Source organism: Actinacidiphila bryophytorum (genome assembly GCF_016916835.1).
GTDB lineage: Bacteria > Actinomycetota > Actinomycetes > Streptomycetales > Streptomycetaceae > Actinacidiphila > Actinacidiphila bryophytorum.
The window spans coordinates 115,344-161,003 of sequence record NZ_JAFFIX010000017.1; the positions used below are offsets into that span (position 1 = coordinate 115,344).

Genomic DNA, 45,660 nt, shown 5'->3' on the forward strand with positions numbered 1-45,660 from the left:
CGGCGAGTTTGCGGGCCAGCAACTCCCCCACCCCGCGTGCGGCGCCGGTGACCACCACGACCTGGCCCTGCAACGACGATCGGCTCATGCGCTCTTCTCCTCGGCTACGGGACCACCCTGGTCGGCTGCGGCGCTGCCGTCGGCGTCAACTCCGCTCTGCGGCAGTGCGTGTACCGCGTTCAGCTCGCGTATGACGGCCGCCACCGCTGCCGGGTCCTCGATCGGCGTCATATGGCCGAGCCCGGAAAGCTCGGTCAGGCCGACGCAGTGCGGAAGCACCTCCGCCATACCGCGGGCGTGCACTCTCGGCGTGAGCTTGTCGCGGGTGCCCACCAGCACGGCGGTCGGCGCCGCGAGGGCGGCGATCTCCTCGTCGAGGTCGAGGACGGCCAGCACCCGCCCCCATGCGGCACGCTGCTTCGCCTTGCAGGCGTGCACGATCCGCGCCGTGAAGGCCGCCTGCTCACGCGTCGGCGCGACCCCGAGCACGCCGTACGCGAAGGCCGCCCGCGACAGCGGGGTGACCGGCCCGAGCGGCAGCCGCGAGGTCAGCAACTGCCGGTGGAAGAACCGCCGCAGCCGCCGGGAGGAGAACCGCGGCGGCAGCACCTCGGTCGTCCCGAGCAGCCGCCCGCTGCCGGTGCTCGCGAGCAGGACCGCAGCCGTACGGCGCTGCACGGCCGCCCGCCCGGACGCCGCCATGATCGTCATACCGCCCATGGAGTGCCCTGCCAGCACGGCCCGTTCGCCCTCGGGCAGCACCGCCTGCAGTACGGCTTCCAGATCGTCTGCCAGTACGCCCGTGCCGTGACCCGTACGGGTGCGGGGCGCCGCACTGCGGCCGTGCCCCCGCTGGTCGTAGGCGATCACCCGGAAGTCGGAGGCGAGCAGCCGCACCACCGGCGCCCAGAAGAGGACCGAGCACGTCCAGCCGTGCGCAAGCACGACAGCCGGACCGTCGGCGCGGCCGAATTCTTCGACGTGAATATGTGTTCCGTCGGCCGACACCACCTGCAAAGTGCGACGCGGGGGCACGGCCTCGTAGGGCAGCGTCATGACGCGACCTCCGCCCGGATCGTACGATCGTCGCCCACCGGCGGAACATCGCCTGCCGCGGTGCCGATCAGATCGTATTCGGAGACCTTCAGCTGCCTGGTCGCGCGCCGGAACTCCGCCGTGGTGCCCGGCCACGCCGTGGTGTTGCGGCCGTTGGCGTCCAGGTACCAGCTCTTGCACCCACCGGTGTTCCAGACCGTGCGGGCGGCGCGGCGCTGCATCTCCTCGTTCCACGCGGCCACTGCCGCGGGTTTCGCGTCCAGTGCCGCGGCGCCCGTCCGCTCCAAAGTTCGCATGTAGTCGGCGACGTAGTTGAGCGATGATTCGATCATCAGGATCATCGAGCTGTTACCGAGCCCGGTGTTGGGGCCGATGATGAGCAGGAGGTTGGGGAAGCCGTCCACTGTGCAGCCCCGAAGCGCTGCCATACCCCCCTTCCAGTGCTCGGCCAGGGTGCGACCGCCGGCACCGATGACGCGGTCGCCGATCGGCATGTCCGTGACGTGGAAGCCGGTGCCGAAGATGATCGCGTCGACCTCGCGCTCGCTCCCGTCGGCGGTGACCACGCAGGAGCCCCGCACCTCAGCAAGAGCTGAGGTCACGACCTCCGTGTTGGGCTGCACAAGTGCCGGGTAGTAGGTGTTGGACAGCAGGATCCGCTTGCAGCCGATCGTGTAGTCGGGGGTCAGACGGGCGCGCAGCGCCGGGTCCTTGACCGACCGCCGCAGATGGCCGCGCGCGATGCGCTCGGCGGCCTTCATCAGCTGCGGCCGCTTGACGAACGCACCGACCTGGAATTCCCTGATCAGCCACAGCAGCGCACGCCTGGCCTTCGCTGTGCTCGGCACCCTGCCGTGCAGCCAGCGTTCCGCACCGCTGACCGGGCGGTCGACCCGCGGCATCACCCACGGCGGGGTGCGCTGGATGACGGTCAGGCGGCCGACCTCGGGCTGGATGGACGGCACGATCTGGATCGCCGACGCGCCCGTCCCCACCATGGCCACGCGCTTGCCCTTGAGGTCGTAGTCGTGGTCCCAGCGCGAGGAGTGGAAGACCCGCCCGGGAAAGTCCTCGATACCGGGGATGTCGGGGATCTTCGGGTCGGACAGCGGGCCGGTCGCCGACACCAGGACGTCAGCCGTCAACTCGCCGGCCGCCGTCGTCACCTCCCAGCGCCGCGCGGCACCGTCCCAGCGCGCCTGCTTCACCTCGGCACCGAAACGCACATGCGGACGCAGCCCGAAGACGTCCGTGACGCGTTCCAGGTACGCCCTGATGTGCTCCTGGCCGGAGAAGGCGCGCGGCCACTCCGGGTTGGGCGCGAAGGAGAACGAGTACAGGTGCGAGGGCACGTCGCAGGCGCAGCCCGGGTAGCTGTTGTCGCGCCAGGTGCCGCCGACCGCATCAGCCCGCTCCAGGATCACGAAGTCGGTGATCCCCTCGCGCCGCAGCCGTACGGCAGCCCCCAGACCGCCGAATCCGGACCCGATCACCGCCACCCGCACGTGTTCGCGGTTGTCGTCGCCCATGGCACCCGCCCTTCCTTCCACCGCACGCACACGTTGCCATCAATCACTGGCACTGTTGGGACTGTAGGGCACGGCGGGTTACCTGCGGTAGGGGGCGAGTCGAATTCGCCCGCATGCCACGCCCCGTCCCGCCGCATCGGCGTGTGCGCCGACCGCGCCTGCCGTGCGCCGTGCACGGGCGGCGCACGGCTCGGCAATGTGCGCCGCCCGCGCGGATAAAGGCAACCCGACGCCGGGTAAGGACCGCCGCTCCAGGATGAGGCCTCTTACGCCAGCGCATAGGCTGGACGAGTGAACGACCGCGTGGACGACGAAAGCACAGCGGACAGCGCCGGCGCACGCTCCGGCGGACAACGCGGCGCGCGCGAATACCGCGTGGAGGAGCTGGCAAAGGCCGCCGGGATACCCGTCAGGACGCTGCGCTTCTACCGCGAACGCCGCCTCCTTCCGCAGCCACGCCGCGACGGCCGTATCGCCTGGTATTCCGAGAGCCACCTCGCCCGGCTGCAGACGATCGCCGCGCTCTTGGAGCGCGGCCACACCCTCGGCGGCATCGCCGAGCTGATCACCGCCTGGGAAAACGGCCGCACCCTGAACGGCGTCGCCGAACTGCTCGGCCTGGGCGGCACGCTCGCCGCCCCCTGGTCTGACGAGACCCCGGTCGTCCTGACCCCCGAGGAACTCGCCGACTACTTCGGCGACGACGCCAGCCCGGAGAACCTGACCGCGGCCCTGGAGATCGGCTACATCTCCGTTGCGGGCGGGAGCGCACTGCACACCAGCCGCCGCCTCCTGGACGTGTCGGCCGCCCTGGTACGCGAAGGCGTACCGCTGGCCGCCGTCCTTGCCGCGGGCAAGGAGGTGCGCGGCCACGTCGACGCCATTGCCGAGCTGTTCACACAGGTCGTCAAGACCCATGTCCTCGGCCCGCTCGACGATGTGCCGCCGGAGCAGGCCCAGCGCATCTCAGACGCCATGCAGCGCCTGCGCCCGTTGGCCAAGGACATCGTCGACGCGGAGATGTCCCTGGCCATGGAACGCAGGGTCCGCATCGAGATCGACGCATGGCTGCGCCGCCAGGCGGCCGCCCAGGAGCCGGCGGCCGAGCCGCCACCCGCCCGGCCGTCCGACGTGCCGCAGTAGCCGCAGCGGCCGGCACAGGACGGCTGAGACCGCCCTACCGCGAGCGCGGCACCCGCCGACCTGCAAGAGTGGACAGCAGCGACCCCTGGGAGGTGTCCCCCGTGCAACAGCCCCACGACGCCAGTGCGGAGCAGGCCATACTCGGCCGCATCAGCAAGATGGTCGCCGACGAGAAGGCGCTCCGCGATCTGCTCGCCGACGCCGGACCGGAAGGTGCCGAAGAACGCGCGCGCCTGACCGCGCTGGAACACGAACTCGACCAGTGCTGGGACCTGCTGCGGCAGCGCCGCGCCCTGACAGAGGCGGGCGAGGACCCCGGCGGCGCCCGCGTCCGCCCCTCCTCGACGGTGGAGGGCTACCGGTCGTGACGAATCCCGGCGCACAAGGCGACGCCCCGGCGGTGACCGTCGCCGACGCCCCGCAGGCCCGGCGCTACGAGGCCATGGCCGGCGACGACCTGGCCGGTACGGCCGCGTACATCCGCACACCCGAGGTGATCGCCTTCATCCACACGGAAGTGGGCGACGCCTACGAGGGCCGCGGTATCGGCTCTGCACTGGCCCGTACCGCCCTGGACGACGCCCGCGCCCAGGGACTGCGGGTGCTGGCGATCTGCCCGTTCATCTCCGGCTGGATGGCCAGGCACCCCGAGTACGACGATCTGCAGTTCGTACCGGAGAGCAAGGTGAGCGACTGATAACCGGCGCATCCGCGCGCGGCGCCACCTGACCGCGCAGGCCCCACTCGGCACCGTGATGTCGTTTTCTCGCCAGACCGGCACCGTGACGAGGAGCGATGCTGGTGAGGTGCATACGGACTTCGACGCCTGCGTACGCGCCGTCCAGTCGAAGGACGCCCGCTTCGACGGGTGGTTCTTCACGGCGGTGCTGACCACCCGCATCTACTGCCGGCCGAGCTGCCCGGCGGCGCCCCCGAAGGTCGAGAACATGACCTTCTACCCGAGCGCCGCCGCGGCCCAGCAAGCCGGCTTCCGCGCGTGCAAGAGATGCCGCCCCGACGCCAGCCCCGGCTCACCGCAGTGGAACGAGCGCGCCGACATGGTCGCCCGCGCCATGCGGCTGATCGCCGACGGCGTGGTGGACCGCGACGGCGTTCCCGGGCTCGCCTCCCGGCTCGGCTACAGCGCCCGCCAGGTGGAGCGCCAACTGCTCGCGGAACTCGGCGCGGGACCCCTCGCCCTGGCCCGCGCCCAGCGCGCCCAGACCGCCCGGCTGCTCATCGAGACCACCACCATGCCCATGGGCGAGATCGCCTTCGCGGCGGGCTTCTCCAGTATCCGCACCTTCAACGGCACGGTTCGCGAGGTCTTCGCCCTGGCGCCCGGCGAACTGCGCGCACGTGAGGCCAAGGGCCGCCCCGCGGCCACCGCCGGCTCCATCGCGCTGCGCCTGCCCTTCCGCAGGCCGCTCACCCCGGACAACCTGTTCGGCCACCTCGCTGCGACCGCGGTCCCCGGCGTCGAGGAGTGGCGCGCGGGCGCCTACCGCCGCACCCTGCGGCTGCCCCACGGACCCGGCATCGTCGAGTTGCGGCCGGAGGCCGACCACATCGGGTGCCGGCTCTGGCTGACCGACTGGCGCGACCTTGCGCAGGCGATCAGCCGCTGCCGCCGCCTGCTCGACCTGGACGCCGACCCGCTCGCGGTGGACGCACTGCTGTCCGCCGACCCGGTGCTGGCGCCCCTGGTGGCCAAGTCACCGGGCCGGCGGGTGCCGCGGGTCACCGACGGCCCCGAGTTCGCCGTCCGCGCGGTACTCGGGCAGCAGATCTCGACGGCAGCGGCCCGTACCCACGCCGGTCGCCTGGTGAAGGCCTACGGCGAGCCCGTCGACGACCCGGCAGGCGGCCTCACCCACCTTTTCCCGTCGCCGGCCGCGCTGGCCGCCCACGACCCGGCGGAGCTGGCGATGCCGCAGACCCGCAGGAACACCCTGGCCGCCCTGCTGGACGCCCTGGACAGCGGCGACCTCGACCTGGACGTCGGCAGTGACTGGCAGCGCGCACGGGCGCAGCTGGAGGCGCTGCCGGGCTTCGGGCCGTGGACGGTCGAGACGATCGCCATGCGGGCGCTCGGCGACCCCGACGCGTTCCTGCCCACCGACCTGGGCGTGCGCTACGCCGCCCGCGACCTCGGCCTGCCCGGCACACCCGCGGCCCTGACCCGGCATGCGGCGGCCTGGCAGCCGTGGCGTGCCTATGCGACGCAATACCTGTGGGCGACGGGCGATCATCCGATCAACGTCCTGCCCACCGATCACCCTCAACCGGAAGGCGCTTCCCGATGACGACGACGGCTCGCACGGCCACGGCTGCGACCGGCACCGCATCCGCTCACACGATCGTGGACAGTCCGCTCGGCCCGCTCACCCTGGTCACCCGCGAGGGCGGTCTCGCGGGCCTGTACATGACCCAGCAGCGGCACCTGCCGCCGCAGGAGACCTTCGGCCCGCGGGTCGCCGTCACCGACATCCCGGTCCTGGCCCGTACCGCTGAGCAGATGACTGCGTACTTCACCGGCGACATCACCGACTTCGATATCGACTTGTCGACATCGGGCACGCCCTTCCAGCGCCGGGTCTGGACTGCGCTGTGCGACATCCCGTACGGCGAGACGGTCTCCTACGGCGAACTCGCCGCGGCCCTCGGCCGGCCCACCGCCTCCCGGGCAGTGGGCCTGGCCAACGGCAAGAACCCGATCAGCATCGTCGTCCCCTGCCACCGCGTGGTCGGCGCCGACGGCAGCATGACCGGCTACGGCGGCGGCCTGGAGCGCAAGCGCTGGCTGCTGAGCTTCGAAAGCCGCGTCCAGCAGCCGTTCCTGACCTGACTTCAGGCCAGGAAGCCGTCACCCGACCGGCGGGGCGTCAACCCGACGCCCCGCAGCTCACCCCTCGGCGAGCGCGGCACTCACCGGTTCGGGTGACGCGCCAAGCCCGCTGCCACCGTCGCCGCCACCGTTCGCCGCCCCACCCGAACGCCGTCGCCGCCACCAGCCGTAACCGGCCAGTGCGACCACTCCGAGCAGCGACACCCCGGCAACGGCTTCGCCCTTGTGCAGCCCGGGCGGGGTGAAGGTGCAGGAGATGGAGGTGGCGCTGCCGTCGGCCGGCAGCGGCACGGCCAGCAGGCCCAGATACGGACGGCCAGGGTGAACCGCGCCGTTACCCGCCGAGCACTGCCAGCCGCTGATGGCCGGCGCGGCGACGACCGCGAACCCGCGCGAACCCCGCGGCAATTGCGCCGAGAGCCCGTCGTCGGTCACCTGCTCGGAGGTCGCGGCGGTCGCGGCGATCTGCTGCTCCGCTGCCGCGAGCTTCCCCATGTTCAGGCAGCCGACGGCGTCGGTACGGAAGGCACCGCTCTCCAGAACCCGCATCGACAGCGGCACATGGCCGTCAGCCGGCGCGTCACCCACATGCTCAACGGCGGCCCGCCGCGACGTCGGGCGTCCGGTGAATCGGATCTTCGGACCGACGGGCACCTGCACATGGGCGTAGACGTCCGGCATGTACAGATAGACCTGGTCGCCGGCCGGGCAGACGGCGTCGAGCTTGTACGTGCTCCGCTTGGGGTCCTCGTAGCCGCCGATCATGTGCAGGCGGCCGTCGGCGTCCGGTGTGATGAGCTTCCCGTTGCCGTCATGCAGGGTGATCGGCCCGGGGGCGTCGTAGACGGTGTGGCCGAGCAGCAGTTCCTGGTTGCTGTACGGGGAGTCGCCGTAGCCGACGGCGGGCTTGTCGGGGTGCACGGTGACCAGCGGCGGCACCTGCTGCCGGGTGATGGTCGACGGGACCTTCGTCGGCGGGTTGCTCGGCTCGTGCGGGTCGAGCGGCTGGTGCGACCGCGCACCGACGGAGAAGATCACGTCGGTGACCGGGCTGTCGAGGCTCTGCAGCGCCCGGCCGTGCGAGGTCCACCCACCGCCGAGCTTGGTCAGCGTACGGGCCCAGACGTCGGGCGTCAGGCTGCTGTAGTAAGAGGCGCCCTGCCCGCCCACCATCAACGGGTCGTTGTTGACGGTCTGCTCGCGGCCGGGGTCGGTGCGGTACGTCGGCCAGTTGTCGGCCGATGCTATTGCCGCGACTTGCGAGTTCTCACGCTTGCCCCACGGGGCGTAGTCGTCGAGCCCCTCGATGCGCTTGCGATCGGTCCAGGCGTTGGTGAAGGCCGACTCGCCGACCTGCACCAGGAGCAGGGTGGCGACGGCGGCGATCACGAGCGCCCTACTGCGCCGCACCTCCGCGCGGCTGAGCAGCACGAACGCCCCGACCGCCAGCGCCAGGCCGACGACGAGCATCGGGTAGGTCCCGGGGCTGGCCACGTTGTCGTCCGCGCCGACCGCTGCGATCACCGCGACGACACCCATGACGGCTGCGCCCCAGCCGAGTTGGCGTAGCTTCGGCAAACCGTGCGCAAGGCCGAGCCATGCCGCAATGATCATCACACCACTGAGCACGAATGTCTGCCGGAAGGAACTGCCGTTGGGCGTGGCGAACGCATGCCATGCCAGGTGCGTCGGCTTCCACTGCATCGACAGTGTCACCGCCAGCACAAGACCGGTCCACACCGTGCGCGTACGCCGCGGCACATCCGGGTGGAAGGGCAGCACGAAGGCAAGCAGCAGGGCGGCGGAATCGAGGTACACAGCGGGCGTCGAGAAGGTGTAGGTGCCCGGCAGCAGCCGCTGGAAGACATCGGCCCAGGAAGACGGCCGGAACTCCGCGTCCGCGCCCGGGTAGGCGAGCCCGGTGCCCTTGACGATCGTCAGCAGCAGCGGCGCGGTCAACCCGATGCCCAGCACCATGGAGCGCGATGCGCGGCCGATGGGGGTCAGCCAGTGCCGCCGGGTGGCATCCGGCTCCATCAGCAGCAGGGCGATCAGCACCAGGGCCGAGCCGAGCGTAGCCATGTAGGCGATGTAGAAGTTCGCCGTCCAGCCGAGCGCGACCACCGCGATGGACAGGAAGGGTCGCCGCCCTGTCCGCGCCCATTCCACCACCATGCAGAAGAGCGGGAAGGCGATGAGGCCGTCCAGCCACATGGTGTTGTACGACGCCGTGGCGACCGTCCAGCCGCACATGGCGTACGACGCACCGAGCAGCCCAGCGGCCCACCAGCGCCCGCCGCGCAGCGTCAGCAGCAGGCAGGCCATGGCCGCGGCCGCCGCACCGATCTTCAGCACGGTGATGAAGTAGACCGCCAGGTCGATCCGGTCCCGCGGGAAGATCGCGACCAGCAGGGCGAACGGGCTGGAGACGTACGTGCCCAGGTCCGGCAGGAAGCTGGTGCCGTAACCGGACTGCCAGTTCAGCAGCAGTCCACCGTCGGCCTTGCCGTGCAGCAGGTCCCACAGGTGCGCATGGAAGGGGATGAACTGGTTGCCGAGGTCATTGACGCTGCGGGTGTGCTTCCCGAACGGGTAGTTGCCGGCGAATGCGTCACCGACGCAGAAGGCCAGCACCGCGGAGAAGGCGCTGAGCGCCGCGGCCCGCAAGCGGTTGGCGGCGCCGAGGGGGATTTGCGGAACTGCCATCGGTCGGTATCCCCCACTGCGCACGAGCCTGGTGATGTCGCCAGATCGTAGGCAGGTACGCCCATCGGAAGGATTGCGGCCATCGGGCGATCAGGTGAACAAGGAGCACCCTGCCGGTGGTCCGCACACGGGGTGCGAACCACTCGGCAGGGCACTCACCCGTACGGGTGAGGTACGGGCTAGACCACCGCCGGCTCCGGCTCGGGCTCGACAGCCGACTGCGGCTGGGCGGCGAGGTTCTTGCGCAGCTGCTCGCCCTCCACGTCGACGTTGGGCAGTACGCGGTCCAGACGTCGCGGCAGCCACCACGCGGCACGCCCGAGCAGTGCGAGCACCGCCGGCACGATGGTCATACGAACGATGAACGCGTCGAATGCCACCGCAATGGCCAAGCCGAAGCCCATCATCTTGATCATCGATTCGGACGATCCGATGAACCCGGCAAAGACGCTGATCATGATGACCGCCGCCGCCGACACCACCCGCGCGCCATGGGTGAATCCCGTGACGACCGCCTGCCCAGGACTCTCGCCGTGGACATAGGCCTCGCGCATTCGGGTGACGAGGAAGACTTCGTAGTCCATGGCCAGGCCGAACACCACGCCGATCATGAAGATCGGCATCATGCTCATGATCGGCCCGGTCTGCTCCACCCCGAGCAACCCTGCCAGCCAGCCCCACTGGAAGACCGCCACCACCGCACCGAGCGCAGCAAGCACCGACAGCAGGAAGCCGAGCGCCGCCTTGAGGGGCACCAGCACCGAGCGGAACACGATCATCAGCAGCAGGAAGGCCAGGCCGACGACCAGCGCCAGATAGGGCACCAGCGCGTCGTTGAGCCGCTGCGAGACGTCGATGTTCATCGCGGTGGTGCCGGTCACCAGCACCTCGGCGCCGGTGGTTTTCGCGAACTCACCCGAATGGCCCCTGATGACATGCACCAGGTCCTCGGTCTGCGCGCTGCTCGGCTTGGACACCGGCACCACGCTCAGCGTCGCGGCGTCACCCTTGGGGTTGAACGCCGGCTCGGTCACCGTCTTGACGTCCGCGAATCCGGAGATCGTCTTCTTGACCTCCTGTGCCGCCGCCTTGGGGTTGTCGCTGTGCGCACCGTCGACCACGATCATGAGCGGTCCGTTGAAGCCCGCCCCGAAGCCGTCGGAGAGCATGTCGTAGGCCTTGCGCTGGGTGGTGCTCACCGGCTGCGAGCCGTCGTCGGGCAGCCCCAGCTGCATGCCGCTCATCGGGATGGCCGCAAGCCCCAGCGCGACCACTCCTGCCACCAGGAACGGAACGCGCCGCCGCACCACCAACCGCGCCCAGCGCGTCCCCATGTTCGGCTTGCCGTCGGCGACCGCCCGCCCCTTGCGCACCTTGCGGGTGAGCACCTTCGGGCCGGCGAAGCCGAGCAGCGCCGGGATCAGCGTCAGGGCGATCAGGACGGCAATGGCCACCGTCCCGGCTGCTGCGAGGCCCATCTTGCTGAGCATCGGAATGTTGACGACCGACAGGCCGGCCAGTGCGATGAGCACGGTCAGTCCGGCGAAGACGACCGCAGACCCCGCGGTGCCGACCGCGCGCCCTGCCGCGTCCTCGCCGTCCCTGCCCTCCATCAGCTCATGGCGGTGGCGAGAGACGATGAAGAGGGCGTAGTCGATGCCGACCGCGAGTCCGATCATCGACGCAAGGGTGGACGACGTTGCCGACAGGCCGAAGGTGCTCGCCAGTGCGGTGATCGACGCGATGCCGACGCCGACGCCCATGATGGCGGTCAGCAACGGCAGCCCTGCCGCCACCAGCGAACTGAACGTGATCAGAAGTACGACCGCGGCAATACCGACGCCTATGACCTCGCTGTTGCCGGTGGACGGCGACGCCTGCAACGCAGTGCCGCCCGCTTCGACCGTCAGCCCCGCGTCCCTGCCGTGCTGGGCGGCTTTCTCGATCGCCGTATGCGTGGCATCGGTGATCTCGGCCGACTTCGCCTGGTAGGTGACCGTCGTATAGGCGGTGGTGCCGTCCTTGCTGACCGCGTCAGCGGTGTACGGGTCGGCCACCGTAGCCTTCTGCGGGCTCTGCCCGAGCTCCGCGACGACCTTCTCCACCGCGGCCTTGTTCGGCCCTGCGGTGACCTTCTGGCCGCCGGGCGCCTTGAACACCATGCGGGCGCTCGCGCCGTCGGCATTCGTCCCGGGGAATCGCTCGTGCAGGAGGTCGAAGGCCTTCTGCGCCTCCGTGCCCGGCACGGTGAAGTTGTCCGCCGGCGCGGACGGTGCGGTCGCGGCGCCGACACCGGCGAGGGCGAGCAGCGCGACCCAGAAGAGGACGACGTACCGCCGTCGCCGGAAGCCGAACCGGCCCAGCTTGTAGAGGAAAGTGGCCATGGAGGCAGGGGCTCCCGTCAGGAGGGGTCGGAATTGGGCGTGTGGAACCAGCCCGACGACGAGAGCGGCGTGTCAGGTGGGGCGGGCTATGGGGGGACTCGAAGGATGTGCGGCGGCATCGGGGCATGCCTGACCGGCGTGACGGTGTGCTTGTGGGCTGATCGGTCCCGCTGGTGTGACGTCGCGGTGTGACTTACGACAAACCGAGCGCGGGGACGACGACGGCGTCGATGTATCTGTGGCTGTATCCGGGATCGGCGTCGATGCCCTCGATGATGGGACGCGCCATTGCGCCGCCGAACAGCATGTGTGGAATGAACTCGCTCGCCGGGTTGTCCGCGGCCAGCTCACCGCGGTCCACGGCTCGCTGCACCAGGACGCGGAAACTGTCCAGCTCCGGCTCGATCAGCAGTTCCCGCAGCGCGCGGAAAAGGTCCTCGTTCCGGAAGGCGGCGTGCGCGAGCCCGCGCATCAGCTCCTGGTCGCGCTTGGTCTCGTTCTCGTCGTGGCAACGGATCAGCTCGTGCAGGTCACCGGCGATCGACCCGGTGTCGATGTCCGCGATCGACACCGGCTTGGAATGCCGCAGAGCGGTGGCGACCAGTTCCGGCTTGCCCTTCCACTGGCGGTAGAGGGTGGCCTTGCTCGACCGCGTACGGGCGGCGACCGCGTCCATCGTCAACGCCTCGTAGCCGACCTCCCGCAGAAGCTCGACTACCGCCTCGTACAGCTCGCGCTCGCGCTCGGGGGACAGGCGGGTACGGCGCCCGGCGGATGCCTGAGCCGTCATTGTCCTGACCTCCGAATCCACTGGTTGGCGGGCACAGCGTACGGCCTCGTTCTGTGAGCCGCCCGCACAGTCGGCTACGGTGCGCAACGTCGTCATCGAAACGATGTCGTACACCTAGAGCGTAGACGACCCACGATCGAAACGCCACCGTTTCGATCGTGGGTCGTGTCACTCACTCGCCGCTCAACCGCACCACCAGCCCCGCAGTCCCCTCAGGCTGGGAGAGCGAGTGTGTGCCCAGTGTGCTCGACCTTCGCACGCAGGTAGCGGACATTGGCATCGGAGATGTGCACCCCGGTGGGCACCCGCTCGACGACATCAGTACCGAGCCGCTGCAATTGCCGAGCCTTGTCGGGGTTGTTGCTGAGCAGCCGGATCGCGCCAACGCCCAGAGCGTTGAGCATCTGCGTGGCAGCGGTGTAGTCGCGCTCGTCCTCGCCGCGGCCGAGCGCGCGGTTGGCTTCGTAGGTGTCCAGGCCGTCGTCCTGCAGCGCATAGGCGTCGAGCTTGGCGTACAGGCCGATACCGCGGCCCTCCTGGCGCAGGTAGAGCAGGTAGCCGCCGCTTTCGCCGATACGCTCCAGGGCCTCGCGCAACTGCGGGCCGCAGTCGCACCGCTGGGAACCGAAGACATCACCGGTGAGGCACTCGGAATGCGGCCGCACCAGCGGCACGGCAGCAGCCTCGTAGTCGCCGATGCCGAGCGCCAGATGCTCCTTGCCGTCGGCGAGGCCGGAGAAGGTGAAGACGTCCACGACGGTCTCCCAGCCGTCAGGGAACCGCAGCGGAACGCGCACCTTGGTACGGACAGCGGCGGCGGGCGGTACAGCGGACGTCACTGCGGGCACCGGACTTGCGTCTGCCGACATGTCGACTCCCTCGTAAGATCTTGAAAACTCAAGCTCTTACGGCTGCCGGAATATTTCCCCGCCCAGGCGTGGCGCATGTCACACGTCCGGCCCAACAGCCCTATGCGAAGCGGAGGTCGACAGGCGGGCGATCATCGGACTGCCTGCTCATACGACCCCGCTCATCGGCGCCCCGCACAGCTCAGGCATGCTGACGCGATGGACAGATCAGTCAGCGAGGGCACGGAGCGGGCGGGCGTGTGCATTCGGTACTGACCGGATTCCTGCCCATCTGGGCCGTCACCGCGCTCGGCTGGCTCGGCGGCCGCTACCGCCTCCTCGGTGACGGTGCTCAGCACGTTCTGGGCAGGTTCGCCTTCACCTTCGCCATGCCGTCGCTGCTCTTCCTGACGATGTCCAAGTCCCATGTCGGTGACCTTGCGACGGCCGGCGTCGGGGTCTTCGCAACGAGTCTGGTCGCCGTCTTCGCAGCAGGACTCGCACTCAGCCGCTGGGTCTTCCACCGCCGCCAGGGCGATCAGGCCATCGGCGCGATGTGCGCCGCCTACGTCAACTCGGCGAACCTCGGCATCCCCGTCGCCGTGCATGTACTGCACGACACGTCGTTCATCATCGCCGCCGCCCTCTTCCAGATGCTGTTCATCACGCCGCTGATCCTCGTGCTGATCGATCTCGACACCCACCGCGGCACCGGCGACATATGGCCGCGCATGCTGCGGCTGCCGTTCCGCAACCCCGTCATAGCCGCGTCGGCAGCAGGGCTGGTGGTCGCCGCCCTCGGGAAGGGTGACAGCCTTCCCGGCGAGTTGACGTCGCCCTTGCAGATGCTCGGCGGTGCCGCCGTACCCACGGCGCTCTTCGCACTCGGCATGTCCCTCAACGCCCGCACCCGCACGACCCCGGAGGGCCGCACCGAACGCCGCCTGCTGGTGGCCCTGAAGGTCGCCGTGCAACCCGCTCTCGCCTATGTCCTCGCGCGCTACGGCGTCGGGCTCTCCGGCCACGCCCTCTTCGCCGTGGTGATGTGCGCCGGACTGCCCACGGCGCAGAACGCGTTCATCTTCGCCGCGGAATACGACCTCGACACCGACCTGCCGCGCGACACCGTGCTGCTGTCCACCCTGCTCTCGATGGCGTCGCTGTCGTTGATCGCCTACCTGCTGGCCTGACGGCCCGAACCACTCCCTCACCCGCCGAATACGCCGCCGCCCCCGGAAACGACAAAGGCCCCGCCCGACCACATTGGCCAGCGGGACCTCGTCAACCGTCCTGATGCTGCTACAGGAACAGAATTGTTGTGGACCTGAGGGGATTCGAACCCCTGACCCCCTCGATGCGAACGAGGTGCGCTACCGGACTGCGCCACAGGCCCTTGCAACGAGGAAAACTCTAGCACCCCGGCACGGGTGGTCGTGAACGCGATATCGGCTGGCGGGAAGGCTACTCGTTCGCCGCACGCGGACGGTCGGGGTCGGCGTACTGGTCGAAGAGCGGAGTGCGGGCGGTACGCGGTCGCGGACGGGCCGTGGGGACCGCCTGCGGCGCGGTGGACTCGGGCGTCGCTGCCGTGCCCGAGCGCGCCGAGCTCCACGTGTCGGCAGCGCCCAGGTCCACACCGTCCGTGGTGCGCGGTGCGACCGGCGCGGTGACGTAGGTGGGCAGCGGGACCGGTACGGGGTCCCAACCGTCGTCAGCCGACTGCTGGGCGCGTTGCTGGTCGACCCACTCTGCGTGGTCCGTCTGCTCGACCAGGGCGCGGCGGTCGGCCGTACGCGGCGACGGCGCGGGAACCACAGGAGCAGGCGGGGCCGCCTCCTCGGCAGGGGCGGCGGGCAGTTCGGCACGCGAACGCTCCGGGCGCGGCCGGTCGGGCCGTGCGCGCAGGCGCCGCGCCGCTTCTGCGGCCTGGCGCTGGTCCAGGCGCACCTCGTAGCGGCGGCGCTCCTGGCGGCGCATCTGGCCGATGTAGACCGTCAGCAGGGCAGCCGGGATCGCGGGTGCCCACAGCAGCGCGACGCCGCCGACTGCCGCGGCAATGGCACCGACAGTGAACGCCAGGAACAGCAGCGTGGTCGTACGCCGCCGGCGGGCGAGCACCTGGGCGCGGGGGTCCTGGCGGGTCGGGCCGGGTGCCGCCGTACGGTCACGGCCGGGTGCGGGGCGCACCTCGGTCGCGGGCACGGCAAGGCCGCGGACGTCCACGACGTCCGCGGGGTCGAGGTCGTCCTCGACGTCGCCGCTACCGGGCTCGACGTTCTCACCTCGCGCTTTGGCGACGCGCCGCTCCATCGCCGCCCGCCCGGACAGCAGCCGGATGGCGGTGCTGAAGCGTTCCGTCGGACGCGCTTCGTTGAGCTCGTCCTGCCTACGGAGCCACATCGGCACCAGGTAGGCAGCCCAGGCCCCGACGATGACTGCGTAGATGAGGCCACTACTGCTCACGCGTTACACGGTAGGGGGGATCGAGACACGCCATGCGGAATTTGGCCCGGTGTGTCGCACGATCTGGCTGATAAGCCGAGATTTTTTTGCGATAGGCTTCATTTTCGAACAATTGTCTTATTTTTGGGATGCGCTCGGCTTCGCCTGGTGCCAGCGGTTGAGCAGACCCTCGGGTACTTCCTCGGCGGTCAGTGCGTAGACCAGATGGTCGCGCCAGCCCCCGTCGATATGGAGATAGCGCGGCCGCAGCCCTTCCTCCCGGAAGCCGAGCTTTTCGGCGACGCGGCGGCTCGGCCCGTTCTCGGGCCGAATACACACCTCGACTCGGTGCAGCCCGACACGCCGGAAGCAGTGGTCGACGGCGAGCGCGACGGACGTCGGCATCACTCCGCGGCCGGCCACGGCCTCGTCCACCCAGTAGCCGATGTGCGCGGAGCACATCGACCCCCAGGTGATGCCTGCGACGGTGAGCTGTCCCGCCAGCCGGCCCTGGTAGTCGATGACGAACGGCAGCATGCGGCCGGCGCTCGCCTCACCGCGCAGATGGCGCACCATTTGTCGATATGTCGGCCTTTGTGCGATGTGGCCAGGCGGTGCGGGCGGCACGGTCGCCTCCCAGGGGCGCAACCAGTCGCGGTTGCGACGGTTGACCTCACGCCATGCACGCTGGTCGCGCATTCTGATCGGGCGGAGGGTGATGTCACCGTCCACCAGTTCCGTCGGCCAGGACCCGTTCAGCTCGGTCTCCCAGGGACTGATGGTTCCGAAGGTGCGGAAGTCGGATGATCGCCGCCCCGAATCTGATCAACTGCGTGCACCAGGAGGGGGGTGACCACCGCCAGCCCGTCCTTGACTCCCCCGGTCGACCCGGGGAGGTTCACCACCAGTGTGCGGCCTGCGACGCCCGCGATGCCGCGGGAAAGCACTGCGGTCGGCACCTTCTCCCGCCCTGCGGCGCGGATCGCCTCGGCAAGACCGGGGATTTCGTAGTCCAGCACCTGGCGGGTCTCCTCGGGCGTGCGGTCAGTCGGTGAGATGCCGGTGCCGCCGGTGGTGACCACCACGTCGTAACCGGCAGCCGCCGCCGACCGCAGCGCCCGTCCGACCGGCTCACCGTCCTGGACGACCTGCGGCCCGTCGACGTCGAAGCCGAGGGCCTCCAGCGCGGCGACGATCAGCGGCCCGCCGCGGTCCTCGTAGACCCCGGCAGCGGCGCGGTTGGACGCGGTGACGGCGAGCGCCCGCATGGCGGCGGGGGCACCGGTCATGACCGGTGCCAGTCGCCGGACTTACCGCCGGTCTTGTCCTCGACCCGCACGTCGGTGATGACCGCCGCCTTGTCCACGGCTTTCACCATGTCGATCACCGTGAGGGCCGCGACGCTGACCGCGGTCAGCGCTTCCATCTCCACGCCGGTGCGGTCGGTGGTCTTCACCGTGGCGGTGATCTCCACTGCGTCGTCCGCGACTTCCAGGTCGACGGTGACCCCCGAGACGGCCAGGGGGTGGCACAGCGGGATCAAGTCAGGGGTGCGCTTGGCGCCCATGATGCCGGCGATCCGCGCCGTGGCAATTGCGTCGCCTTTTGGTACTCCGGCGCCGCGCAGCAGTTCGACGACATCCGGACTGACCAGGACCCGCCCGCTTGCACGGGCGCTGCGGGCGGTCACGTCCTTCGCGGAGACGTCGACCATGCGGGCCGCGCCTGCCTCGTCGAGGTGGGTGAGGTGATGCTGCGGGCTGCTCATCGTTCTCCCGGTGCGCTCTCTAGGGCAGACACCGTACCGGCAGCCGCGGCTCCTCGCCCCGGGACCCCGCGCGCTGCGTCGGGAAGCGCTAGCCCAGCACCACGACGTCGAGCTCGTCGCCGGCTTCCGTCGAGGTCACGGCCTCGGGAAGGACGATCAGGGCGTTGGCGTGCGCGAGGGCTGCCACCAGATGCGAACCCGCCCCGCCTACCGGGGTGACAGTGCCCGACGTCCGGTCGTAGCGGCCGCGCAGGAACTGCCGCCGCCCTTCCGGCGAGCTGTCGATCGCGGTCACGCACGCGGCCCTTACGACGTCCCGGTGAACCGATCCGACGCCCATCAGCGTCCGGATGGCGGGCCGGACGAAGAGTTCGAACGACACATATGCGCTGACCGGGTTGCCAGGCAGGGCGAGCAGCGGGATGCAGTCGGGGCCGATGCGGCCGAAACCCTGCGGCTTGCCCGGCTGCATGGCCAGCTTGCGGAACTCGACGTGGCCCTGTGCTGCGCCCGGACCGTCCTCGGCTTGGTCCATTGCGCCGCCGAGCGACGACAGCGCCTCTTTTACGACGTCATATGCGCCGACGCTGACACCGCCCGTCGTGACGATGATGTCGGCGCGGACCATCTGGTCCTCGATGGCCGCGCGCAACGTCTCGACCTCGTCGATGACCGCGCCGACGCGGTACGCGATGGCGCCGGCGTCGCGGGCGGCGGCGGTCAGGACGAAGCTGTTGGAGTCGTAGATCCGTCCGGGGCCGAGTTCGTCACCCGGCTGGACGAGTTCGCTGCCGGTCGAGATGACGACGACCCGAGGGCGCGGCCTGACCGTCACGGCACTGCGGCCGATGGCGGCCAGCAGTCCGATCTGCGGAGGGCCGAGGACGGTTCCTGCCGCGAGCGCCAGTTCGCCCGCAGCGACGTCGCTACCTCGTGCCCGTACGAACTGCCCCTTGCCGGCCCCCTGGTGCACTCGGACCTCGCCGCCGGCGCCGGAAGGATCGAGGCTGTGCGCGGCCATGGTGGTGGCAGGTCCACCACCGGTCCCCCCGTCAGTCCACTCGACGGGGACGACGGCCTCGGCGCCGGGAGGCAGCGGGGCGCCGGTCATGATCCTGGCGGCCTGGCCGGGCCCGACCGAGGGCAGCGCGTCACTGCCCGCTGCCACGTCGCCGATCACTTCCAGGACAGCCGGATGCTCCCGCGTCGCAGCCTGGGTGTCTGCGACCCGTACGGCGTAACCGTCCATGGAGCTGTTCTCGAACGGCGGCAGCGCCACCGGCACGGTGACGTCCTCCACCAGTACGCAGCCCTGTGCGTCGAGCAGTTGCAGCTCGATCGCCTCCAGCGGGGTCAACTGACCCAGGATGCTGTCCAGGTGCTCGGTGACGGACCACACGTGGTCGGCGCCATGGCTCACTCTTGCATCTCCTCCGTGACAAACGACCGCAGCCAGGACCGGAATTCGGGTCCCAGATCCTCACGTTCGCATGCCAGTCGGACAATCGCACGGAGGTAGTCGCCGCGGTCGCCGGTGTCGTAGCGGCGCCCGGTGAAGACGACGCCGTGCACCGGGCCGCCCGTGTCGTCCCGGTGGGAGAGGTCGCGCAGCGCGTCGGTCAGCTGGATCTCGTCGTTGCGCCCGGGGACGACCTTCCGGATGGCGTCGAATACGGCGGGGTCCAGGACGTATCGGCCGATGATCGCATAGTTGGACGGCGCCTGATCGGTCTCGGGCTTCTCCACGAGGTCGGCGACACGTACGACATCACTGTCGCTGGTGGGCACTATGGCGGCGGCGCCGTAGAGGTGGATCTGCTCGGGCGCGACCTCCATGAGCGCAATCACGCTTCCCCCGTACTGCTCCTGCACGTCGATCATGCGGGCGAGCAGCCGGTCCCGGGGGTCGATCAGGTCGTCACCGAGCAGCACGGCGAAGGGCTGGTCCCCCACATGCGGCTCGGCGCACAGGACCGCGTGCCCCAGCCCCTTGGGGTCGCCCTGGCGGACGTAGTGCATGGTGGCCAGGTCGCTCGACTCCCGCACCCGTGCAAGCCGCGACTTGTCACCCTTGCGGGTGAGCGTCTCCTCCAGCTCGTAGTTGCGGTCGAAGTGGTCTTCCAGCGGACGCTTGTTACGACCGGTGATCATGAGAACATCGGACAATTGCGCCGCAACGGCTTCCTCGACCACGTACTGGATCGCCGGCTTGTCCACCACAGGGAGCATCTCCTTGGGTGTCGCCTTCGTCGCCGGCAGGAAGCGGGTGCCGAGACCGGCTGCAGGGATGACAGCCTTGCTGATCCGGCTACGTGTGCGCGTCATGTGCTACACCATAGCGTTCGTGTATGTATGGAAGGTGAAGAACCGGTTTATCACAGCTGGTATACAGCAGTAGTGGATGGCATGAGCGGGATTCGAACGCAAAAGGCGGAGCTGCGGGCACGAATTCTGGGTGCCAGGCGCGAGTTGACGGCCGCTCAGCGCAAGGCCGCGGCCATGGCGCTGATGGAGAGGGTACGCGGCCTTCCCGAGTGCTCCGGCAAGGGCACAGTGGCCGCATACGTCTCCATGGGTACGGAGCCCGGGACAGGCCCGCTCATCGATGCTTTGCGCAAGACCGGCACCAGGGTGCTGCTGCCCGTCCTGCTGCCGGACAACGACCTGGACTGGGCCGAATACCAGGGCTCCGACACCCTGGCGCGCACCGGGCGCGGGCTGTTCGAACCGACCGGCCCGCGGTTGGGACCTGAAGCGGTCGCACAGGCCGGACTGATTCTGCTGCCGGGCCTTGCAGTTGACGCCAGGGGCGTGCGCCTGGGCCGCGGCGGCGGCTCGTACGACCGGGTGCTCGCCCGTGTCCGGCAGGCCGCCGCGCACCCCGCGCTCGTGGTGGTCCTCTACGCGGACGAGGTGGTCGCGTCGGTCCCTGCAGAACCGCACGACCACCTCGTGGACGCCGCACTCACCCCTCAGGGAGTGCACCGCTTCCGCGGTTGACGTTTTCCGGGACAAGGGCGCAGCGCTTTAGGCTGAGCCGCTTCTCGCGCGCCATATATGCCGGATTACGGCGTCAGCGCCATCTTGGCCTTGGCTTCCGCATCCACCCGGTCATCAGAGAAGTACCAGGGAAGCAGCTCGTTGTTGGCCCATTTGTCGGTCTGGTCGGTGTAGTGGGCGTTGTACGCGTGGCCTGACGCACCGGTGAGGTTGATCCACCGGGACTTGTCGAGGTCCTTGAGGTTGACGATCATCCGCATGGACGGGACCCAGACGACGTCGTAACCGCCTGCGGCGTTCCAGCCGGTAGCGTCCACGGCCGCCTCGCCGCCGCTGAGCTGCCAGGGGCCCCGGTTGAGCAGCCACTTGACCACGCCGGGGCCGTCCGTACCGAGCGTCTGGTTCTTCAGGTCCAGCTTGTGCAGCCGGCCCCAGCTCCAGGTGTCTATGTCCTTGCCCAGGTCGGCGGTGAGCTCGTAGCGGGCGTCCTTCATGGCCTGCTCGAGCAGCTGGTCGCGGGTGCTGTGGTGGGCCTTGTTCGTGTCGGTGCCGAAGAAGGCGGTGGTGGACATCGTCCACCAGGCGTTGTTCGCGTCGGGAAGGATGTTGCGCATCACCTCGAACCAGCGGTCACCGCCGTCCGGCTGCGCCTCGGCAGCATCGCGTTCACCGCACTCCTGCACGGTGACCACGCCCTTGCCGTCGAGGTTGTCGACCGGCCCGGTCTGGCCGACAGGAGGCACGCGCAGGCACTGCCCTTCGGGGCGCAGCTCCTTCGGCAGCTTGTTGCCGAAGGCGAGCTTGAGCACGTTCCGCCACACGGCGTTGAAATACGCGGCCGCTGCGGAGTCGGCGTCCTGGTTGTAGTCCCAGCCTTCGAGCAGCTTCTGCGCCTTGCGGACGTAGCTGTTCTTGTCGTCGGTGATGTCGACTTTCAGGAGGTAGGGAACCAGCTGCTGGGCGATCTCGCTGAAGTCGTCGCCCTGCATCGCCTGCATGTCGTCCATGGAGACCTTGCCGCCGTCCTTGATCTTGGACGCGATGAGGTTGTTGATGCGCTGGCTGCGGGTGCCGTAACCCCAGTCCTGGGTCAGCATGAACTTGTACTTGCTCTGGTCGATGACCGCCTGGTTCGCGGTGACGATATATCCGCGGGACGGGTTGTACTCGTACGGCATGGACTTGAACGGGATGTTCTTGCCCCAGTTGTAGTGCGAGTCCCAGCCGGGCACGGGATAGGTGCCGTCGTCTCCGTCGGGGCGGATCGGCACCTGCCCGGGCGCCTGGTATCCGATGTTGCCCTTGGTGTCCGCGTAGATCAGGTTCTGCGACGGCACGGCGAAGTCGGCTGCGGCGGCGCGGAAGTGGTCGAAGTCGGTAGCCCTGTCGAGCTCGAAGACCGCGTCCATCGTCTTCGAAGGGGTGAGTGCCGTCCATTTGAGGGCGACGGCGTAGCCGGCGTTGACACCGCCTGGCGCATCCGTGACCGGCGCGGTCTGTCCCACGGTGCGGATCTCGTCGCTGCGGTCGGAGATCAGGGGTCCGTTGTTGGTGCCACGCACGGTGATCACCCGGTCCTTGCCGCCGGCGACCTTGATGATCTCCTTGCGGGTCGTGAACGGCTTCTGCTTGCCGTCGTAGAGGTAGGTGCTCGCCGTCACCTTCTCCAGGTAGAGGTCGGTGACGTCGGCGCCCAGGTTGGTCATTCCCCAGGCGATGGCCTGGTTGTGACCGATCACTACCCCTGGCATGCCTGAGAAGGTGTAGCCGGCCACGTCATACGGGCAGGCGCTGTTCACCGTGCGGCAGTGCAGGCCCATCTGGTACCAGAGCGAGGGCAATTGCGGCGCCAGGTGCGGGTCGTTCGCCAGCAGCGGCTTGCCGGTGGTGGTGTAGGTGCCGGAGACGACCCACGAGTTCGACCCGATACCACTGCCGCTCGGACCGAGCATCGCCGGCATCTGGTCGATGATCTGCGAGATACCGGCGAGCTGGCTGTCGACGCTGTTGCTCAGCCCTTGAGGACCGGACGAGTTCGCCGGCGTGTAGTTGCCAGTGACCGGGTCGACGGATCCCGCATCGACGATCGGCTGATTCCGGTCGTAGGGGTAGGCGGGATATAGCTGCTTGATCTGCGCCTGGCTGAGGCGGCTCGTCATCAGGGCACGGTCGATCTCGTCCTGCATATTGCCGCGCAGATCCCATGCCATCGCCTTGAGCCAGGCCACCGAGTCGACGGGGGTCCACGGCTCGGGCCTGTAGTTGTTGCTGAACTTCAGCGCGGCGTACTCGACGGACAGCCCGGCACCGCTGTGGTCCTTGAGGTACGCGTTGACGCCGTCGCTGTAGGCCTGCAGGTATTGCTTGGTGGTCGCGTCGAGCTTGGTGTTGTACTCCTCCTGGGCAATGCCGTGCCAGTTGAGGGTGCGCAGGAAGGCGTCCGTCTCGACCTGCCCCTTGCCGAACATCTCCGACAACCGCCCAGAGGTGAGGTGGCGGCGTACGTCCATCTCGTAGAAGCGGTCCTGCGCCTGGACGTAGCCCTGGGCGCGGAAGAGGTCCTGCGGGGTGTCTGCGTAGATCTGCGGAATCCCGTAGGCGTCGCGCTTGACGTCGACCGGCGCCGACAGTCCGGCGAGCTTGAGTGAGCCGGACGTCTGCGGGAACGAGGCGCGCACCGTACTGACGCTCCAGTACGAGCCGAAGCCTGCGCCTGCCACGAGCAGCAGCACGATCGTGATCACGACGTAGCGGACGCGGCGGGACTTCTTCCGTGCGGGCATCGCTGTCCTTCGAGGGGCAGGGCGGACCAGATGATCAAGGTGCTCGTTGTGCAAGGGCAACCATAGGCGCATCCCCTGAGGGCCTCCGACGCGGCGTCGGGCCGACCATAAGGTGGACCATGCAACGTCAAGAGAGGGTAAAATATTAGCCTAGGCAACAAAGTTGAAAGGACCGAGCCCCTGACTGTCCACCACCTCAACGAGATCCTGCTGGTCGGCGCGGCAGTACTGCTCGTCGCCGTCGTAGCCGTCCGCCTGGCGTCCCGGAGTGGGCTGCCGACGCTGCTCATCTACCTCGGCATCGGCGTAGCCATCGGGCAGGACGGCCTGTTCGGCTTCACCTTTGACGACGTCGAACTGACCCAAGTACTCGGCTATGCCGCACTTGTCGTGATTCTCGCCGAAGGTGGGCTAGGTACTAAATGGCATGAAATCAAGCCAGTCATGCCGATTGCCGCCGTCTTGTCGACGGTCGGCGTTCTTGTGAGCGTGTTCATCACGGCGGGCGCGGCACATTACGTGGTGGGACTCGACTGGCGGCAGGCACTGATCATCGGTGCCGTGGTGTCGTCCACCGATGCCGCCGCAGTGTTCTCGGTGCTGCGCAATGTGCCCCTCCCCAAGCGGGTGACCGGCGTCCTGGAGGCCGAGTCCGGGTTCAACGACGCACCAGTCGTGATCATGGTCGTCGCTTTCTCTGCAACCGGCCCGATCGACTCGTGGTACTACCTGCTCGGCGAAGTCCTGCTCGAGTTGGCGATCGGTGCCGCGATCGGTATCGCAGTGGGCTGGATCGGCGCATACGGCCTCAAGCACGTGGCCCTTCCCGCGTCGGGCCTCTACCCGATCGCCGTGATGGCCATCGCGGTCGCCGCATACGCAGCCGGTGCCACAGCCCACGGCTCGGGCTTCCTCGCCGTCTACATCGCCTCGCTCATCCTCGGCAATGCAAAGCTCCCGCACCGCCCGGCGACGCGCGGCTTCGCGGAGGGGCTCGGCTGGATCGCCCAGATCGGCCTGTTTGTGCTGCTCGGTCTCCTGGTGACGCCGCACGAACTCGGCGACGACGTCGTTCCCGCCCTGGTCATCGGATTGTTCCTGACCGTGCTGGCGCGTCCGGCGGAGGTCGTGCTCAGCCTGCTGCCCTTCCGCATCCCCTGGCGCGAGCAGGCGCTGATGTCGTGGGCCGGTCTGCGCGGTGCCGTGCCGATCGTGCTGGCCACCATTCCGATGGTGGCCGGAGTGGGCGACAGCCGCAGGATCTTCAATATCGTCTTCGTACTGGTGATTTTCTACACTCTGGTGCAGGGTCCGACGCTCCCGTGGCTGGCACGGCGACTGCGCCTCGGCGCCAGCAGCGACCCGGCAGACCTGGGCATCGAATCGGCGCCGCTTGAGCGGTTGCGCGGTCACCTGCTGTCCGTGGCCATTCCCGAGGGTTCACGTATGCACGGTGTCGAGGTCAACGAACTGCGGCTCCCGGCCGGATCCGCCGTCACCCTCGTAGTCCGCGACGGTTCCAGCTTCGTCCCCCTGCCGTCGACCACCTTGCGGCGCGGCGACGAGCTGCTCGTGGTCGCCACCGACCCGGTGCGCGATGCCGCCGAGGACCGCCTGCGAGCTGTCGGACGCGGCGGCAAGCTGGCGGGCTGGCTGGGGCAGCAAGACGGGGACCGCCCGGCATGAGGGGGCGACCGGACCAGGACCTGGCGCCTGCGCCGCCACGTACCATGGTCTGGTAATTGTCGAGTACAACCTCTGTCTGATGCAGAGCCGGCGCGGAACACCGCGCTGAGCGGACGGTTCTCGGCGCGGTGTGGCGGCCCCTGGTCGCGTTCGCGCTACCAGGCAGCAGAAAGACCAGGCTGTGGCATCCATGGTGCCCACCTCCCCCTCCCCGTCACCTTCCTCCTCGAAGCACGACGCTGCCCGTGCACCGGGCTACCGGCAGCTGCTGCGCACGCCAGGGGTGTGGGCCTTCGTCCTTCCGGGATTTGCTGCGCGGCAGCCCTTCGCCATGCTCACGATGAGCATGGTCCTTCTCGTCGAGCACACCACCGGCTCCTACGGGACCGCTGGCTCCGTCGCCGCGGTCACAGGGGTGGCCATGGCCGTGTGCGCGCCGCGCGGCGGCCGGCTCGCCGACCGGTTCGGGCAGCGGGCAGTCCTGGTACCCGGTATTGCGCTGCACGCCGCCTCCGTGGGCGCCCTGGTGGCCTTGGCGCTGGCCCACGCACCCGTCTGGGCACTCTTTGCCGCAGCAGTGCCGACTGGCGCGACCGTGCCGCAGGTCGGGCCGATGGTGCGCTCCCGTTGGGCAGTGGCCCTGACCGGCCCTTCGGCGGGGCCGTCGCCGCTCATGCAGACTGCTGCCGCCTTCGAATCGGTGACCGACGAGTTCACCTTCGTCATCGGACCGGTTCTCGCCACGGCGCTGTGCGCGGGAGTGCATCCTGCGGCCGGGCTCATTGCCGAGGCGACGCTCACACTTGCGGGGGGAAGTCTTTTCGCGGCGCAACGGAAGACCGCCCCTCGCCCACACCACAGGGCGACAGGAAGTGACGCACGCCACAGTTCGGCGTTGTCCGTGCCGGGCGTGCGCGCGCTGGTGATCGCCCTCCTCGGCATAGGTGCCGTTTTCGGCGGTATGCAGGTGCCCATCACCGCGTTCACCAAGGAAGCCGGCCACCCGGGCCTGAGCGGAATCGTCTACGGCACCTTCGCGGCGGGCAACATGCTGGCGGGCGTGGCGTACGGCGCGATCGCATGGCGGCGCAGCCCCCGTCGGCGCCTGCTGACGGCGTACGCGGCCTTGATGCTCGCCTGCGCCCCGCTGTGGGCCGTACAGGCCCTACCGCTACTCGGTGGCCTCGGCCTCCTGCTGGGGCTGTGCATCGCACCGGCCCTGATCACCGGATACACGCTGGTTGAGGCGCTCGTTCCACCGGCCACCAGGACCGAGGCCTTCACCTGGCTGACGGGAGCCGTCGCACTCGGCCAGGCTGCGGCTGTCACCGCGGCGGGGCTGCTGACCGACCACGCCGGTTCCCATGCCGGTTTCACCGTGCCGCTGACCGGCACAGTTGCAGCATTCGTGGTGCTCATGGGACTGCGCGGGCACCTGGTGCCGGCGCCGCGAGCAATGCGGGCGGCAGGTGCGATCGGTCACCGTCGGGCGGTCGCGGTGGACTGACGCACGGAAATGCTGCACTATTGAGCGTCGTTAGCACTCATTGAGTAAGAGTGCCAGGAGGAGCTAGTGCCGACTTACCAGTACCAGTGCACCGAATGCGGCGAGGGCCTTGAGGCGGTGCAGAAGTTCAGCGATGACGCGCTGACCGTGTGCCCCAACTGCGGCGGACGGCTGCGCAAGGTGTTCTCGGCCGTGGGTGTGGTCTTCAAGGGCTCCGGCTTCTACCGGACCGACAGCCGCGGCTCCTCGTCCAGCAGCGCCCCCGCCGCCAAGAGCGGCAGTGCGAGCACGGACAGCAAGCCGAGCGGAGGCTCCTCGTCGAGTTCAACCTCGCCCGGGTCGTCTTCGAGCTCCTCCGGCTCCTCGTCCACGTCGAGCAGCTCGTCGGCCGCCTGAGGCGCCTGACAGCGAGCCGCTTGGCCGCAGATCTTACGAACCTCCGTCGTACGCACGACGGAGGTTCGCCGCGTTCCCCATCCGGCTTAAGGTGATCGCCATGGTGCACAGCAGCGATGTGACGCAGGAACGAGCCGAGATCGGTGTGATCGGCGGATCCGGCTTCTACTCCTTCCTCGACGATGTGACCGAAGTCACTGTCGACACTCCCTACGGTCCTGCCAGCGACTCGCTCTTCATCGGCGGGGTGGCCGGGAGGCGTGTGGCATTCCTGCCGAGGCACGGCAGGGACCACCGACTGCCACCGCACAAGATCAACTACCGCGCCAATCTGTGGGCGCTGCGTTCGGTCGGCGTGCGCCAGGTTCTCGGCCCGTGCGCGGTGGGCGGGCTGCGCGCGCAGTACGGTCCCGGCACGCTGCTTGTGCCTGACCAGCTCGTGGACCGTACGAAGTCGCGAGCCCAGTCGTACTTCGACGGCGAGGCCAGGGCAGACGGCGAGGTGCCGAATGTCGTGCACGTGACTTTCGCCGACCCGTACTGCCCGGTGGGCCGGAAGGCGGCGGTGAGCACCGCCCGGGCGAGCGGATGGGACGCCGTCGACGGCGGCACGCTGGTCGTTGTGGAGGGACCTCGTTTCTCCACTCGCGCCGAGTCGCTCTGGCATGCGGCACAGGGCTGGTCGGTGGTCGGCATGACCGGGCACCCGGAAGCTGTGCTCGCCCGCGAACTCGGCCTCTGCTACACATCGCTGACCCTGGTCACAGACCTGGACGCCGGCGCGGACACCGGTGACGGTGTCGGCCACGAGGAGGTTCTCGAAGTCTTCGCCGCGAACGTCGGACGTATGAGGGACGTGCTCTTCGAGCTGATCGGCGCCCTGCCGGGCAACGACGAGCGCAAGTGCCTGTGCCTTGATCCGCTGGGCGGGCAGGACCCAGGCATCACGCTGCCCTAGTCGGTCGCAGCGGGGCCACGACGGTCCGGTGGGGCCGCCGCCGAGGTTATCCACAGGCGCGGAGTTTTCCACAGGCTCCGGCCGCGGTGCCTGCGGAGTGCGCGATGGTGGGGACATCGACTGAAATTCCGGTCGATTCCCTCCCATCCGGTGGTGGTACCCGTGCGTTCATCCGCGTCAACGTCCATGCTGTCCGCCTCGTCGGCAGCTCCGGCTTCCCCCCCTGCGCGCTTCGACATCTCGCTGTTCTCACAACCGACAACAACCGGCCCGGAGCCGCCGTCCACAGATGTGAGCACCCCTGAGCCGTACACCCCGCCACGTTGCACCGTTCCGACCTTCCCGCCGATCAGGGCCGGAAGGCGCGGCGGGGTGTCTCTGATGCCCCGTAGGCTGCGATTCCGGCGCAAGCCGCTCGTCCTCGCGCTGGCAGTGGCAGCCGCCGCCCTGGCGGTGTCTGCGGCGCACGGATCGCCGACACGCTCGCCCGGGCACGCACACGGTCCTGCACCGTCCGCAGTGGCGGCTCAGCGCGTACCCGACGTAGCCCAGGAGATCGTCAGGGCTCCGGTGCGGATCACCGATGCCGCAGCAGTGCGGCTGCTGAGGCCGGGTGACCGGGTGGACGTGCTGGCAGCAGCACGGGTCGTGGCGTCCGGAGCGCGGGTGGTCGCCGTTCCGGAACAGGTGGGTGGCCAGGACACGTCCACGGCAGCCGAAGGAAGTGGGCTGCCGACTGCCACCGCAGATGCGGGCGCCGCCGGCGGCGCACTGGTCGTCCTCGCCGTACCACGTCGTATTGCTGCCGCGCTGTCGGGTGCGGCCATGTCATCCCCTCTGGCGGTGGCGCTGTGCTGAATCACCCTTTCGTGAAAGGCGATTGGACAGGGCGGTCCCGGATTGCCTTCTATGGCGGAACCTTTCATTCCGTCAGACCGGCATCAGGGAAGAGGCACGTCGATGAGCGACGCGGGCAAGCCGAGCCTGCTGGCAGGCTTCAAAGAATTCGTCATGCGCGGGAACGTGATCGACCTGGCGGTCGCGGTGGTCATCGGCGCCGCGTTCAGCAGCGTCGTGAACTCCGTCGTCAACGGGATCATCAACCCGTTGGTCGGTGCCTTCGGTACGAAGGACCTCGCTGGGTACTCGTCCTGTCTCAAGGGTCCGTGCGTGGTCAACGACAAGGGCGAGGTGACCAGTGGTATCCACATCCTGTGGGGCTCCGTGCTGAGCGCGGCACTCACCTTCCTGATCACCGCAGCGGTCGTCTACTTCCTCATGGTGCTCCCGATGGCTCGCTACCTAGCTCGTCGGGCGGCCCGGCAGCAACCGGTGGAGGTCGTGGAGCCGGTGAAGGAAGAGGTCGAGGAGATCACCCTGCTCCGCGACATCCGCGACGCCCTGGTGGCCCCGCGGTCCGGTGGGGCGGGCTGACAGCGGGCGTCGAGCGGGTTCAGAGGTGGTGCGGCGGCTTCTCACTGAGGAAGCGGCTGAAGTCGTCGTCCGCCGAACCGGACAGCGGGTCGCCCCAGCCCCGATCGGTGTCGTCGGAGGACGGCCGGTCGAGCGGGTCGTCGAACACCAGCCCCGCTGACGCAGGAGCGCCACGCGGCGCGGCTGCGGGGGAGTTCCGCGCCGATTCGGCCGGGGAAGCAGCAGCAGCGTCAGCGTCGCCCTCTGCGGCGCCGGCGGGCACAGGGCGGCCCGCGACCCCCTCTGTGGCCGGGGAGTGCTCGGAGTCTGCGGCGGTGCTCATGGCTCCAGGGTACGGTGCTGCGCCCGCCTCCCCGTCCGGCTCGGCACCCAAGCAGGTGGGGGGAGAGACTCCAAGCATCGGTTTGAAGCAGCCCGGCGGATATACCTGGCCTCATGCACGCACCAGAACCGAGACCTCACGCCGGCCGCCCTCCCGTACCGGCGGAGGAGGCGGATGTCGACCGAAGCGACCTCGCGTACCGCCGCTGGTTGAGCGAGGCCGTGGGCAAGGTCCAGGCGGACGCGAACCGGTCCGCCGATACCCATTTGCTGTCCGTACCGCTACCGGCGGACTGGGGGATCGACCTCTACCTGAAGGACGAGTCGACCCATCCGACCGGGTCACTGAAGCACCGCCTGGCCCGTTCCCTGTTCCTGTACGCGCTGTGCAACGGCTGGATCCGCCCGGGGCGGCCGGTGATCGAGGCGTCCAGTGGATCGACGGCAGTGTCGGAGGCCTACTTCGCGCGGCTGATCGGTGTCCCCTTTGTGGCCGTGATGGCCCGCGGAACCGTACAGGCGAAGGTGGATCTGATCGAATTCCACGGCGGCCGCTGCCACCTGGTGAACGACCCGGGCGAGGTGTACGGGGCGGCAACCCGGCTGGCCGCCGAGACCGGGGGCCACTACATGGACCAGTTCACGTACGCGGAGCGGGCGACGGACTGGCGGGGCAACAACAACATCGCCGAGTCGATCTTCCGGCAGTTGGCCGCGGAACGGCACCCGGTGCCGGCCTGGATCGTGGCGACCGCGGGAACCGGGGGGACGTCGGCGACCCTGGCCCGGTATGTGCGTTATGCGCAGGCGACCACCGGCATCTGCGTGGCCGATCCGGAGAATTCGGCGTTCTTCCCGGGCTGGCGGGACAGCGATCCGGCGGCAACCACCGATACCGGCTCCCGGATCGAAGGGATCGGCCGGCAGCGCGTGGAGCCGAGCTTCGTACCGGGCGCAATCGACCGCATGATGCGGGTCCCGGACGCGGCGTCGGTCGCGGCGATCCGGGTCCTTGAAAGGCTGCTCGGCCGCCGTGCGGGCGCGTCCACGGGCACAGGGCTGTGGGCGGCCTTCCGCATCATCTCGGAGATGCGCTCGCGCGGCGAGAGCGGCAGCGTCGTCGGACTGCTGTGCGACCCGGGTGAACGCTATCTGGAGAAGTACTACGCAGACGAGTGGCTGACGACTCAGGGCATCGACATCGCCCCCTATCTGGAGCGCATCGAGCGCTTTCTGGTCAGCGGCTCGTTCGTACGCTGAATCCGCCGAGGACAGGCTGAGCGAACGGGCCACCGGAAGCGGTACGGCTCGTGCGGCGGGCTCCCGCGTGCGTTGGCGCGGGCGTGAGGTGTGTCGGCCTCGTGGAGGGTTGGCGTGTTCCCCATGACGAGCCGACCTAAGTGATCATACGATCACCTGTGCGAACGCCGCGTCTGACGTGCATTCGTGACGGGGAATCACGGGGATCAACGGGGAAAGCAGGACACGGGGATGACTGATGCCCGGATACATGACGGGGACGGCGGGAGCCGGGTGTCGTCGCACGCCCATGCCGTACTGCTCTCGTGGGGGCCGACGGTGCTCTTCGGCATGGTCCTGCCGTGGATCACCTACCACCAACTCGTGGGGCGGGGCGTTCCCGGGACGGCGGCACTGGTGCTCGTGTCGGCGTGGCCTGCGTTGGAGCTCGGGCTGTACTTCGCACTGCACCACCGGCTGGACGAGTTCGGGGCTCTGGTCCTGGCGGCGCTGCTGGTGGCAGCGGCCGGTGCGGTCGCGGCTGACGGACGCTGGACGGGCGGCCGCACAGAGACCGCCTTCACCGGGCTTGTCGGGGTGGCCTTTGCGGTGAGCCCGGTTTTCGGGCGGCCGCTGACTTTCTGGTTCGGCCGGCGGTTCGCAACAGATGGCTCGGCGGCAGGGGCGGCCCGGTGGAACGGGTTGTGGCAGCAGGACGCGGGCTTTCGCGGCATGCACTATCGGCTGACTGCCGCCTGGGCTGCCGGCTGCGTGGCCGTGGCGGGTGTGATGGCGGTGCTGCCGTTGCGGACTCCCGTTGGCAGGGTGGACGCGGCGGCGCTTGCCGCGCCGGCTGTGGTGGCCGCAACAACGGTGGCGTACACCGCCCGGGCCGGAAGGGCATGGGCCGCGAGGGGTCAGACGCCTGCCGCGCCGAGCAGCGCGCCCACCGCGTAGGTGACGGCCATGGCGATGGCGCCGCCGGCGACGTTGCGGACGACCGCGGGCCTTGCCGGCGCGTTGCCCAGCCTGGCGCTGATCCAGCCGCAGCCGGTGAGTGCGGCCAGGACGGACACGACTGTCACGGCCAGTCGCCAGTCCTGCGGCGGCAGCACGATGGCCAGCAGTGGCAGCAGAGCTCCGACGGTGAAGGAGACGAAGCTGGCCCAGGCGGCGTGCCAGGGGTTGGCGAGTGCGTCCGGGTCGATGCCGAGTTCCACGCGCGCGTGAGCGCCGAGGGCGTCGCGGGCGGTGAGTTGCTCGGCGACCTCGCGGGCGAGGTCGTGGGTGATGCCGCGGTCCTCCAGCAGTCCGGTCAGCTCTTCGAGTTCGGCCTGCGGCGTGGTCTCCAGCTCTTCGCGCTCCAGGGCGAGTGCGGCCTGCTCGGAGTCCCGCTGAGTGCTCACCGACACGTACTCCCCGGCGGCCATCGACAGCGATCCCGCCATCAGTCCGGCCAGGCCAGCGGTCAGCAGCGCCGAGCGCGAGTCGGTGGCACCGGCGACGCCCACGACCAGCCCGGCGGTGGAGACGATGCCGTCGTTGGCGCCGAGGACGGCGGCACGCAGCCAGTTGAGCCGGGTGCCGAGCCCTTCGTGGTGCGGCTCGCCCGGGTGCGGTCCCGCGCCGCCCGGCTCCTCGGCGCCGTCGCTGTGGTCAGTCATGCCACGAAGCGTCTCACCCTCACCACCAGCCCGATCGTGCGGCGCACGGGGCGGGCGGACAGGCCGAACCCCGGCGCGGGGGGGATGCACCGGGGTCCGGGTCAGTGGGGCCGGTCCGCGGGTGGACCGGCATTGTGGAGGTGTCAGGCGGCTTCGTAGTCCAGCCCCGTCGCGCGGGCCATGCGCTTGAGGTCGGCGAGGGCGTGCTTCTCGATCTGGCGGATCCGCTCGCGAGTGAGGCCGTGCTCCTTGCCGACTTCCGTCAGCGTGCGCTCGCGGCCGTCCACGATGCCGTAGCGGGCACGGATGATGGAGGCGGTGCGCTCGTCGAGCCGGTCGATCAGGCCGTCCAGCTCCTCGCGGCGCAGCATGACCAGCACGGAGTCCTCGGGGGACGGTGCGGCGCCGTCCTCGACGAGGTCGCCGAATTCGGTTTCGCCCTCGGCGTCCACCGACATATTCAGTGATACCGGGTCGCGTGCCCAGTCCAGAACGTCCGAAACGCGCTCCGGGGTGGAAGCCAGTTCGGTGGCGATCTCGGCGGGCTCGGCGTCGCGGCCGTGCTCGCGGTTGAACTCCCGCTGCACTCGCCGGATCCGCCCCAGCTCCTCGACGAGATGCACCGGAAGCCGGATCGTGCGGGACTGGTCGGCGATGGACCGCGTGATGGCCTGCCTGATCCACCAGGTCGCATACGTGGAGAACTTGAAGCCCTTGGCGTAGTCGAACTTCTCGACGGCGCGGACCAGGCCGGCGTTCCCCTCCTGGATCAGGTCGAGCAGCGGCAGGCCGCTGCGCGGGTAGCGCCGCGCGACGGCCACGACGAGCCGCAGGTTAGAGCGGATGAAGATGTCCTTGGCGCGCTCGCCCGCGGCCACCAGGGCATCGAGCTCCTCGCGCTTGATGTCGCCGCCCGCACCCGCGGGCAGCTCGGGGTCGCCGGCGAGGATACGCTCGGCGTAGACGCCCGCTTCGATGTCACGGGACAGCTCGACCTCGCGGGCGGCGTCGAGCAGCGGCGTACGCGCGATCTCGTCCAGGTACATGCCGACGAGGTCGCGGTCGGCTACTTCCCCGCCTGCGGCGCGAACGCTGCTGGTCCCGCCTGCGTGGCGACGGGCGACGGCACGGGTTGCCATGCGTGCTCCCTTTACGAAGGTGCGGTCGGTCTCGTACGGACCGGGTGCGGTCACAGCCCTTGCCGTGGAGTCCGACGCAGCCGTTGGGGTGGCTGTCGTAGCTCTGCGGCTCTGCTGTGCGCTTGCCCCATCCGATCGGGATAACGACTGGAATCCGGACACAATTCCCATGTCGTCACCTATTTTTTATGATCATGCAGTACCCTGTCCCGCCACGTTGAGAGGTCATGTCATGTCGGAACGTATGGACGTCCAGGTCAGAGCGGGTGGAGAGGGCGATCTGACGGCCCTCACCGACATTTACAACCACTACATCCGTGAGACGCCGATCACTTTCGACATCAACCCCATCACCCCCGACGAGCGCCGCCCCTGGTTGCTCTCCCACCCGGAAGACGGCCCCCACCGCCTCTTGGTTGCTCAGTCCGCGGGTGACGGGCGGGTTCTGGGTTACGCGACCAGCAGCCCGTTCCGCCCCAAGGCGGCATACGCGACGTCCGTGGAGACCAGCATCTATCTGGCGCCGGGCAGCAGCGGGCGCGGCGTCGGCACGCTGCTGTACACGGCCCTGTTCGAAGCACTCGCGGGCGAGGACGTGCACCGTGCGTATGCGGGCGTGACGCTGCCCAACGAGGCGTCCATACGCATCCACCGGCGTTTCGGGTTCCAGCAGATCGGCGTGTACGAGGAGGTCGGCCGGAAGTTCGGCGCCTACCACGACGTGGCATGGCTGGAGAAGCGGCTGAGCTGAAGGGCGCGGGGCTCACGCCGGGCGCGGCAATGGCAGAGATATTTGAAGCTTCAATCAGGTAGCGCTACCGTCGTCCCGTACGCTTGAACATTCAAGGAGGGCGTCATGACCGCAGCTGCCACGGAGCGCATGCCCGCGCTCTACCTCTCGCACGGCGCCCCGCCGCTCGCCGACGACCCCGTGTGGCCCGGGCAGCTGACCGCCTGGGCGGCCGGCCTCCCGCGCCCCAGGGCCGTGCTGGTCATCTCCGCCCACTGGGAGGACGCCCCGCTGGCCATCGGCGCCACCACCACCGTTCCGCTGGTCTACGACTTCTGGGGCTTTCCCGAGCACTACTACCAGGTGACGTATCCGGCGCCTGGCGCGCCCGCGCTGGCCGATGACGTGCGCAAGCTGCTGCGCCGGGCCGGCAGCCCCGTGCAGGACGTCCCTGACCGCGGCCTGGACCACGGCGCATATGTGCCGCTGGTGGAGATGTTCCCCGGGGCCGACATCCCCGTACTGCAGATCTCGATGCCGACCCTGGATCCGGCCGGACTGCTGGACATCGGCCGCCGTCTGGCGCCGCTGCGGGACGAGGGCGTGCTGATCGTCGGCAGCGGCTTCTTCACGCACAATCTCGCGGCGCTGCGGCACGCCGGACCGCAGCCGCCGGCATGGTCCGCGGAGTTCGACGACTGGGGCCGGCGCGCGCTGGACGCACAGGACGTCGACGCGCTGCTCGACTTCGAGCACACATCGCCCGCCGGGCGGCTGGCGCACCCACGAACCGAGCACTTCGCCCCACTGTTCGTTACGCTCGGCGCCGCCGAGTCCGAACTCGGCAGCCAGCGCAGCATCATCGACGGATTCTGGATGGGGCTCGCCAAGCGCTCACTCCAGTTCGGCTGAACAGGAAGACACCTCACTCCATGCCCAAGCAGACACGACGCATCGCGATCGGCGTGGCCGTCCTGGCCGGCGCTGTGACCCTGGCCGCATGCGGTTCCGACAAGAAGGACGCGACCGACAGCCCAAGCACGGCCGGCGGCAGCGACAACAAGCCGGTCGCGTCGTCGGTGAACTGGCCGGCGCCCTCCGACGCCAGCGCACAGGTGAAGGCGGCCGGACTGCCGATGCTCGGGCAGGAAGGCCAGGTACTGCACATCCACAGCCACCTGGACGTGTTCGTGAACGGCAAGGCGGTGACCGTGCCGGCCGAGATCGGCATCGACGTCACCAAGCAGCAGATCAGCCCGCTGCACACGCATGACACGTCGGGCGTCGTGCACATCGAGTCGCCGGTACAGGCGGACTTCACCCTCGGGCAGTTCATGACCGAGTGGAACGTCCCGATCGGCAACGACGTCCTCGGCACGTTCAAGACCGGCGGCGGCAAGGAGTTGCACGTCTACGTCAACGGCAAGGAGCAGACCGGCGACCCCGCCAAGATCAAGCTGGGCGCCCACGACGAGATCGCCGTGATCTACGGAGCGCCGGCCGACAAGGTGCAGGTGCCCTCGACGTACTCGTGGCCCGAGGGTCTGTAGCGCCGGCCACCAGGGTTAGTCGCCACTGCATTGCGACCATATCGTCGTACGACTGCCGGCACGACGAAACGGCAGGTCCCCGCCCCTTCCGAGTGAACGGAAGCGGCGGGGACCTGCCGTTGGTACGGCGACCGGCCTGCGGTCACCGCTGTGCGGTCAGTGGGCGATGACCGGGACCGCGAAGTCCTCGTCGACCGACTTGTCGCCGTCGACGCGCTCCGGGCCGCTCTGCACGCCGGCGTCGACCAGGACGAAGGCAAGCACCGAGGAGAGCAGCAGGATCGCCGTCGCCCAGTAGATGGCGACGGAGTAGCCGTGCACCATCGAGGTGTTGACGAACACACGGTTCTTGAGGTCGGCCTTCGACGTCAGGTGCGAGGACACCCAGGTTGCGGACGCGCTGGTGGCCAGCGTGTTCAGCAGCGCGGTGCCGATGGAGCCACCGACCTGCTGCGAGGTGTTGACCATGGCGGAGGCGACACCGGCGTCCTCGGGACGCACGCCGTGCGTGGCCAGGCTCATCGCCGGCATGAAGGCCGTACCCATGCCGAGGCCCATCAGGATCAGGCCTGGCAGTAGCACCGTCGGGTAGGACGAGTCCACCTTGATCTGCGCCAGGATGGCCATGCCGATGGCGGCGAGCAGGAAGCCGGGGGCCATCAGCAGCCGCGGGCGGACCCGCAGCATGAGCCGGGTGCCGATCTGGGTGGAGCCGACGATCATACCGCCGATCATGGGCAGGAAGGCCAGGCCGGACTTGATGGCCGAGTAGCCCATGACCAGCTGCAGGTAGTAGGTCAGGAACAGGAACAGGCCGAACATGCCGATGATGGCCAGGCCGAGCGACAGGTAGACGCCGCCGCGGTTGCGGTTGGTCACGACGCGCAGCGGCAGCAGCGGGGCCGCGACGCGGCTCTCGACGAACACGAACGCCGCCAGCAGCACCGCGGAGGCCGCGAACAGGCCGAGGGTGATCGGGGCGGTCCAGCCGTCGCTGTCGGCGCGCGTGAAGCCGTACACCAGGGCCACGAGGCCCGCGCTGACCAGGAGCACGCCGGGGGTGTCCAGACGGTTGCGGTTGCGGCCTTCTGCGGGCTCGCGGATGACCATGACGGCGCCGATGACGGCGACGACCGCGAAGATGATGTTCACGAAGAGCGCCCAGCGCCAGTTCAGGAGCTGGGTGAGCACGCCGCCCAGGATCAGGCCGACGGCAGCGCCGGCGCCGGCGATGGCGCCGTAGATGCCGAACGCCTTCGCACGCTCCTTGGCGTCGGTGAAGGTCACCGCGACCAGCGAGAGCGCGGCGGGGGCGAGCAGGGCACCGAAGACGCCCTGGAGGGCGCGGGCGCCCAGCAGCATGGCAGTGTTCACCGCGGCGCCGCCTATTGCGGAGGCGGCCGCGAAACCGAGCAGGCCGACGATGAAGGTGTTCTTGCGTCCCCACAGGTCCGCCAGCCGGCCGCCGAAGAGCAGCAGGCCGCCGAAGGCCAGCGTGTAGGCGGTGATGACCCACTGTTTGTTGCCGTCGGAGATGCCGAGGTCGGCCTGGGCCGATGGCAGCGCGATGTTCACGACGGTCGCGTCGAGGACGACCATCAGCTGCGCCAGGGCGATGAATATCAGCGCTGTCCAGCGCTTCGGATCCGGCTGATGTGTTTCAGGCATAACTGGTCTCACTTGGGATGCGGAGTGACAGGGTGTGGGGACGTGTGTCAGCGAGGGTCCGGCGCCGCACTGCGGGCGGGGGATCAGGGTCAGGGATCCCTGCTGGCCCTCGGGTTCTGGGCCGGCTGCTCAGGCAGGACGAGTTGCTGACTCGGGCTGCGCAGGTCCGCGGACTCGGCGAACCTGATCACGCTATAACCCGACTGATGGGCGTTGCGAACGGTTTATGGCTGGCGGGCTTGCAGATCCTCCAGGGTGGCGGCTTCCCCGGTGAGCACCGAGCGCGCGGGCGCGCGCAGGCCGTCGAGGAACAGTTGCAGGTGGCGACGGACGAAACGGTCGAAGCCCGCGCAGCAGGTACCCGGTAGCGGCCGGGTGAGCTGCGTGACGGCCGCCATCAGGTCACCGACGGCGATGTCGGTGCGCAACTGGCCCGCACTCTGGGCGCGTTCCATGATGGCGTTGATCGATCGTTGCATCTGTTCGACCTGGCTGACGACCGCGGGGTCCTGGCGGTCGAAAACGTCGGAGAGCAGTGAGCACAGGGCGCCGATCCGCTCGTCGGCCGATTCGAAGACGAAACGGCGTAGCGCGGTGAACGCATCCGGCTCCTGCGCCAGTGCGTCCTCGGCTCGTTTCACTGTACGGGCCACCACTGACAACGTGACGTGGCGGATGAGGTCCGTACGGTCGGTGAAGTGCCGGTAGAGGGTGGCATTGCCGACGCCCGCCCGACGTGCCACCTCGTCGAGCGGTACGTCAGGGCCGAGTTCGACGATCGCCTCGCGGGCGGCGGCGACGATGCGCTCCCGGTTCCGGGTGGCGTCCGCGCGCAAGCGCATGGCTCGTGGCCGCGTGGTGGCGGTCTCCATGTCGAGCGGCACGGCGGACTCCCTCCGGTGTCGTGGGTGGCGTGGTGGGACACGATTCGGAAACGGACAATCCCTCTCCGTTTCCAAGTCACCACACTAAACGGGGGCCCGGTCCCCGGATATTTCGGGGTGACCGGGTGACCTGCGTCACACTCATGCGACCGTCGGGGTTTACAGCCGACGCGCCGGCGAAGGGTGGCATGTAGGCCTTTATTGAAGGTTCAAGAAGTGGCTTTACCATGAACGCCATGACATGGCTGACGGAAGAACAGCAGGCGACCTGGCGGGCGTTCCTGCACGCCACGACCCTGCTCGAAGACCACCTCGACCGCCAGCTGCAGCGCGACGCCCATATGCCGCACATGTACTACGCACTGCTCAGCACACTGTCCGAGACGCCCGCCCGGCGGATGCGGATGACCGAGCTGGCGGAGCAGGCGAAGATCACCCGGTCGCGGCTGTCGCACGCGGTCGCGCGCCTGGAGGGCAACGGATGGGTTCGCCGCGAGAACTGCCCCACCGACCGGCGCGGCCAGGTCTGCGTACTGACTGACGCCGGCTATGCCGAGCTGGAGCGCACCGCGCCAGGCCACGTCGCCGCCGTCCGCACCGCGGTCTTCGACCGGCTCACCGCCGAGCAGACCCGACAGCTCGGCGACATCTCACGGATCATCGCCGACGGGCTGCACCAGCCGGACGGCGCCGACGTGCCGTGGCTGCGCTGAGCACACGTCTTGCAGGTCCCGTCAACGCGGCGCCGCGAAAGTCACCCGCGGGGCTGAGCAGATGAAAAGCGGGCCGGCGCTCACGGCTTCGCGGGCCGTACGCGGCCGGAACGCGCCAGCCACCGCCCTTCGTGCCGGCTCACCTCGATCGGCCGGCCGAAGCACTGCGTCATCCACTCGCCGGTGAGCACGTGCTCGGCAGGTCCTGAGGTGAGCACCCGGCCCTCTTTGAGCAGCAGCACATGGCCGATGGCAGGTGACAGCTCCTCCAGGTGATGGGTGACGGTGATGGTGGCAAGCCCGGCCCTGGTCGTCGCGAGCCGGTGCATGGCGTCGATCAGGTCCTCGCGCGAGGGCAGGTCGAGGGCGTTGAACGGCTCGTCGAGCAGCAGCAGAGACGGGTCGGCCATCAGCGCCCGCGCCACCAGAATGCGCGCGCGCTGGCCGCCGGAGCAGACCCCGTAGGCGCGATCGGCGAGATCCTTGATCTCCAGCTCCGCGAGCAGCGCGGTGGCACGGTCGCGCACCTTGCTGCCGTACGTGCGCCACAGCGGCTGCACAGTGCCGGTGTGACCGGTCAGGACGACGGTGTGCGCGGTCGCGTCGAGCGGCACCTTCTGCGCCGAGGAGACCAGGCCGATGTGTGCGCGCAGCTCGCGCATGTCCACCCGGCCGAGGCGGTGGCCGAGGACGTCGACCGTGCCGGTGGTCGGATGCATCAGGGCGCCGATAAGCCGCAGCACGGTGGTCTTGCCGGCGCCGTTCGCACCGAGCAGCGCCCAGTGCTGACCGGCCCCTACGGTCCAGTCGATGTCGTCGAGGATGACCTGGCCGGTGGCGTAGCGACGCACACTGACGCGGTCCAGCACGGCGATCGCGGTGGGCGTGGCCCCTGTCGCGTGGGCTCTCATGCCCGAACGATAGCTGTATATGCCAGCTTTACGGCGGCGGTTTCCGTGATGTGGATACGCCGGCGGTGCGGGCCGTCACATGACCGCGGGTGCGGCGCCTTCCTCGGCCGACTCGGCAATACGGGGCGGTCCTGGCCGGAACAGCAGGAAGGTGACGACGAACCCGAAGGCGAAGAAGCCGGCCGACCACCAGTAGGCAACGGAATAGCTGTGCAGTTGCGCCTGCGCGACCGCGCCGGCCGTCGGCCGGCGGCCGACGAGGTAGCTGGTGGCGGCGCTCGTCGCCAAGGTATTGAGCAATGACGTACCGACGGAGCCGCCGACCTGCTGGCTGGTGTTCACCATCGCGGAGGCGACACCTGCGTCATGCGGCGTGATGCCGGCGGTGGCGAGGTTCATGGACGTGGCGAAGATCAGACCGAGGCCGAGGCCAAGCAGGAGCAGCGGCGGCATGACATGCGCGGCATATGTGCTGCTGCCGTCCAGTGCGGTCATCCACGCCATGGCGCCACCGGACAGCAGCATGCCGGTGGGCACGATCGGCTTGGCGCCGAATCTGGGCACCAGGACGTTGGTCGTGGTCACGGAGGTGACTACCAGCAGCGCCACCATGGGCAGGAAGGCGAGTCCGGTCTCCACCGGCGAATACCGCAGCGTGCGCTGCATGTAGTACGTCAGGAAGAGGAAGACGCCGAACATTCCCGCGCCGGACAGGAACATCGCGATGAACGACGCCCCGCGGTCGCGGTCGCCGACCACCCGCATCGGCAGCAGCGGGTGCCGGGCGCGCATCTGCCACCACACGAAGGCCACCAGCAGGACCGCTCCGGTCAGCAGGAAGCCCCAGGTGCTGGGGGCGCTCCATGCGTGGCGTTCGGCGTTGGAGAAGCCGTACACGATGCAGAACAGGCCGCCGGAAACGAGGAGCGTGCCGGGGACGTCGAGGTCCGGGCGGTCGGGCGGTGCGCCGGGGCGCAGCAGCCGCATACCGCCGACGAAGGCGATGACGGCGAAGATCAGATTGACGTACAGGCACCAGCGCCAGTCGAGATACTCGGTCAGGATGCCGCCGAGCAGCAGCCCGACCGCGGCGCCCGCACCCGCGATGGCTCCGTATATACCGAAGGCTTTCGCACGCTCCCTGGCGTCGGTGAAGGTCGTGGTCAGCAGCGACAGGGCGGCAGGGGCGAGCACCGCGCCGAAGGCGCCCTGCAGGGCGCGGGCCATCACCAGGATCTCGAAGCTGGGAGCGGCGCCGCCGATCGCCGATGCCACGGCGAAGCCGACAAGGCCTATCAGGAAGATCCGTTTGCGGCCGACGAGGTCGGCCAGCCGCCCGCCGAACAGCAGCAGGGAGCCGAAGGCCAGCGCATAGGCCGTGACGACCCACTGCCGGTCGCCGTCGCTGAAGCCCAGGTCCTGCTGGGCGGAGGGCAGCGCGATGTTCACGATCGTGGCGTCCAGTACGACCATCAGCTGAGCCAGGCCGATCACACAGAGCACCCACCAGCGGTGGGCGGGCGGTTCGTAGAAGTCGTCCTGTCCGGGCTGCGGGCCGGGGGCGCCGAGGCGGCCGGCGGCGGGCGATGTCTCGGAGGAGCTTCGGGCCATAGCGTGGATCTCCTTTGCGCTTGCGCGCGTCCCCCCAGGATTTCCACGCTAGGCGCAGCTCAGCACCCTCGCCACGTGGGATGCCGCAGCCCTTGCGGACGGGGCGGCAGTGCCGGGCGGGGCGGGGCGGGAATCCACCGCGACCGCCATCGGACGACCGTCCCTGGTGGCGATGACGGCCACGGAGTGTGGTGCTGCACCTGCACAACGATCACTAACCGCGGGGTCGAAACGGCTAACGCACCCTCACCCGTTCGGCGTGACCCGATGGGCGGACCGGCGTCAGCAGGTGTAGTCAGCGGCCACCCGTGAGGGTGAGTGCCGCCGACACCCGGACGCAGCAGTTGCGCGCGCGGGTGCGGCCAGGTGGCCGTTGGCTGGCAGGAAGGCAGCGGCCGCACCCCGGCCCGGGTGAGGGAGTGCATATATGGCGACGAGCGCGGACGGGCCGGCGGGAGGCGTCCCCGACCGTCACGACGGCCCGCTCGGCGAGAGTGAGCGGGCGGAGCTGGCCGCGCTGCGGAAACGTTTTCCCGCCCAGAAGAAGTGGCGTGCCGCCCTGTCCGCTGTGCTCATCACACTGGCCGCGCTGCTCGCACCGCTCAGCGCCGTCGCGGTGTGGGTCGCTGACGAGATGGCGGACACCGACCGCTACGTGGCGACCGTCGCACCGCTCGCCCGGCATCCCGAGGTCAGGGCCGCGGTCACCGATCGGGTGACCGACGCCGCCATGGCGAAGATCGACCTGGACGCGCTGCTGTCCAATGTGAAGGCCGGCGACCGTCCCGAGCTGGAGAAGGCCCTCGGCAGCCTGCGCGGGCCGATCACGGACGGGATCAGGGACTTCGTGCATCAGACGGTGGCGACATTCGTGGCCAGTGATGCCTTCGCCACACTGTGGGAGCAGTTGAACCGTCAGGCGCACGCGGCCTTCACCGGCGCGCTGACCGGGGACAGCGACACCGCTGTGAAGGTGAACGGCGACGCCGTGGTGCTCGACCTGGCGCCGGTCGTGGCGCAGGTCAAGCAGCGGCTGCTGGACCGCGGACTTAGTGCTGCATCACTCATTCCATCGGTGCGGACCGAATTCACCCTGGTGAAGTCGTCGGACGTGCGGCGGGTACGTACCGGTTTCCGGGGGCTGCAGATCGCCGGCAACTGGCTGCCGGTCGTCACCGTGGTGCTGGCCGCGGCCGGTGTGCTGCTCGCCGCGCGCAGGCGGCGCGCGCTGGTGGCGGCCGCGCTCGGCATTGCGGCGGGTGCGGCGGTGCTCGGGATCGGACTGGCTGTTTTCCGGGTGATCTATCTCGATCACCTGCCCGTGGGCGCGAACCAGTCGGCCGCCGGTGAGATCTATGACCAGCTCGTACGTTTTCTGCGGGTGACAGTGCGGACGGTGATCGTCCTGGGGGCGGTGGTCGCCGTCGGCACCTGGCTCAGTGGCAGCGGGCGACGGGCGGTGCGGGTGACCAACGCGTGGGAGACCGGCATCGGCGCGGTACGGCACGCCACCGGGATCACCACGACCGGGCCGGTAGGGCCGTGGGTGCACCGCTACCGCAGTGCGCTGCGCTGGGCGGTCGTCGCCGGCGCCGCACTCGCGCTGCTGCTGTGGCCCTACCCGACCGGCTTGGTCGTCATCTGGATCACCTTGGTGGCGGTCGCCGCACTCGCAGTCGTCGAGTTCCTCGACGGGACGGGTCAACCAGACGGGGCAGGGGTGACGTCCACGTAGCGGTGTACACGGCGCTCACCCTTGCGGGGTCAGGTCGGCGAGCTGCCGGTCGAACGGAATGAACGTTTCCGCACCGGCCGCGCGGGCCGCCGGGCGGGCGGTGACCTGGGCGGCGAGTTCGGCTGCGGCACGGTCGATGCGCAGCGCCAGGGTGTCGTCGCCCGCGGCGCCCCAGTCCTCCGTGGCCGCATACACCGCCGTCGGCATCACGACCGCCCTGAGGTAGCTGAACAGCGGCCGCATGGCGTGTTCCAGGACCAGGGAGTGGCGGGCGGTACCGCCGGTCGCCGCGATCAGTACCGGGGTGCCGGCCAGCGCGTCCTTGTCGATCACGTCGAAGAAGGACTTGAACAGGCCGCTGTAGGAGCCGGTGAAGACCGGGGTGACCGCGATCAGCCCGTCGGCGGAGGTGACGGCCTCGACGGCGTCGCGCAGCTGCGGGCCGGGGAAGCCGGTGACCATGTTCTGCGCGATGTCGCCTGCGAGGTCGCGCAGCTCGACGACCCGTACGTCGACCTCGCTGCCGCCGTCACCATCACTGCCCGATTTGTCGACATTGCCGTCGGTGACCTGCTGCCGCACGGCCGCGGTCAGGCGGTCGGCGAGCAGCCGGGTCGAGGAGGGCTGGCTGAGCCCTGCGGTGATCACGACGAGGTGCCTGGTCATGCGTCGACCTCCTGGGCGTCGCGGCGGGCGAGCAGCGACTGGTGGGTGGGGCCTTCGGGTACGTGCGCCGGGCGGCCCTTGGCGAACTCGCGGCGCAGGACCGGCACGACCTCCTCGCCGAGCAGGTCGAGCTGCTCCAGCACCGTCTTGAGCGGCAGACCGGCGTGGTCCATCAGGAACAGCTGCCGCTGGTAGTCACCGAAGGACTCGCGGAAGGTCAGCGTCTTGTCGATGACCTCCTGCGGCGACCCGACAGTCAGCGGCGTCTGGTCGGTGAAGTCCTCCAGGGACGGGCCGTGGCCGTATACCGGCGCGTTGTCGAAGTACGGGCGGAACTCACGTACCGCGTCCTGCGAATTCTTGCGCATGAATACTTGGCCGCCCAGTCCGACGATCGCCTGCTCGGGAGTGCCGTGGCCGTAGTGGGCGAAGCGGTCGCGGTACAAGCCGATGAGCTTCTTGAAGTGCTCCTTCGGCCAGAAGATGTTGTTGGCGAAGAAGCCGTCGCCGTAGTACGCGGCCTGTTCCGCGATCTCCGGGCTGCGGATGGAGCCGTGCCACACGAACGGCGGCACGCCGTCCAGCGGGCGCGGGGTGGAGGTGAAGGACTGCAGCGGGGTCCGGAACTTGCCGGCCCAGTCGACGGTGTCCTCGCGCCACAGCTTGTGCAGCAGGGCGTAGTTCTCCACCGCCAGCGGGATGCCCTGCCGGATGTCCTTGCCGAACCACGGGTATACCGGGCCGGTGTTGCCGCGGCCCATCATCAGGTCCACGCGGCCGTCGGCCAGGTGCTGGAGCATCGCGAAGTCCTCCGCGATCTTCACCGGGTCGTTGGTGGTGATGAGCGTGGTGGACGTCGACAGGATCAGCCGATCGGTGCGCGCGGCGACGTATCCGAGCATGGTGGTCGGCGACGACGGCACGAAGGGCGGGTTGTGGTGCTCGCCGGTCGCGAAGACGTCGAGGCCGACCTCCTCGGCCTTCTGCGCGATGGTGACCATCGCCTTGATCCGCTCGTGCTCGCTCGGTGTGCGTCCGTTCGTCGCGTCCGTGGTGACGTCGCCGACTGTGAAGATCCCGAACTGCATCTCACCCACCGTCCAATTGGTTGATTCTTCAACCACCGGAACGAACGGCCCCCCGCGACTATTCCCGCCGCCTCCCCCGCCGCCATATATGCGGCCCCCGACAGGGCGAGGGACTCAGGCCTCGGCGGGTTCAGGAACGGGGGCAGGGGTGCGGAAGCGGTTGATGGCGGTGGCGTGCTCCGCCCGCAGTGCCTCGTTGCGGACGCCGAGGCCCTCCCGCGGCGCCAGGCACAGGACGCCGACCTTGCCGTGGTGGAGGTTGCGGTGGACGTCGTAGGCGGCGCGGCCGGTCTCCTCCAGCGGGTAGACCCTCGACAGGGTGGGGTGGATCTTCCCCTTGGCGATCAGGCGGTTGGCCTCCCATGACTCGCGGTAGTTGGCGAAGTGCGTACCGATGATCCGCTTGAGCGACATCCACAGGTAGCGGTTGTCGTACTCGTGGGTGTAGCCGCTGGTGGAGGCG

Annotated in this window: 43 protein-coding genes, 1 tRNA gene and 1 pseudogene (1 of these 45 cut by a window edge); 20 read left to right on the forward strand and 25 right to left on the reverse strand. The window is 69.3% G+C overall.

Features of this window, described 5'->3' with window-relative positions; translation table 11 throughout:
- The 3 genes in view from JT723_RS23245 to JT723_RS23255 are tightly spaced (each overlapping or abutting the next) and all read right to left on the reverse strand, a layout consistent with a single transcriptional unit that may run on beyond the window.
- A protein-coding gene (locus JT723_RS23245; protein ID WP_205046700.1) for an SDR family oxidoreductase crosses the window boundary here: on the reverse strand, positions 1 to 88 show its 5' end (the start). 815 nt of this gene lie to the left of the window's left edge; only the first 88 of its 903 coding nucleotides appear in the window; the start codon lies at positions 86 to 88; the stop codon falls past the left edge of the window.
- On the reverse strand, positions 85 to 1,056 hold the full coding sequence (locus tag JT723_RS23250) for an alpha/beta fold hydrolase (protein ID WP_205046701.1): 972 nt from the start codon (positions 1,054 to 1,056) through the stop codon (positions 85 to 87). Before JT723_RS23250 ends, JT723_RS23245 begins: the two co-directional genes overlap by 4 nt.
- Positions 1,053 to 2,585, reverse strand: a complete 1,533-nt coding sequence (locus JT723_RS23255; protein ID WP_205046702.1) for a flavin-containing monooxygenase — start codon at positions 2,583 to 2,585, stop codon at positions 1,053 to 1,055. Before JT723_RS23255 ends, JT723_RS23250 begins: the two co-directional genes overlap by 4 nt.
- Positions 2,586 to 2,960: 375 nt before the next feature.
- Here JT723_RS23255 and JT723_RS23260 point away from each other — a divergent pair, with 375 nt between their 5' ends.
- From JT723_RS23260 to JT723_RS23280, 5 genes are all read left to right on the forward strand, one after another.
- A complete protein-coding gene (locus JT723_RS23260; RefSeq protein ID WP_205046746.1) occupies positions 2,961 to 3,728 on the forward strand; it encodes a MerR family transcriptional regulator in 768 nt (255 codons plus the stop codon).
- Positions 3,729 to 3,829: 101 nt separating this feature from the next.
- Complete coding sequence (locus JT723_RS35400) at positions 3,830 to 4,096, forward strand: DUF2630 family protein (protein ID WP_259437601.1); 267 nt, start codon at positions 3,830 to 3,832, stop codon at positions 4,094 to 4,096.
- A complete protein-coding gene (locus JT723_RS23270; protein WP_265934428.1) occupies positions 4,093 to 4,425 on the forward strand; it encodes a GNAT family N-acetyltransferase in 333 nt (110 codons plus the stop codon). The genes JT723_RS35400 and JT723_RS23270 overlap by 4 nt, the downstream gene beginning before the upstream one ends.
- 109 nt (positions 4,426 to 4,534) lie before the next feature.
- Positions 4,535 to 6,034 carry an AlkA N-terminal domain-containing protein gene (locus JT723_RS23275; RefSeq protein WP_205046704.1) on the forward strand — a complete coding sequence of 500 codons (1,500 nt, stop codon included), beginning with the start codon at positions 4,535 to 4,537 and terminating at the stop codon, positions 6,032 to 6,034.
- A complete protein-coding gene (locus JT723_RS23280; protein ID WP_205046705.1) occupies positions 6,031 to 6,576 on the forward strand; it encodes a methylated-DNA--[protein]-cysteine S-methyltransferase in 546 nt (181 codons plus the stop codon). The genes JT723_RS23275 and JT723_RS23280 overlap by 4 nt, the downstream gene beginning before the upstream one ends.
- 57 nt (positions 6,577 to 6,633) lie before the next feature.
- On the opposite strand, the gene JT723_RS23285 is transcribed toward JT723_RS23280, so the two are convergent.
- From JT723_RS23285 to JT723_RS23300, 4 genes are all read right to left on the reverse strand, one after another.
- On the reverse strand, positions 6,634 to 9,282 hold the full coding sequence (locus tag JT723_RS23285) for a YfhO family protein (RefSeq protein WP_205046706.1): 2,649 nt from the start codon (positions 9,280 to 9,282) through the stop codon (positions 6,634 to 6,636).
- Between the two features lie 179 nt (positions 9,283 to 9,461).
- Positions 9,462 to 11,666, reverse strand: coding sequence for an MMPL family transporter (locus tag JT723_RS23290; protein WP_205046707.1), 2,205 nt, complete (start codon positions 11,664 to 11,666; stop codon positions 9,462 to 9,464).
- A 193-nt stretch (positions 11,667 to 11,859) separates the two neighbouring features.
- Entirely contained in the window at positions 11,860 to 12,456 is a 597-nt protein-coding gene (locus tag JT723_RS23295) for a TetR/AcrR family transcriptional regulator (RefSeq protein ID WP_205046708.1), read from the reverse strand.
- Between the two features lie 212 nt (positions 12,457 to 12,668).
- Positions 12,669 to 13,325 carry a GTP cyclohydrolase II gene (locus tag JT723_RS23300; RefSeq protein WP_205046709.1) on the reverse strand — a complete coding sequence of 219 codons (657 nt, stop codon included), beginning with the start codon at positions 13,323 to 13,325 and terminating at the stop codon, positions 12,669 to 12,671.
- A gap of 239 nt (positions 13,326 to 13,564) precedes the next feature.
- On the opposite strand from JT723_RS23300, the gene JT723_RS23305 reads away from it, so the two are divergent.
- A complete protein-coding gene (locus JT723_RS23305) occupies positions 13,565 to 14,494 on the forward strand; it encodes an AEC family transporter (RefSeq protein ID WP_205046710.1) in 930 nt (309 codons plus the stop codon).
- Positions 14,495 to 14,623: 129 nt separating this feature from the next.
- On the opposite strand, the gene JT723_RS23310 is transcribed toward JT723_RS23305, so the two are convergent.
- The 7 genes from JT723_RS23310 to galU all read right to left on the reverse strand — a co-directional run bounded on the left by JT723_RS23310 (position 14,624) and on the right by galU (position 19,839).
- Positions 14,624 to 14,697, reverse strand: a tRNA-Ala gene (locus JT723_RS23310).
- A gap of 68 nt (positions 14,698 to 14,765) precedes the next feature.
- On the reverse strand, positions 14,766 to 15,767 hold the full coding sequence (gene sepX / locus JT723_RS23315; protein ID WP_205046711.1) for a divisome protein SepX/GlpR: 1,002 nt from the start codon (positions 15,765 to 15,767) through the stop codon (positions 14,766 to 14,768).
- A gap of 117 nt (positions 15,768 to 15,884) precedes the next feature.
- Positions 15,885 to 16,505, reverse strand: a complete 621-nt coding sequence (locus JT723_RS23320) for a GNAT family N-acetyltransferase (protein ID WP_205046748.1) — start codon at positions 16,503 to 16,505, stop codon at positions 15,885 to 15,887.
- Positions 16,502 to 17,035 (reverse strand): MogA/MoaB family molybdenum cofactor biosynthesis protein, encoded by a 534-nt coding sequence (locus JT723_RS23325; protein ID WP_240166059.1) that lies wholly within the window; start codon positions 17,033 to 17,035, stop codon positions 16,502 to 16,504. The genes JT723_RS23320 and JT723_RS23325 overlap by 4 nt, the downstream gene beginning before the upstream one ends.
- Positions 17,032 to 17,514 carry a cyclic pyranopterin monophosphate synthase MoaC gene (gene moaC, locus JT723_RS23330; protein WP_205046712.1) on the reverse strand — a complete coding sequence of 161 codons (483 nt, stop codon included), beginning with the start codon at positions 17,512 to 17,514 and terminating at the stop codon, positions 17,032 to 17,034. Before moaC ends, JT723_RS23325 begins: the two co-directional genes overlap by 4 nt.
- An 88-nt stretch (positions 17,515 to 17,602) precedes the next feature.
- Positions 17,603 to 18,934: a molybdotransferase-like divisome protein Glp gene (gene glp / locus JT723_RS23335; RefSeq protein WP_205046713.1), complete on the reverse strand. Its 1,332-nt coding sequence runs from the start codon at positions 18,932 to 18,934 to the stop codon at positions 17,603 to 17,605.
- Positions 18,931 to 19,839: a UTP--glucose-1-phosphate uridylyltransferase GalU gene (gene galU, locus JT723_RS23340; protein WP_205046714.1), complete on the reverse strand. Its 909-nt coding sequence runs from the start codon at positions 19,837 to 19,839 to the stop codon at positions 18,931 to 18,933. Before galU ends, glp begins: the two co-directional genes overlap by 4 nt.
- Positions 19,840 to 19,920: 81 nt before the next feature.
- Here galU and JT723_RS23345 point away from each other — a divergent pair, with 81 nt between their 5' ends.
- Positions 19,921 to 20,514 carry a 5-formyltetrahydrofolate cyclo-ligase gene (locus JT723_RS23345; RefSeq protein WP_205046715.1) on the forward strand — a complete coding sequence of 198 codons (594 nt, stop codon included), beginning with the start codon at positions 19,921 to 19,923 and terminating at the stop codon, positions 20,512 to 20,514.
- Between the two features lie 65 nt (positions 20,515 to 20,579).
- Here JT723_RS23345 and JT723_RS23350 read toward each other — a convergent pair whose 3' ends face one another.
- Positions 20,580 to 23,297 carry a penicillin acylase family protein gene (locus JT723_RS23350; RefSeq protein ID WP_205046716.1) on the reverse strand — a complete coding sequence of 906 codons (2,718 nt, stop codon included), beginning with the start codon at positions 23,295 to 23,297 and terminating at the stop codon, positions 20,580 to 20,582.
- A 144-nt stretch (positions 23,298 to 23,441) separates the two neighbouring features.
- On the opposite strand from JT723_RS23350, the gene JT723_RS23355 reads away from it, so the two are divergent.
- The 6 genes from JT723_RS23355 (at position 23,442) to mscL (ending at position 29,278) form a co-directional block, all read left to right on the forward strand.
- Positions 23,442 to 24,983 carry a potassium/proton antiporter gene (locus JT723_RS23355; RefSeq protein WP_205046750.1) on the forward strand — a complete coding sequence of 514 codons (1,542 nt, stop codon included), beginning with the start codon at positions 23,442 to 23,444 and terminating at the stop codon, positions 24,981 to 24,983.
- Positions 24,984 to 25,173: 190 nt separating this feature from the next.
- Positions 25,174 to 26,490: an MFS transporter gene (locus tag JT723_RS23360; protein WP_205046751.1), complete on the forward strand. Its 1,317-nt coding sequence runs from the start codon at positions 25,174 to 25,176 to the stop codon at positions 26,488 to 26,490.
- Between the two features lie 66 nt (positions 26,491 to 26,556).
- Positions 26,557 to 26,886 carry an FmdB family zinc ribbon protein gene (locus JT723_RS23365; protein ID WP_205046717.1) on the forward strand — a complete coding sequence of 110 codons (330 nt, stop codon included), beginning with the start codon at positions 26,557 to 26,559 and terminating at the stop codon, positions 26,884 to 26,886.
- 100 nt (positions 26,887 to 26,986) lie between these two features.
- Entirely contained in the window at positions 26,987 to 27,844 is an 858-nt protein-coding gene (locus tag JT723_RS23370; protein ID WP_205046752.1) for an S-methyl-5'-thioadenosine phosphorylase, read from the forward strand.
- A 519-nt stretch (positions 27,845 to 28,363) separates the two neighbouring features.
- The gene (locus JT723_RS35405) at positions 28,364 to 28,702 is read left to right on the forward strand and encodes a hypothetical protein (protein ID WP_240166060.1); all 339 of its coding nucleotides are present in this window, start codon (positions 28,364 to 28,366) and stop codon (positions 28,700 to 28,702) included.
- 102 nt (positions 28,703 to 28,804) lie between these two features.
- Positions 28,805 to 29,278, forward strand: a complete 474-nt coding sequence (gene mscL / locus JT723_RS23380) for a large conductance mechanosensitive channel protein MscL (RefSeq protein WP_205046719.1) — start codon at positions 28,805 to 28,807, stop codon at positions 29,276 to 29,278.
- Positions 29,279 to 29,297: 19 nt separating this feature from the next.
- Here mscL and JT723_RS23385 read toward each other — a convergent pair whose 3' ends face one another.
- Positions 29,298 to 29,600, reverse strand: a complete 303-nt coding sequence (locus JT723_RS23385; RefSeq protein ID WP_205046720.1) for a hypothetical protein — start codon at positions 29,598 to 29,600, stop codon at positions 29,298 to 29,300.
- Between the two features lie 113 nt (positions 29,601 to 29,713).
- On the opposite strand from JT723_RS23385, the gene JT723_RS23390 reads away from it, so the two are divergent.
- The gene (locus tag JT723_RS23390; RefSeq protein WP_205046721.1) at positions 29,714 to 30,859 is read left to right on the forward strand and encodes a PLP-dependent cysteine synthase family protein; all 1,146 of its coding nucleotides are present in this window, start codon (positions 29,714 to 29,716) and stop codon (positions 30,857 to 30,859) included.
- A gap of 273 nt (positions 30,860 to 31,132) precedes the next feature.
- A complete protein-coding gene (locus JT723_RS23395) occupies positions 31,133 to 31,795 on the forward strand; it encodes a VC0807 family protein (protein WP_205046722.1) in 663 nt (220 codons plus the stop codon).
- On the opposite strand, the gene JT723_RS23400 is transcribed toward JT723_RS23395, so the two are convergent.
- Both JT723_RS23400 and JT723_RS23405 read right to left on the reverse strand, forming a co-directional pair.
- Positions 31,756 to 32,502, reverse strand: a complete 747-nt coding sequence (locus JT723_RS23400; protein WP_205046723.1) for a VIT1/CCC1 transporter family protein — start codon at positions 32,500 to 32,502, stop codon at positions 31,756 to 31,758. The genes JT723_RS23395 and JT723_RS23400 overlap by 40 nt on opposite strands.
- 143 nt (positions 32,503 to 32,645) lie before the next feature.
- Entirely contained in the window at positions 32,646 to 33,641 is a 996-nt protein-coding gene (locus JT723_RS23405) for a sigma-70 family RNA polymerase sigma factor (RefSeq protein WP_205046724.1), read from the reverse strand.
- A 232-nt stretch (positions 33,642 to 33,873) separates the two neighbouring features.
- On the opposite strand from JT723_RS23405, the gene JT723_RS23410 reads away from it, so the two are divergent.
- The 3 genes from JT723_RS23410 to JT723_RS23420 all read left to right on the forward strand — a co-directional run bounded on the left by JT723_RS23410 (position 33,874) and on the right by JT723_RS23420 (position 35,921).
- Positions 33,874 to 34,392, forward strand: a complete 519-nt coding sequence (locus JT723_RS23410) for a GNAT family N-acetyltransferase (RefSeq protein WP_205046725.1) — start codon at positions 33,874 to 33,876, stop codon at positions 34,390 to 34,392.
- 105 nt (positions 34,393 to 34,497) lie between these two features.
- Positions 34,498 to 35,283, forward strand: a complete 786-nt coding sequence (locus JT723_RS23415; RefSeq protein ID WP_205046726.1) for a dioxygenase family protein — start codon at positions 34,498 to 34,500, stop codon at positions 35,281 to 35,283.
- A gap of 20 nt (positions 35,284 to 35,303) precedes the next feature.
- Positions 35,304 to 35,921: a hypothetical protein gene (locus JT723_RS23420; RefSeq protein WP_205046727.1), complete on the forward strand. Its 618-nt coding sequence runs from the start codon at positions 35,304 to 35,306 to the stop codon at positions 35,919 to 35,921.
- Positions 35,922 to 36,077: 156 nt separating this feature from the next.
- Here the strand turns inward: JT723_RS23420 and JT723_RS23425 are convergent, their stop codons facing one another.
- The gene (locus JT723_RS23425; RefSeq protein ID WP_205046728.1) at positions 36,078 to 37,589 is read right to left on the reverse strand and encodes an MFS transporter; all 1,512 of its coding nucleotides are present in this window, start codon (positions 37,587 to 37,589) and stop codon (positions 36,078 to 36,080) included.
- A 224-nt stretch (positions 37,590 to 37,813) separates the two neighbouring features.
- Positions 37,814 to 38,461, reverse strand: a complete 648-nt coding sequence (locus JT723_RS23430) for a TetR/AcrR family transcriptional regulator (protein WP_205046753.1) — start codon at positions 38,459 to 38,461, stop codon at positions 37,814 to 37,816.
- A 239-nt stretch (positions 38,462 to 38,700) separates the two neighbouring features.
- On the opposite strand from JT723_RS23430, the gene JT723_RS23435 reads away from it, so the two are divergent.
- Positions 38,701 to 39,186 carry a MarR family winged helix-turn-helix transcriptional regulator gene (locus JT723_RS23435; RefSeq protein ID WP_205046729.1) on the forward strand — a complete coding sequence of 162 codons (486 nt, stop codon included), beginning with the start codon at positions 38,701 to 38,703 and terminating at the stop codon, positions 39,184 to 39,186.
- 80 nt (positions 39,187 to 39,266) lie between these two features.
- Here JT723_RS23435 and JT723_RS23440 read toward each other — a convergent pair whose 3' ends face one another.
- Positions 39,267 to 40,097 carry an ABC transporter ATP-binding protein gene (locus JT723_RS23440; protein WP_205046730.1) on the reverse strand — a complete coding sequence of 277 codons (831 nt, stop codon included), beginning with the start codon at positions 40,095 to 40,097 and terminating at the stop codon, positions 39,267 to 39,269.
- A 75-nt stretch (positions 40,098 to 40,172) separates the two neighbouring features.
- On the reverse strand, positions 40,173 to 41,708 hold the full coding sequence (locus tag JT723_RS23445; RefSeq protein WP_205046731.1) for an MFS transporter: 1,536 nt from the start codon (positions 41,706 to 41,708) through the stop codon (positions 40,173 to 40,175).
- A 427-nt stretch (positions 41,709 to 42,135) separates the two neighbouring features.
- Between JT723_RS23445 and JT723_RS23450 the strand changes: the two genes are divergently transcribed.
- Positions 42,136 to 43,443, forward strand: coding sequence for a hypothetical protein (locus JT723_RS23450; protein WP_205046732.1), 1,308 nt, complete (start codon positions 42,136 to 42,138; stop codon positions 43,441 to 43,443).
- 15 nt (positions 43,444 to 43,458) lie between these two features.
- Here the strand turns inward: JT723_RS23450 and JT723_RS23455 are convergent, their stop codons facing one another.
- The 3 genes and pseudogenes from JT723_RS23455 to JT723_RS23465 all read right to left on the reverse strand — a co-directional run.
- Positions 43,459 to 44,109 carry an FMN reductase gene (locus JT723_RS23455; protein WP_205046733.1) on the reverse strand — a complete coding sequence of 217 codons (651 nt, stop codon included), beginning with the start codon at positions 44,107 to 44,109 and terminating at the stop codon, positions 43,459 to 43,461.
- Entirely contained in the window at positions 44,106 to 45,197 is a 1,092-nt protein-coding gene (locus JT723_RS23460; protein ID WP_205046734.1) for an LLM class flavin-dependent oxidoreductase, read from the reverse strand. The genes JT723_RS23455 and JT723_RS23460 overlap by 4 nt, the downstream gene beginning before the upstream one ends.
- A 114-nt stretch (positions 45,198 to 45,311) precedes the next feature.
- Positions 45,312 to 45,660 (reverse strand): annotated as a pseudogene (locus JT723_RS23465) (zinc-binding dehydrogenase); the annotation flags it as partial.

Bases quoted from the DNA above. Each gene is read 5' to 3' on its own strand.
- JT723_RS23250 (WP_205046701.1), bottom strand. From the start codon at position 1,056: ATGACGCTGCCCTACGAGGCCGTGCCCCCGCGTCGCACTTTGCAGGTG.
- JT723_RS23255 (WP_205046702.1), bottom strand. From the start codon at position 2,585: ATGGGCGACGACAACCGCGAACACGTGCGGGTGGCGGTGATCGGGTCC.
- JT723_RS23280 (WP_205046705.1), top strand. From the start codon at position 6,031: ATGACGACGACGGCTCGCACGGCCACGGCTGCGACCGGCACCGCATCC.
- JT723_RS23285 (WP_205046706.1), bottom strand. From the start codon at position 9,282: ATGGCAGTTCCGCAAATCCCCCTCGGCGCCGCCAACCGCTTGCGGGCC.
- JT723_RS23290 (WP_205046707.1), bottom strand. From the start codon at position 11,666: ATGGCCACTTTCCTCTACAAGCTGGGCCGGTTCGGCTTCCGGCGACGG.
- JT723_RS23295 (WP_205046708.1), bottom strand. From the start codon at position 12,456: ATGACGGCTCAGGCATCCGCCGGGCGCCGTACCCGCCTGTCCCCCGAG.
- JT723_RS23300 (WP_205046709.1), bottom strand. From the start codon at position 13,325: ATGTCGGCAGACGCAAGTCCGGTGCCCGCAGTGACGTCCGCTGTACCG.
- JT723_RS23325 (WP_240166059.1), bottom strand. From the start codon at position 17,035: ATGACCGGTGCCCCCGCCGCCATGCGGGCGCTCGCCGTCACCGCGTCC.
- moaC (WP_205046712.1), bottom strand. From the start codon at position 17,514: ATGAGCAGCCCGCAGCATCACCTCACCCACCTCGACGAGGCAGGCGCG.
- galU (WP_205046714.1), bottom strand. From the start codon at position 19,839: ATGACGCGCACACGTAGCCGGATCAGCAAGGCTGTCATCCCTGCAGCC.
- JT723_RS23345 (WP_205046715.1), top strand. From the start codon at position 19,921: ATGAGCGGGATTCGAACGCAAAAGGCGGAGCTGCGGGCACGAATTCTG.
- JT723_RS23350 (WP_205046716.1), bottom strand. From the start codon at position 23,297: ATGCCCGCACGGAAGAAGTCCCGCCGCGTCCGCTACGTCGTGATCACG.
- JT723_RS23360 (WP_205046751.1), top strand. From the start codon at position 25,174: ATGGTGCCCACCTCCCCCTCCCCGTCACCTTCCTCCTCGAAGCACGAC.
- JT723_RS23370 (WP_205046752.1), top strand. From the start codon at position 26,987: ATGGTGCACAGCAGCGATGTGACGCAGGAACGAGCCGAGATCGGTGTG.
- mscL (WP_205046719.1), top strand. From the start codon at position 28,805: ATGAGCGACGCGGGCAAGCCGAGCCTGCTGGCAGGCTTCAAAGAATTC.
- JT723_RS23385 (WP_205046720.1), bottom strand. From the start codon at position 29,600: ATGAGCACCGCCGCAGACTCCGAGCACTCCCCGGCCACAGAGGGGGTC.
- JT723_RS23390 (WP_205046721.1), top strand. From the start codon at position 29,714: ATGCACGCACCAGAACCGAGACCTCACGCCGGCCGCCCTCCCGTACCG.
- JT723_RS23400 (WP_205046723.1), bottom strand. From the start codon at position 32,502: ATGACTGACCACAGCGACGGCGCCGAGGAGCCGGGCGGCGCGGGACCG.
- JT723_RS23405 (WP_205046724.1), bottom strand. From the start codon at position 33,641: ATGGCAACCCGTGCCGTCGCCCGTCGCCACGCAGGCGGGACCAGCAGC.
- JT723_RS23410 (WP_205046725.1), top strand. From the start codon at position 33,874: ATGTCGGAACGTATGGACGTCCAGGTCAGAGCGGGTGGAGAGGGCGAT.
- JT723_RS23415 (WP_205046726.1), top strand. From the start codon at position 34,498: ATGACCGCAGCTGCCACGGAGCGCATGCCCGCGCTCTACCTCTCGCAC.
- JT723_RS23420 (WP_205046727.1), top strand. From the start codon at position 35,304: ATGCCCAAGCAGACACGACGCATCGCGATCGGCGTGGCCGTCCTGGCC.
- JT723_RS23425 (WP_205046728.1), bottom strand. From the start codon at position 37,589: ATGCCTGAAACACATCAGCCGGATCCGAAGCGCTGGACAGCGCTGATA.
- JT723_RS23430 (WP_205046753.1), bottom strand. From the start codon at position 38,461: ATGGAGACCGCCACCACGCGGCCACGAGCCATGCGCTTGCGCGCGGAC.
- JT723_RS23435 (WP_205046729.1), top strand. From the start codon at position 38,701: ATGAACGCCATGACATGGCTGACGGAAGAACAGCAGGCGACCTGGCGG.
- JT723_RS23440 (WP_205046730.1), bottom strand. From the start codon at position 40,097: ATGAGAGCCCACGCGACAGGGGCCACGCCCACCGCGATCGCCGTGCTG.
- JT723_RS23445 (WP_205046731.1), bottom strand. From the start codon at position 41,708: ATGGCCCGAAGCTCCTCCGAGACATCGCCCGCCGCCGGCCGCCTCGGC.
- JT723_RS23450 (WP_205046732.1), top strand. From the start codon at position 42,136: ATGGCGACGAGCGCGGACGGGCCGGCGGGAGGCGTCCCCGACCGTCAC.
- JT723_RS23455 (WP_205046733.1), bottom strand. From the start codon at position 44,109: ATGACCAGGCACCTCGTCGTGATCACCGCAGGGCTCAGCCAGCCCTCC.
- JT723_RS23460 (WP_205046734.1), bottom strand. From the start codon at position 45,197: ATGCAGTTCGGGATCTTCACAGTCGGCGACGTCACCACGGACGCGACG.